Source organism: Haloactinopolyspora alba (genome assembly GCF_003014555.1).
Taxonomy (GTDB): Bacteria; Actinomycetota; Actinomycetes; order Jiangellales; family Jiangellaceae; genus Haloactinopolyspora; species Haloactinopolyspora alba.
Map to the genome: position 1 here is coordinate 1 of NZ_PYGE01000023.1, position 56,269 is coordinate 56,269.

56 protein-coding genes (1 of these 56 cut by a window edge) are annotated in these 56,269 nt (G+C 71.2%); 24 read left to right on the forward strand and 32 right to left on the reverse strand.

What is annotated here, in order from left to right; all coding sequences use genetic code 11:
• Window positions 1-452 precede the first annotated feature (452 nt).
• From CLV30_RS22095 to clpS, 11 genes are all read right to left on the reverse strand, one after another.
• Entirely contained in the window at window positions 453-2,105 is a 1,653-nt protein-coding gene (locus tag CLV30_RS22095; RefSeq protein ID WP_205740939.1) for a molybdopterin-dependent oxidoreductase, read from the reverse strand.
• Between the two features lie 189 nt (window positions 2,106-2,294).
• The gene (gene rdgB / locus CLV30_RS22100; protein ID WP_106539416.1) at window positions 2,295-2,903 is read right to left on the reverse strand and encodes an RdgB/HAM1 family non-canonical purine NTP pyrophosphatase; all 609 of its coding nucleotides are present in this window, start codon (window positions 2,901-2,903) and stop codon (window positions 2,295-2,297) included.
• Complete coding sequence (gene rph / locus CLV30_RS22105) at window positions 2,900-3,622, reverse strand: ribonuclease PH (protein ID WP_106539417.1); 723 nt, start codon at window positions 3,620-3,622, stop codon at window positions 2,900-2,902. Before rph ends, rdgB begins: the two co-directional genes overlap by 4 nt.
• Window positions 3,623-3,688: 66 nt before the next feature.
• Entirely contained in the window at window positions 3,689-4,435 is a 747-nt protein-coding gene (locus tag CLV30_RS22110; RefSeq protein WP_106539418.1) for a PIG-L deacetylase family protein, read from the reverse strand.
• Window positions 4,436-4,463: 28 nt separating this feature from the next.
• On the reverse strand, window positions 4,464-5,216 hold the full coding sequence (locus CLV30_RS22115) for an MBL fold metallo-hydrolase (RefSeq protein WP_106539419.1): 753 nt from the start codon (window positions 5,214-5,216) through the stop codon (window positions 4,464-4,466).
• Entirely contained in the window at window positions 5,213-6,049 is an 837-nt protein-coding gene (murI, locus tag CLV30_RS22120) for a glutamate racemase (RefSeq protein WP_106539478.1), read from the reverse strand. Before murI ends, CLV30_RS22115 begins: the two co-directional genes overlap by 4 nt.
• Before the next feature lie 88 nt (window positions 6,050-6,137).
• Window positions 6,138-7,085 carry a PLP-dependent cysteine synthase family protein gene (locus CLV30_RS22125; RefSeq protein WP_106539420.1) on the reverse strand — a complete coding sequence of 316 codons (948 nt, stop codon included), beginning with the start codon at window positions 7,083-7,085 and terminating at the stop codon, window positions 6,138-6,140.
• Window positions 7,085-7,384: a MoaD/ThiS family protein gene (locus CLV30_RS22130; RefSeq protein WP_106539421.1), complete on the reverse strand. Its 300-nt coding sequence runs from the start codon at window positions 7,382-7,384 to the stop codon at window positions 7,085-7,087. The genes CLV30_RS22125 and CLV30_RS22130 overlap by 1 nt, the downstream gene beginning before the upstream one ends.
• An 87-nt stretch (window positions 7,385-7,471) precedes the next feature.
• On the reverse strand, window positions 7,472-7,885 hold the full coding sequence (locus tag CLV30_RS22135; RefSeq protein ID WP_106539479.1) for a M67 family metallopeptidase: 414 nt from the start codon (window positions 7,883-7,885) through the stop codon (window positions 7,472-7,474).
• Between the two features lie 78 nt (window positions 7,886-7,963).
• Window positions 7,964-8,596, reverse strand: a complete 633-nt coding sequence (locus CLV30_RS22140) for a DUF2017 domain-containing protein (RefSeq protein ID WP_205740940.1) — start codon at window positions 8,594-8,596, stop codon at window positions 7,964-7,966.
• Window positions 8,560-8,856, reverse strand: a complete 297-nt coding sequence (gene clpS, locus CLV30_RS22145; RefSeq protein WP_106539481.1) for an ATP-dependent Clp protease adapter ClpS — start codon at window positions 8,854-8,856, stop codon at window positions 8,560-8,562. Before clpS ends, CLV30_RS22140 begins: the two co-directional genes overlap by 37 nt.
• A 198-nt stretch (window positions 8,857-9,054) precedes the next feature.
• On the opposite strand from clpS, the gene CLV30_RS22150 reads away from it, so the two are divergent.
• From CLV30_RS22150 to CLV30_RS22160, 3 genes are read left to right on the forward strand one after another with little or no spacing between them, the layout of a single operon-like run.
• A complete protein-coding gene (locus CLV30_RS22150; protein ID WP_240723329.1) occupies window positions 9,055-10,353 on the forward strand; it encodes a nicotinate phosphoribosyltransferase in 1,299 nt (432 codons plus the stop codon).
• Window positions 10,350-10,949, forward strand: coding sequence for a nicotinamidase (locus CLV30_RS22155; protein ID WP_106539423.1), 600 nt, complete (start codon window positions 10,350-10,352; stop codon window positions 10,947-10,949). Before CLV30_RS22150 ends, CLV30_RS22155 begins: the two co-directional genes overlap by 4 nt.
• On the forward strand, window positions 10,939-11,547 hold the full coding sequence (locus CLV30_RS22160; RefSeq protein WP_106539482.1) for a P-loop nucleotide/nucleoside kinase family protein: 609 nt from the start codon (window positions 10,939-10,941) through the stop codon (window positions 11,545-11,547). Before CLV30_RS22155 ends, CLV30_RS22160 begins: the two co-directional genes overlap by 11 nt.
• On the opposite strand, the gene CLV30_RS22165 is transcribed toward CLV30_RS22160, so the two are convergent.
• Window positions 11,548-12,273: a response regulator transcription factor gene (locus CLV30_RS22165; protein WP_106539424.1), complete on the reverse strand. Its 726-nt coding sequence runs from the start codon at window positions 12,271-12,273 to the stop codon at window positions 11,548-11,550. It lies immediately after the preceding gene.
• On the reverse strand, window positions 12,270-13,496 hold the full coding sequence (locus tag CLV30_RS22170) for a sensor histidine kinase (RefSeq protein ID WP_165358673.1): 1,227 nt from the start codon (window positions 13,494-13,496) through the stop codon (window positions 12,270-12,272). The genes CLV30_RS22165 and CLV30_RS22170 overlap by 4 nt, the downstream gene beginning before the upstream one ends.
• 127 nt (window positions 13,497-13,623) lie before the next feature.
• Here CLV30_RS22170 and CLV30_RS22175 point away from each other — a divergent pair, with 127 nt between their 5' ends.
• The gene (locus tag CLV30_RS22175) at window positions 13,624-14,541 is read left to right on the forward strand and encodes an ABC transporter ATP-binding protein (RefSeq protein WP_106539426.1); all 918 of its coding nucleotides are present in this window, start codon (window positions 13,624-13,626) and stop codon (window positions 14,539-14,541) included.
• Entirely contained in the window at window positions 14,538-15,464 is a 927-nt protein-coding gene (locus CLV30_RS22180; RefSeq protein WP_106539427.1) for an ABC-2 transporter permease, read from the forward strand. The genes CLV30_RS22175 and CLV30_RS22180 overlap by 4 nt, the downstream gene beginning before the upstream one ends.
• A gap of 101 nt (window positions 15,465-15,565) precedes the next feature.
• Here the strand turns inward: CLV30_RS22180 and CLV30_RS22185 are convergent, their stop codons facing one another.
• The 4 genes from CLV30_RS22185 to CLV30_RS22200 form a co-directional block, all read right to left on the reverse strand.
• On the reverse strand, window positions 15,566-18,883 hold the full coding sequence (locus CLV30_RS22185) for a ThuA domain-containing protein (protein WP_106539428.1): 3,318 nt from the start codon (window positions 18,881-18,883) through the stop codon (window positions 15,566-15,568).
• A gap of 354 nt (window positions 18,884-19,237) precedes the next feature.
• A complete protein-coding gene (brnA, locus tag CLV30_RS22190; RefSeq protein ID WP_106539429.1) occupies window positions 19,238-19,471 on the reverse strand; it encodes a type II toxin-antitoxin system BrnA family antitoxin in 234 nt (77 codons plus the stop codon).
• Window positions 19,461-19,721: a BrnT family toxin gene (locus CLV30_RS22195; RefSeq protein ID WP_106539430.1), complete on the reverse strand. Its 261-nt coding sequence runs from the start codon at window positions 19,719-19,721 to the stop codon at window positions 19,461-19,463. Before CLV30_RS22195 ends, brnA begins: the two co-directional genes overlap by 11 nt.
• 53 nt (window positions 19,722-19,774) lie before the next feature.
• Window positions 19,775-20,977, reverse strand: coding sequence for a homogentisate 1,2-dioxygenase (locus CLV30_RS22200; RefSeq protein WP_106539483.1), 1,203 nt, complete (start codon window positions 20,975-20,977; stop codon window positions 19,775-19,777).
• 109 nt (window positions 20,978-21,086) lie between these two features.
• On the opposite strand from CLV30_RS22200, the gene CLV30_RS26685 reads away from it, so the two are divergent.
• Together CLV30_RS26685 and fahA are read left to right on the forward strand one after the other, a co-directional pair.
• Window positions 21,087-21,971: a hypothetical protein gene (locus CLV30_RS26685; protein WP_165358674.1), complete on the forward strand. Its 885-nt coding sequence runs from the start codon at window positions 21,087-21,089 to the stop codon at window positions 21,969-21,971.
• Window positions 21,968-23,200: a fumarylacetoacetase gene (gene fahA / locus CLV30_RS22210; protein ID WP_106539431.1), complete on the forward strand. Its 1,233-nt coding sequence runs from the start codon at window positions 21,968-21,970 to the stop codon at window positions 23,198-23,200. Before CLV30_RS26685 ends, fahA begins: the two co-directional genes overlap by 4 nt.
• 43 nt (window positions 23,201-23,243) lie before the next feature.
• Here fahA and CLV30_RS22215 read toward each other — a convergent pair whose 3' ends face one another.
• The 4 genes from CLV30_RS22215 to CLV30_RS22230 all read right to left on the reverse strand — a co-directional run bounded on the left by CLV30_RS22215 (window position 23,244) and on the right by CLV30_RS22230 (window position 28,283).
• Window positions 23,244-24,443: a low temperature requirement protein A gene (locus CLV30_RS22215; protein WP_106539432.1), complete on the reverse strand. Its 1,200-nt coding sequence runs from the start codon at window positions 24,441-24,443 to the stop codon at window positions 23,244-23,246.
• 76 nt (window positions 24,444-24,519) lie between these two features.
• A complete protein-coding gene (locus CLV30_RS22220) occupies window positions 24,520-26,769 on the reverse strand; it encodes an FtsX-like permease family protein (protein WP_106539433.1) in 2,250 nt (749 codons plus the stop codon).
• A 126-nt stretch (window positions 26,770-26,895) separates the two neighbouring features.
• Complete coding sequence (locus CLV30_RS22225) at window positions 26,896-27,828, reverse strand: cation diffusion facilitator family transporter (protein ID WP_106539434.1); 933 nt, start codon at window positions 27,826-27,828, stop codon at window positions 26,896-26,898.
• The gene (locus CLV30_RS22230; RefSeq protein ID WP_106539435.1) at window positions 27,828-28,283 is read right to left on the reverse strand and encodes an ArsR/SmtB family transcription factor; all 456 of its coding nucleotides are present in this window, start codon (window positions 28,281-28,283) and stop codon (window positions 27,828-27,830) included. Before CLV30_RS22230 ends, CLV30_RS22225 begins: the two co-directional genes overlap by 1 nt.
• Window positions 28,284-28,424: 141 nt before the next feature.
• Between CLV30_RS22230 and CLV30_RS22235 the strand changes: the two genes are divergently transcribed.
• Window positions 28,425-29,126, forward strand: a complete 702-nt coding sequence (locus CLV30_RS22235; RefSeq protein WP_106539436.1) for a DsbA family oxidoreductase — start codon at window positions 28,425-28,427, stop codon at window positions 29,124-29,126.
• Between the two features lie 14 nt (window positions 29,127-29,140).
• Here CLV30_RS22235 and CLV30_RS22240 read toward each other — a convergent pair whose 3' ends face one another.
• The 3 genes from CLV30_RS22240 to hppD form a co-directional block, all read right to left on the reverse strand.
• Window positions 29,141-29,563, reverse strand: coding sequence for a winged helix-turn-helix transcriptional regulator (locus CLV30_RS22240; protein ID WP_106539437.1), 423 nt, complete (start codon window positions 29,561-29,563; stop codon window positions 29,141-29,143).
• A 202-nt stretch (window positions 29,564-29,765) separates the two neighbouring features.
• Window positions 29,766-31,184: a M1 family metallopeptidase gene (locus CLV30_RS22245; protein WP_106539438.1), complete on the reverse strand. Its 1,419-nt coding sequence runs from the start codon at window positions 31,182-31,184 to the stop codon at window positions 29,766-29,768.
• 91 nt (window positions 31,185-31,275) lie between these two features.
• Window positions 31,276-32,490 carry a 4-hydroxyphenylpyruvate dioxygenase gene (gene hppD / locus CLV30_RS22250; protein WP_106539439.1) on the reverse strand — a complete coding sequence of 405 codons (1,215 nt, stop codon included), beginning with the start codon at window positions 32,488-32,490 and terminating at the stop codon, window positions 31,276-31,278.
• A gap of 165 nt (window positions 32,491-32,655) precedes the next feature.
• Here hppD and CLV30_RS22255 point away from each other — a divergent pair, with 165 nt between their 5' ends.
• Together CLV30_RS22255 and CLV30_RS22260 are read left to right on the forward strand one after the other, a co-directional pair.
• A complete protein-coding gene (locus tag CLV30_RS22255; protein WP_106539440.1) occupies window positions 32,656-33,129 on the forward strand; it encodes an Lrp/AsnC family transcriptional regulator in 474 nt (157 codons plus the stop codon).
• 130 nt (window positions 33,130-33,259) lie between these two features.
• Entirely contained in the window at window positions 33,260-33,610 is a 351-nt protein-coding gene (locus tag CLV30_RS22260) for a winged helix-turn-helix transcriptional regulator (RefSeq protein WP_106539441.1), read from the forward strand.
• Between the two features lie 5 nt (window positions 33,611-33,615).
• On the opposite strand, the gene CLV30_RS22265 is transcribed toward CLV30_RS22260, so the two are convergent.
• Window positions 33,616-35,103: an FAD-dependent monooxygenase gene (locus CLV30_RS22265; protein WP_106539442.1), complete on the reverse strand. Its 1,488-nt coding sequence runs from the start codon at window positions 35,101-35,103 to the stop codon at window positions 33,616-33,618.
• Between the two features lie 182 nt (window positions 35,104-35,285).
• On the opposite strand from CLV30_RS22265, the gene CLV30_RS22270 reads away from it, so the two are divergent.
• A complete protein-coding gene (locus CLV30_RS22270; protein ID WP_106539443.1) occupies window positions 35,286-35,792 on the forward strand; it encodes a hypothetical protein in 507 nt (168 codons plus the stop codon).
• 17 nt (window positions 35,793-35,809) lie between these two features.
• Here the strand turns inward: CLV30_RS22270 and CLV30_RS22275 are convergent, their stop codons facing one another.
• Window positions 35,810-36,439: an IclR family transcriptional regulator gene (locus CLV30_RS22275; protein WP_106539444.1), complete on the reverse strand. Its 630-nt coding sequence runs from the start codon at window positions 36,437-36,439 to the stop codon at window positions 35,810-35,812.
• Between the two features lie 158 nt (window positions 36,440-36,597).
• Between CLV30_RS22275 and dhaK the strand changes: the two genes are divergently transcribed.
• Genes dhaK through dhaM form a run of 3 tightly spaced genes read left to right on the forward strand, consistent with a single transcriptional unit; the run spans window position 36,598 to window position 38,629 of the window.
• Complete coding sequence (gene dhaK / locus CLV30_RS22280; protein ID WP_106539445.1) at window positions 36,598-37,590, forward strand: dihydroxyacetone kinase subunit DhaK; 993 nt, start codon at window positions 36,598-36,600, stop codon at window positions 37,588-37,590.
• A gap of 2 nt (window positions 37,591-37,592) precedes the next feature.
• Window positions 37,593-38,234 (forward strand): dihydroxyacetone kinase subunit DhaL, encoded by a 642-nt coding sequence (dhaL, locus tag CLV30_RS22285; protein ID WP_106539446.1) that lies wholly within the window; start codon window positions 37,593-37,595, stop codon window positions 38,232-38,234.
• On the forward strand, window positions 38,231-38,629 hold the full coding sequence (dhaM, locus tag CLV30_RS22290) for a dihydroxyacetone kinase phosphoryl donor subunit DhaM (RefSeq protein ID WP_106539447.1): 399 nt from the start codon (window positions 38,231-38,233) through the stop codon (window positions 38,627-38,629). Before dhaL ends, dhaM begins: the two co-directional genes overlap by 4 nt.
• A gap of 16 nt (window positions 38,630-38,645) precedes the next feature.
• Here dhaM and aceB read toward each other — a convergent pair whose 3' ends face one another.
• Complete coding sequence (gene aceB, locus CLV30_RS22295) at window positions 38,646-40,232, reverse strand: malate synthase A (protein ID WP_106539484.1); 1,587 nt, start codon at window positions 40,230-40,232, stop codon at window positions 38,646-38,648.
• A gap of 35 nt (window positions 40,233-40,267) precedes the next feature.
• Entirely contained in the window at window positions 40,268-41,632 is a 1,365-nt protein-coding gene (gene aceA / locus CLV30_RS22300) for an isocitrate lyase (protein ID WP_146154804.1), read from the reverse strand.
• 353 nt (window positions 41,633-41,985) lie between these two features.
• On the opposite strand from aceA, the gene CLV30_RS22305 reads away from it, so the two are divergent.
• Window positions 41,986-43,518 carry a golvesin C-terminal-like domain-containing protein gene (locus CLV30_RS22305; RefSeq protein ID WP_106539448.1) on the forward strand — a complete coding sequence of 511 codons (1,533 nt, stop codon included), beginning with the start codon at window positions 41,986-41,988 and terminating at the stop codon, window positions 43,516-43,518.
• Between the two features lie 30 nt (window positions 43,519-43,548).
• Here CLV30_RS22305 and CLV30_RS22310 read toward each other — a convergent pair whose 3' ends face one another.
• Together CLV30_RS22310 and CLV30_RS22315 are read right to left on the reverse strand one after the other, a co-directional pair.
• Window positions 43,549-45,318 carry a DEAD/DEAH box helicase gene (locus tag CLV30_RS22310; protein ID WP_106539449.1) on the reverse strand — a complete coding sequence of 590 codons (1,770 nt, stop codon included), beginning with the start codon at window positions 45,316-45,318 and terminating at the stop codon, window positions 43,549-43,551.
• A gap of 161 nt (window positions 45,319-45,479) precedes the next feature.
• Window positions 45,480-46,874, reverse strand: coding sequence for an MFS transporter (locus tag CLV30_RS22315; protein ID WP_106539450.1), 1,395 nt, complete (start codon window positions 46,872-46,874; stop codon window positions 45,480-45,482).
• 198 nt (window positions 46,875-47,072) lie between these two features.
• Between CLV30_RS22315 and CLV30_RS22320 the strand changes: the two genes are divergently transcribed.
• The 7 genes from CLV30_RS22320 (at window position 47,073) to CLV30_RS22350 (ending at window position 52,565) form a co-directional block, all read left to right on the forward strand.
• Window positions 47,073-48,047 carry a LysR family transcriptional regulator gene (locus CLV30_RS22320; protein ID WP_106539451.1) on the forward strand — a complete coding sequence of 325 codons (975 nt, stop codon included), beginning with the start codon at window positions 47,073-47,075 and terminating at the stop codon, window positions 48,045-48,047.
• 105 nt (window positions 48,048-48,152) lie between these two features.
• A complete protein-coding gene (locus CLV30_RS22325) occupies window positions 48,153-49,646 on the forward strand; it encodes a S1 family peptidase (protein ID WP_106539452.1) in 1,494 nt (497 codons plus the stop codon).
• Window positions 49,647-49,828: 182 nt separating this feature from the next.
• Window positions 49,829-50,101 (forward strand): DUF3039 domain-containing protein, encoded by a 273-nt coding sequence (locus tag CLV30_RS22330; RefSeq protein WP_106539486.1) that lies wholly within the window; start codon window positions 49,829-49,831, stop codon window positions 50,099-50,101.
• Between the two features lie 61 nt (window positions 50,102-50,162).
• A complete protein-coding gene (locus CLV30_RS22335; RefSeq protein ID WP_106539453.1) occupies window positions 50,163-50,465 on the forward strand; it encodes a hypothetical protein in 303 nt (100 codons plus the stop codon).
• 9 nt (window positions 50,466-50,474) lie between these two features.
• Window positions 50,475-51,914 (forward strand): C2 family cysteine protease, encoded by a 1,440-nt coding sequence (locus CLV30_RS22340; protein WP_106539454.1) that lies wholly within the window; start codon window positions 50,475-50,477, stop codon window positions 51,912-51,914.
• 4 nt (window positions 51,915-51,918) lie between these two features.
• Entirely contained in the window at window positions 51,919-52,170 is a 252-nt protein-coding gene (locus tag CLV30_RS22345; RefSeq protein WP_106539455.1) for a DUF6406 domain-containing protein, read from the forward strand.
• A complete protein-coding gene (locus tag CLV30_RS22350; RefSeq protein WP_106539456.1) occupies window positions 52,167-52,565 on the forward strand; it encodes a DUF6406 domain-containing protein in 399 nt (132 codons plus the stop codon). The genes CLV30_RS22345 and CLV30_RS22350 overlap by 4 nt, the downstream gene beginning before the upstream one ends.
• A gap of 36 nt (window positions 52,566-52,601) precedes the next feature.
• Here CLV30_RS22350 and CLV30_RS22355 read toward each other — a convergent pair whose 3' ends face one another.
• Together CLV30_RS22355 and CLV30_RS22360 are read right to left on the reverse strand one after the other, a co-directional pair.
• Window positions 52,602-53,159, reverse strand: a complete 558-nt coding sequence (locus CLV30_RS22355; protein ID WP_106539457.1) for a YqgE/AlgH family protein — start codon at window positions 53,157-53,159, stop codon at window positions 52,602-52,604.
• Window positions 53,160-53,195: 36 nt separating this feature from the next.
• Window positions 53,196-54,629 carry an NAD-dependent malic enzyme gene (locus CLV30_RS22360; RefSeq protein WP_106539458.1) on the reverse strand — a complete coding sequence of 478 codons (1,434 nt, stop codon included), beginning with the start codon at window positions 54,627-54,629 and terminating at the stop codon, window positions 53,196-53,198.
• Window positions 54,630-54,738: 109 nt separating this feature from the next.
• Between CLV30_RS22360 and CLV30_RS22365 the strand changes: the two genes are divergently transcribed.
• On the forward strand, window positions 54,739-55,710 hold the full coding sequence (locus tag CLV30_RS22365; protein WP_106539487.1) for a carbohydrate kinase family protein: 972 nt from the start codon (window positions 54,739-54,741) through the stop codon (window positions 55,708-55,710).
• Between the two features lie 52 nt (window positions 55,711-55,762).
• A protein-coding gene (locus CLV30_RS27640) for a helix-turn-helix transcriptional regulator (protein WP_205740942.1) crosses the window boundary here: on the forward strand, window positions 55,763-56,269 show its start. The gene runs 2,430 nt beyond the window's last position; 507 of the gene's 2,937 nt are visible here — the first part of the coding sequence; its start codon is at window positions 55,763-55,765; its stop codon lies off the right edge, out of view.

Genomic DNA, 56,269 nt, shown 5'->3' on the forward strand with positions numbered 1-56,269 from the left:
ACAATTGGCATCGACAATCATTTGGCACGCTGTTGAGTTCTCAAGAATCGGACGCACCCACCACAACCCCGCCAAGAGCATCAGATGGGACGTTCTGTGCTTCTACGTTAGAATTCCCCGAACGTTCCGTCAAATTCGCTGTTTCTGCGATTCCGACCGAACCGGCGGGCCGTTTCAGTCCCGCCCGGGCAACTCCACCAGCTTACAACACCTTGCTGTCCGGATCAACCTTGCCGGTCGACCCTGACCGCGTCCGTGCCGCAGGCCAGCTGGCAGCGTGCGCCGGCGGACAATGTCCGCTGACTCACGAAGCCGAAGGTGACTCCACGAAGCCGGCCGCTGTCTCGGCGTCCCGCACCCCCGTGGGCCGAAGAGAAACTTACGTATCTGCGGTGACAGAGTCAAATCCCCACGTCAGCGCCTGATCGCGTCCCGGCCGGCGCCGTGGATGCTCAGCGCACGTCGACGTCGATGCCGTGCCACCCGGTCGAACCGTCCGGCGCCGGCGGGGCCTCCGCCCCCGTCTGCACCTCGCCGTCGGCGGTGACGGCACGGACCTCGAGCCGGTGCCCCCCGGGTCGGGCGTCCCATTCCCACACCCACTGCCGCCAGGTGTCGGTGCTCGGGACGTCGGCCAGCCGGGTCCGGGTCCAGTCGCCGCCGTCGACGCGGACCTCTACCGCCTGGATGCCACGGTGCTGCGCCCACGCGACCCCGGCGACGGCCACCGTGCCGGCGCTCACCTCCGCACCGCTGTCCGGCACGTCGATCCGCGACGACACCTTCACCGGCCCGCGCTCGGACCAGCCGCGCGTCGTCCAGTACGCGTCGAACTCGTCGAACCTGCCCACCTCGATGTCGGTCACCCATTTGGTGGCGCTGACGTATCCGTACAGGCCCGGCACGATCACCCGCACCGGAAACCCGTGCTCCACCGGCAACGGCTCGCCGTTCATCCCGATGGCCAGCAACGCGTCCCGTCCGTCGGTCAGCACGTCGAGCGGCGTGCTGGCGTTCCACCCGTCGTCGGACGTGGACAGCACCGCGTCCGCGTCGGGTTCCGGCCCGGCCAGCGCGAGCACCTCCGCGACGGGCACGCCCGTCCAGTAGGCGTTGCCGATGAGGCTGCCGCCGACCTCGTTCGACACACAGTTCAGCGTCAGCCAGCGATCGACCGTGCCCATCGCGAGCAGCTCGTCGTAGCTGATCTCGACCTCGCGCTCGACCATCCCGTGGATCCGCAGCCGCCAGTCCTCGGCCCGGACCAGCGGAACCGACAACGCCGTGTCGATGCGGTAGAACTCGTCGTTGGGCGTACGCCACGGCTCGATCCCCGCGACGTCCACACTCACCCCCGCGGGATTGCGCGGAGTGGGCAGGTCCACGTTGGTGGCGAGATCCGCGCGCGAGTTCTCGACGCCCGCACGCCGGGCGCCCAGCAGCCGTCCGAGGCCGGCGCCGACGAAGGCCAGTGCGGCCGCCGTCGCCGCGCCGGTGAGGAACGAGCGCCTGCTGGCGGCACCGTCGACGTCGCCGCGGACGGGGGATGCGGACGCACCGGCGGCTGACGGCGTGCCGTCGCGGTCCGTGGCCCGTTCCGCGTCCGCCAGATCCGCCGCCTCCGCCAGATCCGCCGCCTCGGCCTCCTCGGCGCGGCGGACGAGCCACAGCAGCATCGGCAACGCGACCAGTCCGGCCACACCCACGGGCAGCAGATCCACGCCCGTCGTGTCGGGCCGGCTCCGCACCGCGACGCCGGCGACGACGAGCAGCGCCACGGCGAGCGATTGGCCCACGGCGCGCCGTCGCAGCGTCACGACACCGACCGCGCCGCCCAGGACCGCCAGCACCACGGCCATCCCGCCGAGCAGCACCGCCTTGTCGGCCGTCCCGAACCACTCGACGGCCAGGTCCTTGAGCCACGCCGGCGTGCGGTCGATGAACGCCTCGCCGACGGCGACGAACGGCGTCTCGGTCCGCGACAGCGCACCCGCGATGAGCTCCGCCGCCCCGAGCCCCATGGCCAGCGACAGCGCTCCCGCGAGCACGGGACGCCACCAGCGCCGCCGCCGCGTCAGGAGGTCTCCGGCCGGCGTCACGGGCACGGACCGCGAGGAGGATCCAGAAAGGGTCTGCACCCTTCGATCATGCGACGCTGACCTGGTCAGCTGCACCTCTCGACCATGATCGTCACCGATTCTTCAGAATTCGGCCGGCCGGTCCAGGGTGCGCTCGCGGACGCGACGACGCCGCGAACGCACGTGATCAACGGGTACGAGCGCCGGTCCACACGATCAGCGGAGCGCGGTGACGTGCGGGGCGATGGCCCGGAACGCCCGGCCGCGGTGGCTGACGGCGTCCTTCTCGGCGTCGGACATCTCGCCCGTGGTCCGCGACGCGCCGTCGGGCACGAAGATCGGGTCGTAGCCGAACCCGTTGCCGCCTCGGGGCTCACGGGTCAGCCGCCCGTGCACCGCCCCCTCCTCGACGACCTCGTGTCCGTCCGGCGCGACCAGCGCGGCGACGCTGACGAACGCCGCACCGCGATGCTCGTCGGGGACGTCGCCGAGCTGGTCGAGCAGCAGCTGCAGGTTCGCCACGTCGTCGCCGTGCCGGCCCGACCACCGCGCGGAGAACACGCCGGGCATGCCGTTCAGCACCGCGACCGCGATGCCGGAGTCCTCCGCCAGCGCCGGCAGCTCCGCCGCCGCGGCGACCGTGCGCGCCTTGAGCAGCGCGTTCTCGTGGAACGTCACGCCGGTCTCCACGACGTCGCCGACGCCGGGGATGTCGCTGACGGCCACCAGGTCGACCGGTGCGCCGGCGTCGGCCAGGATCCTGCGGATCTCGACGACCTTGTGCTCGTTCCGGGTCGCCAGGACCACCCGCGGCAGCGACGTCATGATGCCAGCGCGCTCTTCTGCAGCTCGGCCAGCTCACCGCACCCGGCTCCGGCCAGGTCCAGCAGGGCGTCCAGCTCGGCGCGGTCGAAGGGCACACCCTCGGCCGTTCCCTGCACCTCGATGAACGTGCCCCCGCCCGTCATCACGACGTTCATGTCGGTCTCGGCGCGCACGTCCTCGTCGTAGTTCAGGTCCAGCAGCGGCTCGCCGTCGACCACGCCGACGGACACGGCCGACACCGAGTCGCCGAGAACCTCGCCGGAGCCGATGGTGCCGTGCTCGCGCATCCACCCGACGGCGTCCTGCAGCGCCACGTACGCCCCGGTGATCGCGGCCGTGCGGGTGCCGCCGTCGGCCTGCAGCACGTCGCAGTCGACCATGACGGTGTTCTCGCCCAGCGCCGCGGTGTCGATGACGCCGCGCAGCGAGCGGCCCACCAGGCGCGAGATCTCGTGCGTGCGGCCGCCGATACGTCCCTTGACCGACTCGCGATCCGATCGCGTGTTGGTCGAGCGCGGGAGCATCGCGTACTCGGCGGTCACCCATCCGAGTCCGGAGCCCTTGCGCCAACGGGGCACGCCCTCTGTCACCGACGCCGCACACAGGACGCGGGTCCGGCCGAACTCGACGAGCACCGAGCCCTCGGCGTTGTCGAGCCAACCGCGGGTCATGCGGACAGAACGGAGTTGGTCGGCCTTGCGGCCGTCGGAGCGTGTCATGAGGCCAAGCTATCGGTCCGCGCCGACACCGCGCCCCCGGGCCGTCCGCGACCGGCCCGCGCCGGCTCAGAACAGCTGGATCGGGTACACCTCGAACGACGCGGCGAACCGGCATCCCAGGCGCGTCCCGTCGACCCGGGCGATGCTCTCGAGGAACTCACGCGGCTCCGGGTGTCCGTCACCGAGACCGTCCAGGTAGACGGCGTGCGCGCGCAGCGAGTCCACGCCGAGGTCGAACGTCTCGGTGGTGTCGACCGCGTGCCCAGCCTCGGGTGACCCGGCGGCCCAGACCGCGCGGACGCCGTTCCACGGCTCCAGGCCCTCGTCCGTGAGCTCGCGGAACACCCAGCGGTTCCCCGCGTCCCGCGCCGCGTCGAGGACGGCGCGCCCGACGGCGATGTGGTCCGCCTGGTTGAGCGCGACGCCGCCGTAGGTCTCGCGCAGGTTCGCGGTGACGACGATCTCGGGACGGTGCCGGCGGATGACCCGCGTCAGGTCCCGCCGCAGCGGCAACCCGTACTCCACGACGCCGTCCGGGTATCCGAGGAACTCGACCTCGTCCACCCCCACCACGCGGGCCGACGCGCGTTCCTCCGCCTCACGAGCCGGCCCGGCCTCGTCCGGGTGCATCCCGTCGATACCGGCCTCGCCGCTGGTGACCAGGCAGTACGCGATCCGTTTGCCCTGCCCGGTCCAGCGCGCGATCGCCGCGGCTCCGCCGTACTCGATGTCGTCCGGGTGCGGCGAGACGACCAGCGCGCGGTCCCAGTCCTCGGGCAGCGGCTCGTACGGCTCAGGCGTCTCGGTCGTCATCACGCTGCTCCGTGCTCGTGGTCATGGCTCACACCTTCCAGGTCGCGCCGGGCTCGGCGCACTCGACCGGGCCGCCGAAGACCTCACGCGCGGCAGCGGCGGCGCCAGCCTTGTCTCCCCACGGTGGCACATGTGTGACCACCAGCCGGCCCACGCCGGCCGACGCCGCGTGCTCGCCCGCCTCGCGGCCGGTCAGGTGGATACCCGGCGGGTGGTCGACACCGTCGTCGAAGGCCGCCTCGCACAGCAGCAGGTCGGCGCCGCGCGCGAGTTCGGACAGCGCCGTGGTCGGTCCCGTGTCGCCGGAGTAGACCAGCGCACGTCCCTCGTGCTCGACACGGACGGCGTAGGCCGGCACCGGGTGCGCCACCCGCGCCGTGCGCACGGTGAACGGGCCGACCCGGACCGGCCCTTCGGTGTGGGTGACGAAGTCGAACGCGCCCGACAGCCCCGGTTCGGGCTCGCGGCCGTACGCCTTCGCCATCCGCCGCGCCGTGCCTTCGGGGCCGTGGACGGGGATCGTCCGGCCTGCGCGGAGCCCGTAGTGCAGGGCGACGTAAAGCCCGCAAAGGTCCATGCAGTGGTCGGGATGCAGGTGGGTGAGGACGACACCCTCGATGTCGGCCAGCGCGGAGAAGCCGATGCGCTGCTGCAACGGGCCCAGCACGCCGTTGCCGAGGTCGACGATCAGGCGGGCCCCGTCCGCTTCGACCAGATACCCGGACGCGGGCGAGTCCGGTCCGGGCAGCGAGCCGGAGCAGCCGAGCACGGTGAGCCTCACGATCCGGCCACCTCGCTCTCGCGGCGCACCACCGGGATCTCGGTGGTCTCGTCGACCACGCCAACCTCCGGCCCGAGGAACCTGCGGCCGAGCTCGCGGAACGGCCGCGGGTCACCGGTCGAGCGGAAGCGGTGCCGCGGTGCGGGCAGGCCCGCCGGGCGCATCAGCCCGTTCGCCGCCAGCACCCGGTACACGTCCTGGGCGGTCTCCTCGGCGCTGCTCACCAGCGTGACCTGCTCGCCCATGACGTAGGCGACGACAGCGGTCAGCAGCGGATAGTGCGTGCAGCCGAGCACGAGCGTGTCCACGCCGGCCTCGCGGACCGGGTCGAGGTACTCGTGGGCCGCACGCTCGAGGTCCGGGCCGTGCGTCACGCCGTTCTCGACGAACTCGACGAACCGCGGGCACGCCCGGGCGGTGATGCGCAGGTGCGGCGCCGCGGCGAACGAGTCCTCGTAGGCGCGCGACGTGACCGTCGCCGTCGTCCCGATGACGCCGACCTGGCCGTTGCGGGTGGCGGCGACGGCGCGGCGCACCGCCGGCTGGATGACCTCCACGACCGGGACGGCGTAGCGCTCGCGGGCGTCGCGCAGGACTGCGCTGCTGGCCGAGTTGCAGGCGATGACCAGCATCTTCACGCCCTCGTCGACGAGGCGGTCCATGACGTCGAGCGCATAGGCCCGTACCTGCGCGATGGGGCGTGGGCCGTACGGGCCGCGCTCGGTGTCGCCGACGTACAGAACCGGCTCGTGCGGGAGCTGGTCGAGCACGGCGCGGGCGACGGTCAGCCCGCCCACACCGCTGTCGAAGATCCCGATCGGTGCGTCGTCCATCGAGGCAAGAGCGTACGCCGCGTCCGGGCGGACTCCGGCGTGTGCGGCGGCCAACGTGTCGAACGCCACCCACACGACGCCCCTGCTGTCAGGCCCAGAGCTGGCCCTCGAGGCGCTCCTCGGCGTCGTCGAGGGTGCCCTCGTACGCGCCGGTCGAGAGGTACTTCCAGCCGGCGTCGGCGACCACGAACGCGATCTGGGCGGGCTCGCCGGCCTCGACCGCCTTGCGGGCCATGCCCAGCGCGGCGTGGACCACCGCGCCGGTGGAGATGCCGGCGAAGATGCCCTCGAGCTGGAGCAGCTCTCGGGTACGCCGCACCGCGTCGCGCGGGCCGACCGAGAACCGGCTGGTCAGCACCGACTCGTCGTACAGCTCGGGGACGAACCCCTCGTCGAGGTTACGCAGGCCGTAGACCAGCTCACCGTAACGTGGCTCCGCGGCGACGACACTGATGCCGGGCACCTTCTCGCGGAGGAAACGGCCGACTCCCATGAGTGTGCCCGTGGTGCCGAGCCCGGCGACGAAGTGGGTGATCTCCGGCAGGTCCTCGAGCAGCTCCGGGCCGGTGCCCTCGTAATGCGCGAGCGCGTTGCCCGGGTTGCCGTACTGGTACAGCATGACCCAGCTGGGATTGTCGTGCGTGAGTCCTTTCGCGATGCGCACCGCCTCGTTGGAGCCGCCGGCCGCGGGAGACGGAATGATCTCGGCTCCCCACATCGCCAGCAGCTGGCGACGCTCCTCGGACGTGTTCTCGGGCATGACGCAGACCAGCCGGTACCCCTTCAGGGTGGCGGCCATCGCCAGCGAGATCCCGGTGTTGCCGGACGTCGGCTCGAGGATGGTGCAGCCGGGCGTCAGCCGGCCGTCGGCCTCGGCGGCCTCGATCATCCGCAGCGCCGGGCGGTCCTTCACCGACCCGGTCGGGTTACGGTCCTCGAGTTTTGCCCACAGTCGCACGTCCGGCGACGGCGACAACGCCGGTAACCCGACCAGCGGGGTGCGGCCGAGCGAGTCGAGCAACGACTCGTAGCGCATCAGCGGCCCGGACGCGTCGCCGCGCCCGACCCTCCGGCGACCGCGGGCAGGACCGTGACGGCGTCGCCGTCGGACACGGCCGTTCCGGGCCCGTCGAGGAACCGGACGTCCTCGTCGTTGAGATAGACGTTCACGAACTTGCGCAGCGCACCGTCGTCCAGCAGCCGCTCCCGCAGACCCGGGTGCCGCGTCTCGAGGTCGTCGATCAGCGCCGACAGCGTGGCGCCGTCGCCCTCGACGGTCTTGGCGCCACCTGTGTACTGGCGCAGGATCGTGGGGATGCGGACCTCTACGGCCATCGACCTACTCCTGGTTGCTCGTGAAGGTACTCGTGAACCCGCCGTGTCGGACGTGTACAGCCATCCAAACGACGACGGGACGGCGCGTCATTCCCCGTCGACGATGTCGACCGGTTCCTCGGTGACCTCACCATCCACGATGCGGAACGACCGGAACTCGACGTCTCCGTCGGTCCCGGTGGAGACCAGGACGTAGTGGGCGCCGGGCTCGGAGGCGTACGACACGTCGGTGCGCGACGGGTACGCCTCCGTCGCCGTGTGCGAGTGATAGATCACGACCGGGTCCTCGTCGTTGTCGTCCATCTCGCGGTAGAGGTGGAGCAGATCCATCGAGTCGAACTCGTAGAACGTGGGCGAGCGCGCCGCGTTCAGCATCGGCACGAACCGCTCGGGCCGGTCGGAACCGGTCGGGCCGGCGACGACGCCGCACGCCTCGTCCGGGTGGTCACGGCGGGCGTGCGCGATGATCTCGTCCACGAGGTTTCGGCGGATGACAAGCACGGCGACAGGATACGGTCCCCGTGCCGCGGACACCGCGGCGGCCGGGTCGACCCGCCCGGCACGGTTCGTGCCCGCGGACTACTCCAGCCCTGCGGCCAGCGTGCGTACCAGCGTCTCCTGCACCCAGCCGAGCCAGTCGTAGACGTCGTGGACGTGCCGGCGGGGGTCGTTCTCGTCGAGCGAGAGCCACTCGTCCTCGTCGTCCTCGCTGACCCCGAGACGGGTGCCGAGCGCGAGCCGCAGATCCGTCAGCGTGCGCAGCCACGCCTGTGACTCGTCGCCGTCGAGCTCGATACGCACCTTCTCGCGCGGGCGGGCCTGCTCGTCGGCCGACGCCCCCTCGGCCGTCGCCAGCGACGCCAGCACGGTCGCCGCCGTGCCCGCCTTGGCCTCACGCAGTCCACGCTCGGTGAACCGGCGGAAGTCCGACGCCGCCTCGCCGTCCTCGGCATAGGCGTCGGGGAACAGCCGCAGCAGCACCGGATCGGTCGGGCGCTTCGGCTCCTCGTCGCTGAGCCCCAGCTCCGCCGCCCACGCACCGTCGCCGGAGTTGTCGGCCGGCTCGTCGTGAACCAGCTCGAGCAACTGCCCGACCAGCGAGCGCAGCAGTTCGACCTCGGCGGTATGGAAAGAAGCGGCGACGGAACCGCCGCGGGCTCGACGGAACGCGGTACTCAGACTCGGTCCCCCGCCTTCTGCAACGTGGCCCACAGGCCATACGAGTGCATGGCCTCCACGTCGCGCTCCATCTCCTCCCTGGTCCCGGAGGACACCACGGCCTTGCCCTTCTCGTGGACCTCGAGCATGAGCTTCTCGGCCTTGACCTTCGGATAGGCGAAGTATGCCTGAAAGACGTAGGCGACGTACGACATAAGGTTCACCGGGTCGTTCCAGACGACCGTGACCCAGGGCACGTCCGCGGCCGGAGACTCCTCGGCCTCCGGGCGCTCGATCTCAACGGGTGCGGTCATCACGACCCCCTATGGTGTCATCTTCGGCCATCACCCGGCGCTGCCCGGCCTGACATGTGGATAACACCGGAACGATCCCCGCGCTTCCACGCCATTCCCGCGCATGTCAACACCCCATCATCCACCTTCGGCGCCTCCGTTCGCCACTCTGCGGCGTTCCATCGGCCATCTCGGCGTCTGGGGCATAGTCTGGATGACGTGTCGGCAACGACGGCGCTGCTCACCGACCAGTATGAGCTGACGATGCTCCAGGCCGCGCTGGCCAGGGGGACCGCGCGGCGGCGTTCGGTCTTCGAGGTCTTCGCCCGCCGGCTGCCCGAGGGCAGGCGGTACGGCGTGGTCGCCGGGACCGGCCGGTTCCTCGACGCCGTCGAGACGTTCCGGTTCGACGGCGAGACGCTGCGGTTCCTGCGCGAGGCCGGCATCGTCGACGACGCCACCGCCGACTGGCTGGCCGACTACCGGTTCACCGGTGACGTGTGGGGCTACGCCGAGGGCGACGTGTTCTTCCCGCACTCGCCGTTGCTGGTGGTCGAGGGAACGTTCGCCGAGGCGGTGCTGCTCGAGACGCTCGCGCTGTCGGTGTTCAACTTCGACTCCGCCGTCGCCTCGGCGGCCTCACGGATGACCGCGGCGGCGGGTGCGCGGCCGTGCATCGAGATGGGCTCGCGGCGCGCGCACGAGCACGCCGCCGTCGCGGCGGCCCGGGCCGCCCGCATCGCCGGGTTCGACTCCACCAGCAACCTCGAAGCCGGTCGCACGTACGGGCTGCCGACCCGCGGCACCAGCGCACACTCGTTCACGCTGCTCCACGACTCCGAACAGGACGCGTTCACCGCCCAGATCAGCTCGCTCGGCAAGGAGACCACGCTGCTCGTGGACACCTACGACGTCGCGGCGGCGGTCGAGACCGGGGTCCGCATCGCCGGCACCGGGCTCGGTGCCGTCCGGCTCGACTCCGGCGACCTGCTGTCCCTGGCCACGGAGGTGCGGCGACAGCTCGACGAACTCGGCGCCACGGACACCCGCATCGTCGTCACCAGCGATCTGGACGAGCACGCCATCGCCGCGCTCGCCTCGGCACCCGTCGACGGCTACGGGGTCGGGACGTCACTGGTCACAGGTTCGGGCGCGCCCACGGCCGGGCTGGTGTACAAACTCGTCTCGCGCGAGGACGACGACGGGACGATGGTCTCGGTCGAGAAGCGCAGTACCGGGAAGAGCAGCGTCGGTGGGCGTAAGTACGCCTGGCGCAGACGCGACGGCCGGGGGGTGGCCAGCGCGGAGATCCTCGGTCTCGGCCGGTCCCCCGAGGCCGACAGTGACGACCGCCCGCTGCTCGTCCCCCTGATCCGCGACGGCGAGGTCGTCGGCCGCGAGCCGCTCGACGCCGCGCGTCGCCGGCACGTCACCGCGCGTGCAGAACTTCCCCCCACCGCGCTGCAACTCTCGCGCGGTGAACCCGCGATCCCGACGTACTACGAGGAGTCCCGATGACGCGCGCACTCATCGTCGTCGACGTCCAGAACGACTTCTGCGAAGGCGGCAGCCTGGCGGTCAACGGCGGCGCCGACACCGCTTTCGCCATCTCCGAGGTACTCAAGGAATGGAACGAAGCCGAACCGGACGAACGCAAGTACGACTACGTGGTGGCCACCCGTGACCACCACATCGACCCGGGCGAGCACTTCTCCGACAATCCGGACTTCGTCACCAGCTGGCCGCGGCACTGCGTCGCCGGCACCGACGGGGCGGCCTTCCACCCCAACCTCGACCCACAGCCGTTCGACGCGGTGTTCGACAAGGGCGAGTACTCGAACGGCTACTCCGGTTTCGAGGGCCATGCGCAGGACGGCTCCGGCCTGCCCGACTGGCTGCGCTCGCGCGAGGTCACGACCGTGGACGTGGTCGGCATCGCCACCGACCACTGCGTGCGGGCCACCGCGCTGGACGCCGCCGGCGCCGGGTTCGACACGCGTGTCCTGCTCGACCTCACCGCCGGGGTGTCGAACGAGACCACCTCGCGAGCGCTACAGGACCTGCGCTCGGCGGGTGTCCGGCTCGACGGGCGGCCGGTGGTCCGTGCCGCCTGACCTCACGACGCCGGCGCCGACCGCCTGGGTGCTCGCCGGTGCACCGGGCGCGGGCAAGTCGACCGTCGCCGCGGAGCTCACGCGCCTGCTCGACCCCGCACCGGCGATCCTGGACAAGGACACCCTGTACGGGTCGTTCGTCGCGGCCACCCTCGCCGCCGCGGGCCGCCCGTTCGGTGAGCGTGAAGGACCGTGGTACGACGAGCACGTCAAGGTGCACGAATACACCGGCATGGCCGACACCGCGCGCCAGATCCGCTCGCACGGCTGCCCCGCGCTGCTCGTCGCGCCGTTCTCGGGGCAGATCCGCGACCGGGACCGCTGGGACGCCTACGTCGACCGGCTCGGCGGTGAGCCGGCGCGCCTCGTGTGGGTCCGCTGTGATGCGGAGACGCTACGCGCCCGCCTCGTCGAGCGCGGTCACGATCGGGACGGACGCAAGCTCGCGGAGTTCGACACGTTCACCGCGCGGACCCTTCCGGACGAGCCGCCGCCCGTCCCGCACGTCGAGATCGACAACCGTCACGGCGCGCCGCCGCTCGACGGCCAACTCAAGCCCCTGCTCGGCGCCACCCCGCCTCGTCGTCGCCGTGAATGATCAGCCGGGAAGTGTGAGGCCGGACTGTACGGCGAACACCACGAGCTGAGCACGGTCGCGGGCGTGCAGCTTGACCATCGCCCGGCTGACGTGTGTGCGCACCGTCGCCGGACTCACCACGAGCTCGGCCGCGATCTCGTCGTTCGACCGTCCGGTGGCGACCCAGGCCACGATCTCGCGCTCCCGATCGGTCAGCCGCGACAGCTCGGGATGCGCGGTGGGAGACGGCACCGCCTCCCGCGAACTGAACTGCTCGATCACGCGGCGGGTCACCGACGGCGACAGCAGCGACTCGCCGGCGGCGACGACCCGGACGGCATGCAACAGCTCCTCGGGCGGGGAGTCCTTGAGCACGAACCCGCTCGCGCCGCCGCGCAGCGACTCGAAGACGTACTCGTCCAGCTCGAAGGTGGTCAGCATGATCACTTTGACGTCGGACAACGCCGGTTCGGCGGTGATCTCGCGCAGCGCGCTCAACCCGTCGAGGACGGGCATGCGGATGTCCATGAGCACGATGTCGGGCACGGTGCGGCGGACGGCGTCCATACCGTCGCGCCCGTCGGCGGCCTCGGCGGCCAGCTCGGTGTCGTCCTCGGCCTCCAGCAGCGTCCGCAGCCCCATCCGGACCAGCGTCTGGTCGTCGACGACCACGACCCGGATGACGCCGCCGGCGGGCCCGTCATCGCCCGCACCGCTGTCGGGCACGCCGGGGTTCTCCTCGCTCATACCGGTGATCCTGGCACGGAGGCGGCGCTCACCGGCAACGACGCGCGCACGGCGAACCCGCCGTCCGGCTGTTGCCCGGCGGAGACGCTGCCGCCCAGTTCCTCGGCGCGTGCCCGCATCCCCGGGATGCCGGATCCGGTGGGGACGTGTCGGCCGCTGCCGGTCCCGGCAGCCGTACCTCGCCCGTTGTCCCGCACCTCCAGCACGACGACGTCGCCGTCCCGGTGGACGCGGACCCGCGCCCGGGTGGCGCCGGAGTGCCGCAGCACGTTGGTCAGCGCCTCCTGCAGGATGCGGTACAGCGCGACGTCCGCGGCCGGTGACAGCTCACCCGCCTGGACGTCGTCCAGGTCGGCGTCGACGTCGACCCCGCCGGCGCGGACCCGCTCGAGCAGCACACCGGCATCACCCAGTCCGGGTGCGGGACGCCGCGGCGCCTGCTCGCCCTCGGGCGTGCGCAACGCGTCGAGCTCGGCCCGGAGGTCGTTCAGCGACTCGGTGCTGGTGTCGCGGATCGCCTCCAGCGCCTCGCGCGCCCTGTCCGGATTGCGGTCCAACACGTGCAACGCCACACCGGACTGCATGGCGATCACGGCGAGCCCGTGCCCGACGGAGTCGTGCAGCTCCTGGGCCATGCGCAGCCGTTCCTCGGACACCGCCCGTCGTGCCTGGGCAGCGCGCACGCCGGCCGCGGACTCCCGTCTGATGCGGGTGGCGGCGCCGATCGCCGCCGGCACCGCCACCAGCGAGACGGACGCGCCGATCCACCCCAGCCAGGGGAACCCGTCGCCCACGGCCCCCATGTCGACGAACCGGACCGACCCCGCGGCGAAGACCAGGATCCACAGCCCGGCCGCCCACAGCTGCGCGCGGCGCAGCGGGCGCAGCCAGGTGATGCCGAAGGCGGCGATCGGCACCGACACCAGAACGGGGCCGAACGGGTAGCCCACCGCCAGGTAGGTCGTCACGGCGGCGCCCACGCCCACGACCGTCCACTCCGGGCGGCGCAGTTGCGGCAGCACCGAAGCCGCGGCGGCGACGACCAACAGGTAGGCCCCCGCGTCCGGCATCCGCGCCACGTGCGGCTGGTCGGCCCCTGCCGGGCCGGTGCCCATGATGCCGGGGATCAGGATCACCAGGGCCGGCCACACGGCACTCCACACCGCCCTCGGCGTGATGGACCGCGGCACTGTGACCTCCGGTGTCTCGCTGGCTGTCGGCACGACAATAGAACGTGCGGCCCGGCGCGACATCCGTTCCGGCACGCAGCGCACCTACGTCGTCCTGCGTAGACGCGAAGCCGCCCGCCGGGCGACGCGTGCGTACCCACGTCGCGGCCACTCTACTGGCATGACGAACACCATCGTGGTCACCGACGGGTTGACCAAACGCTACGGCGAACGGCTCGCCGTCGACGACGTGACTCTCACCGTCCGGCGCGGTGAGGTGTACGGCTTCCTCGGTCCGAACGGAGCCGGCAAGACGACCACGCTGCGCATGCTGCTCGGTCTGATCCGTCCCACCAGCGGAACCGCGTCCGTCCTCGGGAACGCACCGGGGACACCGGCCTCGGTCGCGCGCACCGGCGCACTCGTCGAGGGTCCGGGCTTCTACCCGTACCTGTCCGGGCGGGACAACCTGCGGGTGATGGCGCGCTACCAGGAGGTGCCCGACCACGACGTCGACGTCGCTCTGGAGCGGGTGGACCTGGCCGATCGCGGCGGGGACGCCTTCAAGTCGTACTCGCTGGGCATGAAACAGCGCCTGGGGGTCGCCTCCGCGCTGCTGGGCGACCCGGAGTTGCTGGTGCTGGACGAGCCCACGAACGGCCTCGACCCCGCCGGCATGGTGGAGATGCGACGGCTCGTGGCCGAGCTGGCCGAGCACGGCCAGACGGTCATGCTGTCGAGTCACCTGCTCGCCGAGGTCGAGGAGATCTGCGACCGGGTCGGCGTCATCGCCGACGGCCGGCTGGTCACCGAGAGCACGGTGACCGAGTTGCGCGGCACCGCGGCGCTGTTCGTCCGCGCCGAACCCGTCGATCGTGCGCTGGCGGTGGCGATGCAGGTGGCCGGAGACGACGCGGTCCGCCTCGACGACGACGGGATCCGGCTCGACGCCGGTGACGAGTCCGCGCCGCGACTGGCCCGTGCACTCGTCGAGGCCGGGGTCGACCTGTACGAGATCCGCGCGTCCGAGCGATCTCTCGAGGACGTCTTCTTCGAGATGACGTCCGGTCCGGCAACCAGCGAGGAGGGCCTGCGATGAATGCCAGCACGACGGACGAGCGGCCGGCCGGCAGGGACGAACGGTCCGGCTCCGGCCCTACAGCGGTTTCGGCACTCGCGGCCGGCACTCGCGCTGAGCTGTTGCGGCTACGGAAGTGGCCGGTCGTGTGGGTGCTGGTGAGCGTGTGGCTGATGCTGAACCTGACCTTCGCCTACGTGTTCAACTACATCGCCTACGCGACGGAGTCCGGGAACTTCGCCACCGAGGGCAACCCGAGGGCGGCGCTGCTGGAGGACGTCTTGCCCGAGGCGATTCCGCGAATCTTCACCACCGGGATGCCGATGTTCGGCGGTGCGATCATGATGATCCTCGGCGCACTCGCCGCCGGCAGCGGTTACGGCTGGGGGACGTGGAAGACGGTCCTGACCCAGGGCCCGAGCCGGCTCGCCACCTTCGGCGGCATGCTCGCAGCGGTCGCCGGCACCGTCGTCGCGGTGATCGCGATCACGCTCGTCGCCGATCTCGCCGCATCGACACTGATCACGGTCAGCGAGTCGGAGCCGATCGTGTGGCCCGATCTCGCGGCCCTCGCCGAGGCCGCCGGAAGCGGCCTGCTGATCTTCGGGATGTGGGCGTCCGCCGGCGTGCTCATCGGGGTGCTGACCCGCAGTCCCGCTGTGGCCATCGGGCTGGGGCTGGTGTGGTCGCTGGTGGTCGAGAACCTGCTCCGGAGCGTGTCTGGCCTGATCAGCGGGCTGAACTACGTCACCGATGTCATGCCCGGCACCTCGGCCGGTTCGCTTGCCGGCGCACAGGGCGCGGTACCCGGCGCCGAAGGGGACGGCGCTCCCGGGGTGCTGACGGTCCTCGACGGCGGCAGCGCGGCCCTGCTGCTCGTCGGCTACATCGCCGTGTTCACCGTCGTAGCAGCGGCGCTGGTCCGACGCCGCGACCTGGTCTGATCTCACCCGACCCCATCCCATGATCATCGGCACTTTCCCGGCGCATTGGCGGGAAAGTGCCGATGATCATCGGGGCAATGATGGTGCTGTTCAGCGGCGCCCTAGTAGCGCAACTCCCGCAGGTTGGCGTAGCTGTCGCAGGCGGAGGAGATTCCGTCCGGCTCCGGCTGGTCGTGCTCGGTGAAGTAGTAGTCCACGCCCGCCAGCTCGCTGTGGGCGAAGATGCGACCGAAGTCGATCGTGCCCTCTCCGACGTCGGCGAACGAGCCGTCCTCGGCTCGGTCCTTGACGTGCAGCAGCGCGAACCTGCCCGGGTACTGCTTCATCAGCGCCACCGGGTCGACGCCGGCGTCGACGGCCCAGTACAGGTCCAGCTCCATCGTGACGAAGTTCGGGTCCGTCTCACGGACGAGGACGTCGTACGGCCGCACGCCACCCTGGGCCTCGAACTCGTAGCCGTGATTGTGGTAAGCGAGCGTGATGCCCGCCTCCCGCGCCACCGCACCGGCTTCGTTGAGGACGTCGGCCACCCGGTGGTAGTCCTGCAGATCCCAGGAGCTCGACCCGGAGAAGCGGATGTACGAGGCGCCGAGCCCCTTCGCGGTCTCGATCACGCCCTCGATGTCGTTCGCGATCTGATCGAAGCTCAGGCCCGCCGACGGCGCCTTCATGCCGGCGTCCCTGATCAGGGTGCCCAGTTCCGCCCCGGTGTAGCCGTAGAGCCCGCTGGACGGCTCGATGTTGCGGTAGCCACAGGTGGCCAGTGCCTCCAGCGTCGCCTCGGTGTCCGGCGCCGGCATCGTGTCGCGCACCGTGTAGCCGACGACGCCGATCTTCTCGTCGGGAACCGCCCGGTCGGGGTCCTCCCGCTCCGGGTTCTTGCCGACCTCCGAACCGGCGGCGGCACTCACGATGCGAGCGCGCTCCCGGGCGGTGACGACGCCGCCGGCTCTCAGTTCGCGGGTCAGCTCGCCGACGGTGCGCACGAAGTCGCCGTGGCTGTCGAACGGCCGCTCGTGCTCGACGAGGTCCATGATCGTGCAGCCGTCGCCGACGTCGTGGTTCGGCACTCCGGAGTCGCCCTTCCCGTCGCCGAACCAGACCGGGACGTCGGAGGGGTAGCCTCCGTAGCACCGGTCCCGGGGCTCGGTGACCTGCTCACCGCCGACGTAGTCGATGCGGTAGATGCCCGAGCCGTCGTTGTGCGAGCCGCGCCCGACTCCGGTGCCGTAGCCGAAGTCGATCGTGTACAGCGACCCGTCGGGTCCGAACTCCGCATCGAACGGCGACATGAACTGCGTGTCCGGCAGGAACGAGTTGATCGACTGGACGTCGCCGGGCTCCGCCGGCTCGAACCGCTCGCTCGGCGCGGCCTCGTTCATCAGACTGACGGTCTTGAACCAGTTCGATCCGTACTCGTAGACGAACCACTTGCCGTCGTAGTACTCCGGGAACTTCGTCTCGGATTCGAGGTTCTCGTCGTAGTGGTACACCGGCCCGGCCATCGGGGCGCCGCCGCCGGTGATCTCCGGGAACAGCTCCGAGTGCTCGCCGTGCTTGCCGTACCAGACCAGCGGCTCCTGGGCCGGCGGCAGCTGCTTCAGCCCGGTGTTGTTCGGGGAGTCGTTGACCGGGTTGTCGCAGTCGAACTCCGCGCCGGACTCGCCGGTGGCGAAGTCGTAGTCGACGAACGGGATGTTCGGGCCCATGCAGTAGGGCCAGCCGTAGTTGCCGGCTTCGAGGATGCGGTTCTGCTCGACCAGGCCGGCCGGTCCCCGCTCCGGGTCGGTGGTCCCCGAGTCGGGGCCGTAGTCGGCAACGAGCAGCGCGTCGGTCGCGTCGTCGTAGCTGATCCGGAACGGGTTGCGGAAGCCCATCGCGTAGATCTCCGGACGGGTCTTGTCCTGGGTGTCCTCGGACTCCGGGAACAGGTTGCCCTCGGGGATCGTGTAGCCGCCGTCGTCGGTGGGGTGGATCCGGATGATCTTGCCCCGGAGGTCGTTCGTGTTGCCGGAGGTGGCCTGTGCGTCGGCCGCGCGCCGCCCGTCGCGTTCGTCGATCGGCGTGTACCCCTGGGACTCGAACGGGTCGGTGTTGTCGCCGGTGGCGATGTACAGGTTGCCTTCGTCGTCCATCGTCATGGAGCCGGCCATGTGCACGTTCGCGAGCAGCTCGTTGCGCCAGATCGGGAACTCGAGCACGGCCTTCTCGCTGTCCATGTCGAGCGTGTCACCGACCAGCGTGAACCGTGAGAGCCGGTACACGGGCTCTTCCGGCACGGTGTAGAGCAGATAGACCCAGCCGTTCTCGGCGAAGTCGTCGTCGATCGTCAGCCCGGTGAGACCGTTGGCCGTGCGCGTGGTCGGCAGGTTCAGCTCGAGATCGCCGGCCAGCGTGGTGGTCGGCTGCTCACCGTCCTGGTGGATCAGCTTGATCTGGCCGGTGCGCTGGATGTACAGCACGCGGCCGTCGGGCAGCGGAGCCAGCTCGTACGGGTCCGCGAGGTTCGTGTCGTCCTCGAGCTGGACCTTCTCGAAGCTGCCCCACTCGGTCGCTGCGCAGTCGCCGTCAGCGGCGCCGGCGGCCCATTCGATGCCGCCCAGGATGTGCTGCCGGAACAACGGCTCGGAGAACGTCTCGGCGTGGTGCCCGCTGGCGGTGTACCAGGAGCGGCCGCCGTCGTAGACCTGACACCAGGCGTGCGCGTGCTCCGGACCCTCGTTCAGGCCCTCCGGGTCGTCCGTGGTGCGGATCTCGGTGAGGACGTGGACGTCCCCGTTCGGCGAGGCCTGCCAGTTGTACCACTCCTCGTTGCGCTCCCACAGCTGCGGCAGCCCTGCGGTGGACGGGTGCGTCCGGTCGAGCACCTCGATGCGACCGGGTCGCGGCGCCGGGTGGTTCTGGAACTTCGCGCCGACGAGCCCGGCGTACCAGTCCCAGTCGCGCTCCGTCCCGGTGGCCGAGTGCCAGCCGACGAAACCGCCCCCGCCGTTGACGAACCGCTGGAAGGCGGCACGCTGTTCGGCGTCGAGCAGGTTGCCCTTCTGCGGCGTCGAGTTCGTGTTGTTGAACACGACGGCGTCGAACGGCCGCAGCCCCTTGTCGCTGAAGACGCTCGCGTCGTCCGTCGCGGTCACGGCGAAGTCGTGCTCGTCGCCCAACTGCTCCACCGCCTCGACCCCGGCCGGGATGGAGTCGTGGTAATAGTTCGTCACGCCCGAGAACACCAGCACGTTGAAGCGCGGCTCCTCGGCTGCCGCTGCGCCGGGCGCAGTCGTGTCCGGCGGGGGGTCAGCCTGCGCCGGAGGCCCCATGGCCAGGAACGGCAACAGCACGGCGGCGGCCAGGACGGCGATCCGCGGGGCGCGCGCACCCTTCCTGGCTTCTGTCGGGGGGCGGCGGGTGGGCAGCTGTTCCATGTTCGTCCTCCCAGCGTGATGCGATCAGCCGGTAAGCGCTTTCCCAGCATGCTCACGGCAGCTTAGAGTCAGATCACTTGGTCGGTCAAGAGTCGTGTCATATCCGACCAAACGGTGCAGCTCCGCCGTCGACGAGAACGGCGCCCTGAGCCCGGCACGGTCGTCACCGTCACCGCGGAGCCGTCAGGGGGCACCGGCTCCGGCGGCGGTCAGGGCGTCCACCGCGTCGATCCGCAGGGCCGGTCCGAGAGCGTCGCAGGCGCCGAATCCGCCCCGCTCGACGAGGAGATCGACGGCGAACGCGTCACCGCGCCGCCGTGCTCTGGCGCTCGGCGCGCGGTCGGCAGGAGTCCGTCACGCCGCGTGACGCCCGTGCTCCAGACGCTCGGCGATCCAGACCTTGATGATGGACTGACGCGTCACTCCCAGACGCCGGGCCTCACGATCCAACGAGGCGATCATCCAGTCCGGAAAGTCGACGTTGACGCGACGCTGCTCTTCTCCGGGCCGATGCACCTTGGAAAGATCGAGCGTCGACGTCACGTCCTCGCCCCGGTCGAACATGTCATCGAACTCTTCAGCCTTCATACAGCCGTACCTCCTCGTCCCGGGAGCGCCGGACCGAGATGATCCGAATCCGGCTCTGCCGGCGCGTCACCACCGCCGACCAGCACCTGTCGTCAATTCGGCCGACGACCAACCATCGCGGCTCGTCCACGGTTCGCGCCTCGACCTCCACACGAAGCGGATCGAGCCAGAGTCGTTGCGCTTCGACGAAGTCGATGCCGTGCTTTCCCTGATTCAGGACACGCTTTGTCGGATCGAACTCGAACTCCAAGCCACACCTCTATGGTATAGAAAGTATACTACTTCTATCATAGAGAGTCGAGATCAGCCCTGTGGGCCGCGGCCGCTCCAGCTCCAGGCGTAGGCGCCGTCGTCGCTGTCGGAACCGGCCTCGCCGATCTCCAGCGGGCGGAAGGTGTCGACCATGACCGCGAGCTCGTCGAAGTAGTCCTTGCCCAGGGCCCGCTCGATGGCGGCCGGCTGCGGGCCGTGCGAGTGCCCGCCGGGGTGCAGGGTGATGGACCCCTGGCCGATCCCGGAGCCCTTGCGCGCCTCGTAGTCGCCGCCGCAGTAGAACATGACCTCGTCGGAGTCGACGTTGGAGTGGTAGTACGGCACCGGCACGGCCAGCGGGTGGTAGTCGACCTTCCGCGGCACGAAGTTGCAGATGACGAAGTTGTACCCCTCGAACACCTGGTGCGCCGGCGGCGGCTGATGGATCCGGCCGGTGATCGGCTCGAAGTCGGCGACGTTGAACGTGTACGGGTACAGGCACCCGTCCCAGCCCACCACGTCGAACGGATGCGTCGGATACACGACGACGCTGCCCACCAGGCCGGACGGGCCGTGGCCGCGGTGCTTGGTGAACACCTCCACGTCCGCGCCCTCGGTGACGAACGGCTCGGGCGGCGCGGTGAGGTCGCGCTCGCAGTACGGCGAGTGCTCGAGGAACTGCCCGTACCGGGACAGGTACCGCTTGGGCGGCGCGATGTGCGAGTTCGCCTCGATGCAGTACGCCCGCAACGGGCCCTCGCCGGTCGGCACCCAGCGGTGCACGGTCGCGCGCGGGATGATCGCGTAGTCGCCCGCGCGCACCTGCAGGACGCCGAACATCGTCTCCAGCGTCGCCTCGCCGTCCTCGACGTACACGCACTCGTCGCCGATCGCGTTGCGATACAGCGGCGACGACTCCCCGGCCGCGACGTACGCGATGCGCACGTCGCCGTTACCCAGCAGCAGCCGGCGTCCGGTGACGACGTCCTGCGCCTTCCACTCGTGCCCGGGGAACAGGTCGTGCGTCTTGAGGTGCAGCGGCTTGAGCGGGTGGTTGGCGACGGTCCGCGCGTCGGGCAACTCCCAGACGCGCGAGTCGACGATGGCCGAGGGGACGCCGGCGTGGTACAGCAGCGAGGAGTCGGACGAGAACCCCTCCTCCCCCATGAGCTCCTCGTAGTACAGCGCGCCGTCGGGCCGGCGGAACTGGGTGTGGCGTTTCGGCGGGATCTCGCCGACGGTGCGGTAGTACATCGCGGACACCACCTGTAATCCGATTATCGAACGCACTTGCTCATATATCGACCAGCGTTGACGATGGGTCCAACCGTGTCAACCAGGGATCACACGAGAGGATGCGGCCATGGCGACGGCTGCCCCGGTACCTGCGAACCTGCCCGCGCTCTTCGACCACCTCGTGGACGACGCCGCGGTCTTCCCGCCCGGCAACCTGCCGCTGCCGAGTGCCGTCACCGCGCACCTCGGTCACCGACGGCAGTGGTACGCGCCGTTCGTCGGGCCACTGCTGTGCCCGAGCTCCCGGCTCGCCGAGCTGGGTGAGCTGATCACCGGCACCGCCCTGGACGTCCGGGTGGTCGTCGACACCGGCACCGCCGGCGTACTCGAGGCGGTCGACACCGTCACCGGCGACAGCCGGATGGTCCTGCGCGGCGTCGAGCTCGCGCTGCGCGGCGATCCGCTCGCCGACACCGCCGCGCGCGCGGTCGCGGCCGTCGACGCCGCGCTCGGCGGCCCCGACGACGACGTGCCGGCCTACGTGGAGGTACCGCTGCAGCCGGGCTGGGAGCGCGCGCTCGACGTCGTCGCCGAGGCCGGCCACCGCGCGAAACTACGGACCGGGACCCCGGAACCCGGCGGCGCACCGCCGGAGGCCGACGTCGCCGCGTTCCTCACCGGATGTCTCGACCGGGAGGTCGCGTTCAAGTGCACCGCCGGGCTGCACCATGCCGTCCGGCACACCGTCGGCGACCACGCCGAGCACGGCTTCCTCAACGTCGCGCTCGCCGTCGGCGACATTCTGGCCGGCGCCGAACGGGAGACCGCCGCCGCGACGCTGGCCGACGGCGACGTCGCCCGGGTGACCGGACGCGCGGCGGAGCTGCCTACGGCCACCGCCACGTCCGTGCGCCGGTGGTTCCGTTCGTTCGGTTCCTGCAGCATCGACGATCCGCTGGGTGAGCTGGTTCGGCTCCGGCTCGTCGACGCGCCCGATACTCTCGACCGATGAACGCCGCGCCCTCGCCCGTGAACAGTTGGATCGACATCGCCGACGAGGCGGCGTTCGGCGCCCGTACACTGCCGTACGGCGTGTTCTCCACCGACGGTGAGGAGCCCCGTGTCGGCGTCGCCGTCGGCGAGCACGTCCTCGATCTGGCGCCGCTGGCAGCAGTCGAAGGCCTCGACGGCGCGCACCTGTTCGCTCAGCCGTCCCTGAACCCGTTCCTGGCCGCCGGGTCGGCGGCGTGGGCAGCCGTGCGGGGGTGGGTGGTCGAGCTGGTCACCGAGGAGATCCACCGCGAGCTCGTCGAACCGCACCTGATGCCCGCGTCCCGGGTGACCATGCACCTGCCGTTCGAGGTCGCCGACTTCGTCGACTTCTACGCGTCGCAGTCGCACGCCGAGAACATGGGCCGGTTCTTCCGCCCGGACTCCCCGTCGCTGCCGCCGGCATGGCGACACCTGCCGATCGGCTACCACGGCCGTTCCGCGACCGTCGTGGTGTCCGGAACCGACGTCACCCGGCCCAGCGGGCTGCGCAAGGTCGCCGACGTCCCGGAGTTCGGGCCCTCGCGCCGGCTGGACATCGAGGCCGAAGTCGGCTTCGTCGTCGGGCGCCCGTCGCAGCTGGGAAACCCCGTCGCGGTACCGGAATTCGCCGAGCACGTGTTCGGGATGGTGCTGGTGAACGACTGGTCGGCACGCGACATCCAGGGGTTCGAGGCCATGCCGCTCGGCCCGTTCCTCGGCAAGTCGTTCGCCACCTCGATCTCGCCGTGGGTCGTGCCGCTGGCCGCGCTGGAGCACGCCCGCATCGACCCGCCGGTCCGCGACCCCGAGCCGGCCGAGTACCTGCGTGACGCCGAGCCCTGGGGCCTCGACCTGCGCCTGGAGGTCGAGTGGAACGGCACGGTCGTGTCGCACCCGCCGTTCGCGGACATGTACTGGACGCCGGCGCAGCAGCTGGCGCACCTGACCGCTAACGGCGCCGCCGTGCGCACCGGCGACCTCTACGCCTCCGGGACGGTCAGCGGCCCGGAGGCCGATCAGCGCGGCAGCTTCCTCGAGCTGAGCTGGAACGGCAGCGAGCCGGTCGAGCTGGCCGACGGGACCACGCGCACATTCCTCGAGGACGGCGACGTCGTCACGGTGCGCGCCACCGCGCCCGGCCCGGACGGCACCCGGATCGGCCTGGGCGCGGTCACCGGGCGCATCACCCCTGCACCTTCCTTCCCATGATCATCGGCACTTAGCCGTCATATAGGCAGGTAAGTGCCGATGATCATCGGGGAGCGGACGCGGGCCGACTGCTCATGCGCTGGGTGTAGACGGCGAGACCGACCATGACGAGCACGGTCGACAGACCGAGGGCGAACGGCTCCAGCTCGTCGCGGGCCGCGTAGGTCAGCACGCCGACGAGAACCAGCAGCCCGCCGGCGATGTAACGCGACCGGGCGACTTGGCCGGTGCGTGACCGCAGGTAGAGCACGTTGCCCACCAGATAGAGCAGCGGTCCCCCGACGGTGGTCAGGACCATCGGACCGTCGAGGTGATCGTGCGTCGTCCGCAGCTCGATCGAGACGGCCACGACGATCGCACCCGCGACCATGACCGAGTGCGCGTACGCGAACGCCGAGCGCAGCACACGGGTCTCGCCCCGCTCCCCGCTGTGGTCGGCCACCTCCGGCCCGGCGATGGCGAAGTAGTTCCACCACTGCACCAGCAGCCCGACGAAGCCGAGGATCGTGACCACCACCGCGCTGGTGCTGATCACGTCCAGCTCGGACAGCGTGAAGCCCATGATCAGGATGGACTCGCCGAGCGCGATGATGAACACCAGCCGGTTCCGCTCAGCGAGGTGTTCGGCGTCCACCGGCCACGTGCTCATCGGCGCCGAACCGAGCCCGGGCACGCGGAAGTCCGCGCGCGGCGCCAGGTAGTCGATGGCCAGCGCCAGCAGCCACACCCACAGCCGCGCGTCCTCGGGCGCCAGCGCGCCGACGATCCACAGCACACCGGCGACCGCGCTCCACGTGAACAGGTGCAGGTAGTTGCGGCCGAGCTGCTTGCCGCGCGCCGCGTACATCATGAACAGCGGGCGCAGGAGCTGCGCGAACACGAAGCACCCCGCGAACAGCAGGCCGTCCTCGTCGAACGCGTGCGGCAGCGCCAGCGCCATGCCGAGCCCGGCCAGCATGAGCACGGCATTGAACAGCCGCACCCATCCGTTACGCGGGTCGAGCCAGTTCATCGCCCACGCCGTGTAGTTCCACGCCCACCACACGGCCAGGTACAGCACGCCGACCTGGGCGGCACCGGACCAGGTCGGGTCGGCGAGCAGCGTGTGCGAGATCTGGATGATCGCGAACACGTAGACGAGGTCGAAGAACAGCTCGATCGGGCCGACCTCGGATCTGCGCGGCCCGCTCTCGGGTCGGGTCAGTACGGAGGCGAACCGGCCGACCGGCGCCGTCTCACTCATGGATCAGTGCTCCCTCTGCCGTTGGTCGCCCAGCAGAATCGCACACGTCGGCCGGATCCGCCGCCCGGGACGGCGATCAGTCCGCCGCGGCAGCGGCCTCGGCGGGACGTCCCCGCATCGCTCGCCACGCGGGCAGCAGCGTCGCGGCCAACGTCAGGACGAACGCGGCGGCGACGACGGTCACGTAGATCAGCACCGGTCCCGACGGCGCCGCCGAACCGGTCCGTGCCACGCTGAACGGCACGAGCGTCGCGGCTGCCGCCACCGTGCCCAGGACGACTCCGACACCGGCGACCAGCACACCCTCCAGGCCGAGCATCCGCAGCACCTGCGCCCGCGTCGCCCCGGTCAGCCGCTGCAGCCCGAACTCGCGGCGCCGGGCACCGGCGCTCGAGACGAGCGTGTTGACCATCGAGATCGCCGCGTACGCGACGATCATGGCGACGAGCGTGTAGTTGGCGAACGCCATGGTGTGCTGCTGCTCGGCGTGCGCGTCGAACAACGCGTCCCGGTCGGACACCCGGGCGCCGGGAACGTCCCCGGTCAGCGCGTCCAGCTTCGTCACCATGCGCTCGCCGTCCGCGCCCGGCCCGGCCGCCACGAGGATCTCCTCCGCCCGGCCGTCGGTCGTGTGCCGCGCCAGGGTCCGGGCCGGGACGAGCATCGTGTCGTAGTCCTCGTCGGCGGCGAACACGGCGGCCACCCGCAGCTCGCGTGTCGCGTTGTCGCCGAGGCGCACCGTGACGGAGTCCCCGACCCCGACCTCGAGCCCGCGGGCGTGCTCGTCCTCCAGCGCGACCGTGTCGCCGCGCAGGTCGGTCAGGGCACCGGCGGACACGCTCACCGGCGTCGTGCCGGCGGCACCGGCAGCGCTCACGCCCTGCACCGTCCATCCGTCCTCGCCCTGCGCCGGGTCGTGCGGCTCCTCGACGAACGCGGTGCTGCGCACGTGCTCGGACGCCGCCGCGACGCCGGGCACCTCGCGCAACCGGCCCACCAGTCCGGGGTCGGCACCGTCCGGCACGGTCACGACGGCGTCGGCGACGAACCCCTCCACGAACTCGTCCCTGGCGGCGCGCTCCTCGGTGGTCTGCAGGTACAGCGTGCCGGTGGCGACACCGGTGAGCAGGATGACCGGCGCGACGACCGCGGCGGTCCGCGCGACCCGGCCCCGGGCGTTGAGCACCGCCAGGTGCCCGGAGAGCCCGGACAGGGCACGCACCGGCCACTGCAGGACCGCTGTCAGCATCCGGGTCAGCACAGGGCCGAGCAGTGCCAGGCCGACCGCCCACAGGAACACGGCCGGACCGGCCGTACTCGACGTCAGCGGCCCGCTCATGACCGTGACGGTGACGATGCCGAGCGCGAGGCCGCCGGCGAGGAACAGCGCGCCGAACAGTGCGCGGGACGTGCCCATCGCCCTGCCCTCCAGCGACGCCTGCGCCAGCGCCTCGACCGGCCGGGTGCCGGCCGCCCGCCGGCCCGCGGCCAGAGCCCCGCCCACCGCTGCGAACACCGCGGCGCCGACGGCGACGACCGTCGGGATCCAGCCCTGGCGGAACGCCACGCCCTCGGGGACGACGCCGGCGTCGACCATCCGCTCGAACAGGAACTCGCCGAGCAGCGTCCCCGGGAACCAGGCCAGCGCGGTGGCGACGACCGCGAGGATCAGCGCCTCTCCCAGAACCATCCGCCGCAACTGCCCCGGCGTGGCGCCGACCGCTCGCAGCAACGCGAGCTCGCGGCGGCGCTGCTGCACCGACAGCGCGAGCATCGAGGCCACCCCGAACATCGACGCGATGACGGCCCAGCCGCCGAACACGCCGGCCAGCGAGATGAGCTCCTCCTGGCTGGCTTCGGCGCTGGGCACCTCGACCCGGCCCCGGTCGTCGCCCACGTACGTGGTCGCGGCGCGCTCGCCCAGCGCCTCGTCGACGTGTGCCCGCACCGTGGCCACGTCCGTCCCGTCGTCGGCGGCGACGCCGACAGCGTCGAACGCGCCCGCGGGGGTGCCGTCGTCGAGCACGTGGCCCTCGACGCCGGCCACGCCCGCGACGCCGGCGAGGACGTCGACCAGGTCCGCGTCCAGCCGGACCCGCTCGGCCAGCACCGCCGTCTCGTCCGAGTCGGGAACCTGATAACGCTGGTCACCGGCGACGACGACATCGGCGTCGGCCAGCCGCTGCGGAGGCACCGCGGTGCGGATCCCCGTCTCCATCAACCCGCCGCAGGCCATGACGATCGCCGCGCCCAGGACCATCGTGACGAACGCGGCGGTGAACGCGCCAACGCGGAAGCGCATCGAGCGCAGGGCCAGAGTGATCACGGGAGTCGCTCCATGCTCGTGCCGCGCCGGGTGCGCGATCGTCGGGAACGACGCTACGGAGCCCGGCACGCCCGGCCCATGGTGCTGACCAGCCAGTTCGGGTGGGGCCACCCCCACCGCGACGGGTCAGGCGTGGCTGGCGTGCTCGTGCTCGACGTGGCCCTCGGGCTCGATCTGGAAGGTGCTGTGCTCGATGTCGAAGTGCCCGGCGAGGCATTCGTGCAGGCCGTCCAGGACGGCGCCGGTCCCGCAGTCCGCCGCGGCGGTGTCAGTGACCACCACGTGCGCGGACAGCACCGGCACGCCGCTGGTGATCGTCCACGCGTGCAGGTCGTGGACGTCGACGACGCCCGGCGCCTCGAGCAGGTGCTGACGGACGTCCTCGAGGTCGACGCCCTTGGGCGTGGCCTCGAGCAGCACCGTGACGACGTCGCGCAGCAGCGACCACGCGCGGGGCAGAATCATCAGCCCGATCAGGATCGACGCGACCGCGTCGGCGCGGAGGTACCCGGTGGTCATGATCACCACCGCGGCGCCGACCACCGCGACCGAGCCGAGCGTGTCGCCGAGGACCTCGAGGTAGGCCCCGCGGACGTTGAGGCTGTCGCGCTGGCCGCTGCGCAACAGCAGCAGGGCAGCGAGGTTGCCGAGCAGACCGACCACGGCCACCAGCAGCATGAGGCCGCTGTCGACCTCGCCCGGATCGATCAGCCTGCGGACACCACCGACGATCGCGAAGCCGCCGATGACGGCGACGACGACACCGTTGGTCAACGCCGCGAGGATCTCCGCGCGCTGCAGCCCGAACGTGGTCCGCGCGGTGGCCGGCCGGGCGGCGATGACCGTCGCCAGCAGTGCGAGCGCGACGCCGAACCCGTCGGCCAGCATGTGCCCGGCGTCGGCGAACAACGCCAGCGAGCCGGAGAGGACGGCGCCGACGACCTCGACGGTCAGGATCACGACGATGATCGCGAGCACCGCGACCATCCGCCGGCGATGTGCCTGAGCGGCGGTGACCGGCCGGCCCTCACCCAGGCCGTGCCCGTGACCGGCCCCCATCAGTGCCTCCCAGGATGTGTGGCCGGGTGCGGGGCTGGGTGCGTGCCCGGATGCTCGTGCGGCTCACGTCCGTGCTCGGCGTGGGCCAGGCAACCGTGTACCGACGATCCGCACGTCACCGCCGCCGGACGATGATGCTCCGGACACAACTCGACCGTGGTGCCCGAGACGCCGAGCGCCTTCTCCGCCGCGGCCATCAAACCCCACAACTCGGAGTTCGCCAGCACGTAGAACGTGGCCCGGCCGTGCGGGTGGGCTTCCACCAGTCCGGCCGAGCGCAGGCATGCCAGGTGCCCGGAGACGGTCGACTGGGCCAAGCCCAGCTCAGCCGTGAGGTCGACCACCCGGCGCTCGCCGTCGGCCAGCAGCCGCAGGATCGCCAGCCGGGCCGGGTCCGCGAGGCTGTGGAAGAGCATCACGGCCGGTCCGTCCAGCGCCGTCCGATTCATCGTCATATGCCGATGATAGCGGCCGTTTGCGATCCCACGTCAAGCCTCGAACCCGTCCGCGGGCACTGACGCACTTCAAAGTGCCTTTTGTAACCCATCTCGTACCCACTCATGATGGTGTTACGCACTACCAGTGAGGTGAGGAAGATGGCTGAGCAGGCAACGCAACCCGAAGGGTCGAAGGTCACCATCGAGGTGTGGGCCGACCTGGGCTGCCCGTGGTGCTACGTCGCAAAACACCGGCTCCAGACCGCGATCACGCAACGTCCGGACGCGGACCGGTTCGAGATCGTGATGCGGTCCTTCCAGCTGGACCCGGGTGCGCCGCAGGAGCCGGAGAAGAACGAGGAGAGCTACATCCGTACGCACGGCGGCACCGCCGCCGACCTCCTCCGGGCCGAGCGCCAGATGCAGACCATCGCACGCAAGGAGGGACTCGAGTACACACCGGACCGCCTGAACGCCAACACGTTCGCCCTGCACCGCGTGGTCCAGTACGCCAACGACCAGGGCCGCGGGTTCGAGTTCTTCTCCAAGGTCCAGGACGGCTTCTTCACCGGCACCCTCAACCCCCACGACCCGGACGCCCTCGCAGGCCTCGCGGAGTCGGTCGGGCTGGACGGGCGGCGAGTCCACGAGATCCTCGCGAGCGACGAGTACGCCGACCGCGTGCACGCCGACCGCAACGAGGCCCTGGAGCTGGGCGCGAACGGCGTCCCGTTCGTCGTCCTCGACCGCCGGGTGGGCGCCCCGGGCGCCCAGAAGGTCCCTGCCTACGCCCAGTTGCTGGAACAGGTGGCCGGGAACGAGAACGCCACCGGCGAGGTGCCCGACGCTACGCAGCGATGAGCGCCACCGACGGGTCAGCCCGCCGGCGCGCTGACCGGGGCCTTGCCCCGGCCGACTCCGGTCAGCGCGCTGGCGGCGCGGTTGCTGGCGATCTCGCCGTGGTGGGTGGCGGCCCATTCGGCCATCGCCGTCACCGCATCCATCAGGGACCGGCCGAGATCCGTCAGCTCGTACTCCACTCGCGGCGGGACCTCGGCGTACGCGGTCCGCGTGATCAGTCCGTCGCGTTCGAGGTGCTTGAGCGTCTGGGTCAGCATCCGCTGGGAGATCCCGGGGATGCTCGCCTGCACGTCGGAGTAGCGCAGCGAGCCGGCACTCAGGGTGCTGATGATCAACATCGTCCACTTGTCACCGATGCGATCGAGCACCTCACGGATGAAGGCGCTGTCTTCCGGCCACGCCTGGCACGGACCACTGATCTGTCGCGCTGACGCCATCCCACTTGCCCTTCATCTGGTGTGCAACCGCACTACCAGTATGTAACACCAACCGGCACCACAGCGAGCCCCTGAACGCACGCGCTCAGGCAGCCAACCTGCTTCGTGTTCCGGGGCGTGACATGGACGGCAATTATTGCCCGCTGTGTCACCCGTCTCAGAACCAGTAGCCGCCCCATGCGGGGTAGGCGGCGTCAGAAGCTCAGGTGGGTTTGCCCGGCGAGTGGATCCAGGTGTCGAAGAACGCGCCGAGGTCCTGCCCCGACATCTCCTCGGCCAGGGCCTCGAAGTCCGCCGTCGTCGCGGTCGAGTCCGCGAAACGCGCCGGCCACTGGCGGGACAGCTCGCCGAACGCCTGCTCGCCGATGCGCTGCCGCAACGCGTACAGCGTCGCCGCACCGCGGCTGTAGACGGCGCCGGCGAACAGCCCGGTGGGTCCCGGATCGGCGACGACCGTCTGCCAGAAATCGTCGTCGGCCGGGATGGCCATGACGTCGTCAAAGCTCTGCTGCGCCGTGTCCCCGCCGTCGTGCTCGGCCCAGATCCAGCTGGCGTAGGTCGCCCAGCCCTCGTTCAGCCAGATGTCGCCCCACCGCTCGGGACTGACGGAGTTGCCCATCCACTGGTGCGCGAGCTCGTGCGCGACGGTGCCCTCGTTCGCCCGGCGCGAGTAGATCGGGCGGGTCTGCGTCTCCAGCGCGTAGCCGATGCTGTCGTCGTCGACGATGGCGCCGTACGAGCCGAACGGGTACGGGCCGAACTCGCCCTCGAAGAACTCGACCATCTCCGCCGTCTGCGCCAGCCCGGCCGACGCCTCCGGCGCCAGGTCGCGGTCGATCGCGTCGATCAGCGGCAGGCCGTCGGGCGTCGTGGATGTGCGCAGCTCGTAGTTGCCGACCGACGCCGTGGACAGGTAGCTGGCCATCGGTTCGGTGGACGACCACGTCCAGGTCGTCGTCCCGTCCGACGTCCGCGAGCCCACCAGCTCGCCGTTGGCCACCGCGACCAGCCCTTCGGGCACCGTGATCTCGAAGTCGTAGGTCGCCTTGTCGGTCGGGTGGTCGCTGACCGGGTACCAGGTGGAGGCGCCCTCGGGCTCGTTGGCGACCATCGCGCCGTCGCGCGTGGTCACCCAGCCGTACAGGGCGCCCTCGATGTCGGTGGGCCGCCCGGTGGTGCCGCCATAGGTGACCTCGACCTGAACCGGCCGGCCCGCGTGCATCTTCGGGCGCGGCGTCACCACGAGCTCGCCGTCGTCGCGCGTGAACCGCGCGGGCCGGCCGCGGACGACGACCGACTCGACCTCGAGTCCGCGCAGGTCGAGGTTGAACTGGTCGAGGTTCTCGGTCGGCGTGACCGACAACGTCGCCACCGCCTGCATCGTCCCCTCGAGCGGCGCCGGCGCTGGATCCGGCGGCTGATAGTCGATGTCGAGGTCGTAGTGGGTGACGTCGTAGCCGCCGTTACCGGCCAGCGGGAAATACGGGTCGCCCGCGCCGTCGTCGCCGGGACCGAACCGCGGCACCCCGGGCTCGCCCGGCGCGGCCACGCCGGCGCCGGGCGACCCGGCCACCACCGCCACGGCGAACAGGACCGAACCGAATGCTCTGATGCCGCGCATGGCGCCCCCTCCGACGAGTCGGCTCGACGTCGACACAGTAGCGAGGCCGCCGCCGGAAGGGAACCGTCTCTCCCCCCATTCCCCTGCCGGGTCAGAGGTTGCCGCGGCGCTCCTGCTCGCGCTCGATCGACTGGAACAGCGCCTTGAAGTTCCCCTTGCCGAAGCCGAGCGACCCGTGGCGCTCGATGAGCTCGTAGAACACGGTGGGCCGGTCGCCGATCGGCTTGGTGAAGATCTGCAGCAGGTAGCCGTCCTCGTCCCGGTCGACCAGGACCCCGCGCTTCTTCAGCTCCTCGACCGGAACGCGGACCGTGCCGATGCGCTCGCGCAGCTCCGGGTCCTCGTAGTAGGCGTCCGGCGTGGCGAGGAAATCGACGCCCTCGGCGCGCATCGCGTCGACCGTGCGCAGGATGTCGTTGGTCGCCAGCGCGATGTGCTGGCAGCCGGCCTGCCCGTAGTACTCCAGGTACTCGTCGATCTGCGACTTCTTCTTCCCGACGGCGGGCTCGTTCAGCGGGAACTTCACCCGGTGGTTGCCGTTGGCCACGACCTTGGACATCAGCGCGGAGTACTCGGTGGCGATGTCGTCACCGACGAACTCGGCCATGTTCGCGAAGCCCATGACCTTGCGGTACCAGTTCACCCAGTAGTCCATCTGGCCCAGCTCGACGTTGCCGACGCAGTGGTCGATCGCCTGGAACAGCCGCTTCGGGGCGCCCTCGCGCTTGACGAACGTCGACGTCTTCGGCTGGTACCCCGGCAGGTACGGCCCGGAGTACCGCGACCGGTCGATCAGCGAGTGCCGGGTCTCGCCGTAGGTCGCGATGGCCGCCATCCGGACGGTGCCGTGCTCGTCGGACACGTCGTGCGGCTCGTCCAGCACGGTGGCGCCCTGCGCTCGGGCGTGCTCGACGCACGCGTCGACGTCGCGCACCTCGAGCGCGAGATCGACGACGCCGTCGCCGTGGCGCCGGTGGTGGTCCAGCAGCGGGCTGTCCGGCGCGACGCCGCCCTTGAGCACGAACCGGGCGGAGCCGCTGCGCAGGACGTAGGCCTTGTGGTCGCGGGTGCCGGTCTCGGGGCCGGCGTACGCGACGAGCTCCATACCGAACGCCGACTGGTAGAAGTGCGCGGCCTGGGTGGCGTTACCCGCGACGAACACGATCGCGTCCATGGCCGTCACCGGGAACGGGTCCGTGGTCTCGTCGTACTCCACCAGCCCGACGAGCTGTTTGAGCTGGTCGAACTCGAGGTCGGCGGCGCGTTCCTCCGGGGTCAGCGAACGGGTCGAATCGGCGGTGGTCATGACCGGCCTCCTGGATCGTGTCGGGGGGCGATGCAACGGACTGTGCCGCGCTCGCCGACGGTGAGCAAGTGTCGCTCGTGAGGCTGGTCACGGTGTACTGTCTGAACAGCTGCAAGCCGCAATCAGCACACATGTTGACCACTGTTGACACCATCGCGGGGACCGATGATCGACGATCTCGACGCACGGATCATCACGCTTTTCACCGAAGCCCCCCGCGTCGGTGTCCTGGAGGCCTCGCGCCGGCTCGGCGTGGCGCGGGGAACCGTGCAGGCGCGGCTGGACAGACTGCGCGCCGACGGCGTCATCGCCAGCCTCGCGCCCACCATCGACCCCGCGGCGTTCGGCTACCGGATCACCGCCTTCGCCTCTCTGGAGATCCGCCAGGGCGCCCGCGAGTCGGTCGCGGCGCATCTGGGCCGCATCCCAGAGGTGCTCGAGGTGCACACCATCACCGGCCAGGGTGACCTGCTGTGCCGCATCGTCGCCCGCGACAACGACGACCTCCAGCGGGTCATCGACGACCTGGTCGGCGACGCCGACATCGTCCGCACCAGCACCCTGATCGCCCTGTCGACCGTGGTGGGGCCGCGGGTGCTGCCGCTGGTCCACGACGCGGTAGGCACCCGCGACCCCTGACCGGGGGCCTCAGCCGGGCTGGATGATCGCCTCGTGGATGCTGATGGAACCGTCCTCCGACCACGCCGTACGATCGACAAGTACCGACTTTGAAGTCAGGTACTTACCAGAATGTCAGTGAGGAGGTATCGTGCAGCGTCAGCCACGCCCCTACACCTGCGGTATCGACGCCGCCATCGACGTCATCGGCGGCAAGTGGAAGGTGCTGATCCTGTGGGCGCTGCACACCGGTCCGCAGCGCTTCGGCGAGCTCAAACGCCTGGTGCCGGGCATCACCGAGAAGATGCTGATCCAGCAGCTGCGTGAGCTCGAGTCCGACGACATCGTCCATCGCGAGGTGCACCACCAGGTGCCGCCGAAGGTCGAATACTCGCTGACCGACTTCGGGACGTCACTGAACGACTCGCTGAAACCGCTGGGCGAGTGGGGTGAGCAGCACATGGACCGCATCGTCGCCACCCGCCACCCGCAGCACGACTGACGCCGTCAGCCGGACGCCGGCGGCCCGCACCACGCGATCAGCGCGGCACGCACCTCCACGTCGCGGCGGATCGACTCCTTGGTGTCGGTGGCCCACGCGACGTAACCGTCGGGCCGGACCAGCGTCAGCCCCTGCGAGCGGTCGACGGTCGTCACCACGTTCACCCGGTCCGCCCACGGCTCGATGAGCCCGTGATGGTCCTGGCCGGTCAGCAGTACGAACCGGCCGTCGCGCAACCGCTCGTAGAGGCGGCCGGCACCGTCCGGCCCCACCACCGTGACGTCCGGAACCCGCGACCCGACCAGCGAGTGCTCACCGCGCGGCCGCGGATAGGCGATGGCCAGCCCGGAGACGAACTCGCCCGCCTTGCGCTCGATCGGGCCGATCCGCGCCACCGCGGAGCCGGCGGCGTTGCGGACGGCGCGCAACGGCGCCGGACCGAGCAGGGCCATGCGCAGCAACGTGCCGCTGCCCTGCACCACGCTGCGGCCCACCGGGTGCCGCTCGCCGTGGTAGCTGTCGAGCAGACCCGGCGCGGCCCACCCGTGCAGGGCTGCCACCAGCTTCCAGCCCAGGTTCGCCGCGTCCTGCAGCCCGATGTTCATGCCCTGACCGCCGGCCGGCGAGTGGACGTGCGCGGCGTCGCCGGCGAGGAACGTCCGCCCGACGCGGTACCACGGCACCAGCCGCTCGTCGCTGTGGAACCGGGACAGCCAGCGCGCGTCGTGCATGCCGTGGTCGGTGCCGAGCACCCGGGTCGTGACGTCGCGGACCTCGTCCAGCGACACCGGGACGTCGTCGGCGACCTGCCGGTGCCGGTCCCACGCGATGACGCGGTACCACCCGTCGCCGAACGGGGCGACGAACGCGAATCCGTCCTCGCCGGACCCCACGACCAGCACGTCCGTCGGCGGCTCGGCCAGCAGCACGTCCGCGAGCATCACCGACTGCACCGCCGCCTCGCCGGGGAAGGCCAGCCCGAGCGCGTTCCGGACCGTGCTGTGGGCCCCGTCGGCGCCGACCAGGTAGGTCGACCGCGCGACACCACGAGCGCCGTCCGGTGCCCGGAACCGCGCCCGGACACCCTCGTCGTCCTGGTGCAGTCCGTCGACCTCGGCGCCGTCGACGATGCGCGCCCCGGCGGCCACCGCACGCTCGCGTAGCACCGCCTCGGTCACGTACTGCGGCGTGACGAGCACGAACGGGAACCGGGTGGGCAGCCCGGACAGGTCGACCTCGACACCGCCGAACAGGTTCAGCCTGTCGACCCGGTTCCCGGACGACACCAGCGCGTCGGCCACGCCGCGCGCGTCCAGCAGCTCGAGGGTCCGCGCGTGCACCGCGAACGCGCGGGTGAGGTTCGACTCGTCGGCACGGCGCTCCAGCACGGTGCACGACACGCCGGCGGCCGCCAGGTCGCCGGCCAGCAACAGGCCCGTCGGACCGGCGCCGACGACGAGAACGTCCGCTACCTGGTCCGATGCGTTGTTCATCGTGATCCTTCCTGGCTGCCCACTCTATGGAGCACCGTACTCACCGCCCGTGCGGACATCCGCCGACCCCGGACCACGAGCACGAACTCTATCGCCACAGCATGCATCACTGCTGGTCATCAACTGACGTTGTGGTGGGCCCGCTTGCTTCGACCCCGGGGTGTCGGGGTTGAATATGTCCGATGTCCAGTCGAGCCTCGGGCGGCGCGCTCGCCGCCAGCCTCATCACAGCCGCGATCATCGGATTCGCGGGCGGCGCCTACATCGGCACCGAGTCCGAACAGACGGCGTCCGGCAACGAACCGACCACCGAGTCCTCGACAGACGGCTCCGGCACCGACGCCAGCACACAGCCGGAGGGCGACGGTGGTGAACCGACCGAGAACGAGTCCAGCCCCGAGACGGGACTGACCCTGGCCGCCGATCCACAGTCGGTCACCACGAGCGAACGCATCGACCTCACCGGCAGCATCGAGCCGGCCAAGGAGGGTGTCGTGCTGAGGTTGCAGCGCAGCGTCGACGGCGGTGAGTGGAAGACGTTCTCGTTGAGCACGCCCATCACCACCAACTCCGACGGCACGTTCTCCACCTGGGTGCAGACCGGCCAGTCCGGCGAGAACAGCTTCCGGGTGGTCCGCAAGGACGACTCCAGTGTGGTCTCCGACCCGGTCGCGGTGACCGTGAGCTGACCCGGCCCCGCACGAGGTCAGGTCAGCCTGCGGGTCAGCTCCTCCGCGGCGCGCATCGTCTGCGGACCGACGACGTCGGCGTCGAGGTCGCCGAGCGCGATCACGCCGATGCTCGCCTCGACGCCGGGGACGGCCACCACCGGCGCGGCGACTCCCTGGGCACCGGCCTCGAGCTCCCCGGTCGACGTCGCGTAAGCGGGCTGCCCGACCCGGGCCGACAGGATCGCCCGCCCGGCCGCGCCGCGTTCGAGGGGGTGCCGCGAACCGATGCGGTAGGCGACGTGGAAGTCCGTCCGGGTGGGTTCGACGACCGCCACCGCCAGGGCCTCCACCCCGTCGGCGATGGTCAGGTGAGCCGTCGCGCCGATCTCTTCGGCCAGCGAGCGCAGCACCGGCTGGGCCACGTGCCGCAGCCACGGGTGCACGCTGCCGGCCAGCGACAGCACCCCGAACCCCACCGAGAACCGGCCGTTGCTGGCCCGACGCACCAAGCCGTGCTGTTCCAGGGTTGCCAGCAGCCGATAGACGATGGTCCGGTTCACGCCGAGGACCGTGGACGCCTCCGCCACACTGAGCCCGCCGGCGGACTCGGACAGCACCTCGAGCAAGCGCAGTCCGCGATCGAGTGTCTGCGAGATCTCCACCACGGCACAACCCTAGAGCCCGCACAGCCCGGCGAGGCCGAACGACGCCGACATCGGATTCGGGCTGCACCGGGGTCCCGTGGAACGCGTACTGTGTCAACCAGCCCGCACGTCTGTCGTGCCGGGTCCAGTCGCTCGTCTCGGGAACGTTGGAGCCGTCAATGAAGAAGCTGATCAACTCCCCCGACTCCGTGATCGCCGACGCGCTGCGCGGCATGGCCGCGGCCCACCCGGCCCTGTCCGTCGACCACGACACCCGGGTGATCTCCCGCGCCGGCGGCGCCGCACAGGGCAAGGTCGGGCTGGTCTCCGGTGGCGGGTCCGGCCACGAGCCGCTGCACGGCGGCTACGTCGGTCCTGGCATGCTCGACGCCGCCGTGCCCGGCGAGATCTACACCTCCCCGGTACCCGACCAGATCCTCGCCGCGACGAAAGCCGCGGACGGCGGCGCCGGCGTGTTGCACATCGTGAAGAACTACACCGGCGACGTCCTGAACTTCCGGATGGCGGCGGAGCTGGCGGAGGACGAGGACATCCGGGTCAGCGCCGTCGTCATGAACGACGACACCGCGGTCGAGGACTCCACCTTCACTGCGGGCCGGCGCGGCACCGGCGCCACCGTGGTGGCGGAGAAGATCGCCGGTGCGGCAGCGGCACAGGGCGCCGACCTCGACGCGGTGACGCGCCTGGTCACGGAGGTGAACGACCGCTCCCGCTCGTTCGGCATCGCGCTGCACGCCGGCACCGTCCCGGCCGCGGGCACGCCCGGGTTCGAGCTCGGCCCGGACGAGGTCGAGCTCGGTGTCGGCATCCACGGCGAACCGGGACGCGAACGCGGCTCGATGGCGCCGGTGCGCGACCTCGTCGCCTACGCCCTCGAGGCCATCAACGCCGACCGGCCCGTCGGCGGCGACGTGCTGGTACTGCTCAACGGCCAGGGCGGCACCCCGCTGATCGAGCTGTACGGCGCCTACGCCGAAGCGGTCGACTGGCTCGAGGGGCACGGAGCCACCGTCACCCGCAACCTCGTGGGCAACTACATCACCAGCCTCGACCAGGCGGGCTTCTCGATCACCGTCACCGCGCTCGACGACGAGCTGGTCCGGCTCTGGGACGCCCCGGTCGAGACGCCCGCGCTGCGGTGGGGTCGGTGAGCATGAACCTCGACACCCGGACCGCGGTGGCCTGGATCACCCGGGCCGCCGACGACGTGCGCGCGGACGAGGCCAGACTCACCTCGCTGGACGCCGCGGTCGGCGACGGCGATCACGGTGCGAACATGACCCGCGGCCTGGCCGCGGCGACCGCGTCGTTCGCCGAGAAGCCGCCGGCCACCCCTGGCGCCGTGCTCGTGGCGGCCGGCCGGTCGCTGGTCGCCAAGACCGGCGGCGCGTCCGGTCCGCTGTACGGCACCGGACTGCGCAAGGCGGGCAAGGCGCTCGGCGAGGCCGAGCAGGCCGAGCCGGCCGCCGTGGCGGAGGCGCTGCAGGCCATGCTGGACGGCATCCGCGAGCTCGGTGAGGCCGCCGAGGGCGACAAGACGATGATCGACGCCCTGGCCCCGGCCGTCGCCGCCTTCCGCGACGCCGTGGACGACGGCGCCGACCTCGGCGCAGCGGCGCGCGCAGCGGCCGACGCGGCCGAAGAGGGTCTCGCCGCGACCGTGCCGTTGCAGGCCCGCAAGGGCCGGGCGAGCTACCTCGGCGCTCGCAGCGTCGGGCACGAGGACCCGGGGGCCGCCTCGACGACGCTCGTGCTGCGTGCACTCGCCGAGGTCACGACGGAGGATGCGGCATGAGCGTCGGGATCGTGCTGGTCTCGCACAGCCCGGAGCTCGCGGGCGCCACCGCGGAGATGGCCGGCTCGCTGGCCGGTACCGACGTCACCATCGCCCCCGCCGGCGGCACCGACGACGGCCGGTTCGGCACGAGCATCGAGCTCATCCAGGCCGCGGTGGGCGATGCCGACGGGGGCGACGGCGTGTGCGTGGTGATGGACATGGGCAGTTCGGTGCTGACGGCGAAGACGCTGCTGACCGAGCTCGAGGACGATGACGACGGACCCGCGGTCCGGCTGGCCGACGCCCCGTTCGTCGAGGGCGCCGTCGCGGCCTCGGTGCTGGCGTCGACCGGTCAGGATCTCGACGCCGTCGTCCGTGCCGCCGAGGACGCGTGGGCGATGCGCAAGCTCTGACCGGCCCGGCCGCTGATCACACGTAGTTCGCGTAGGCCGGCACGGTGAGGAACGACGGGTACTCCGTGCCCAGTGCGACCTGCTCGAACAGCGCCCGGGCGTGCTCCACTCGCGTCGCTCGGCCCTCGTCGTCGCCCGCCTCGGCCAGTAGCGTGCCCGTCTCCTCGGCGACGATCCGCTCCACCAGCGGGCGGGTGACGACGGACCCGTCGTCGAGTTCGGTCCCGGCCCGGATCCACTGCCAGACCTGCGACCGCGAGATCTCGGCCGTCGCGGCGTCCTCCATCAACCCGAAGATCGCGACCGCACCGCGGCCGCCGAGCCAGGCCTCCAGGTAGCGCAGCGCCACCGCGACGTTGGTCCGCAGCCCCGCCTCGGTGACCGAGCCCGGTGTCGAGGCCACGTCGAGCAGGTCGGCCGTGGTGACCTCGACGTCCTCGCGGGAACGGTCGAGCTGGTTCGGGCGCGTTCCCAGCACGCCGTCGAAGATCTCGCGGACGGTGCCGACCATGCCGGGGTGTGCCACCCACGACCCGTCGAAGCCGTCGTCGGCCTCGCGCTGCTTGTCCGCACGCACCTTGGCGTCGACCGTCTCGTTGACCTGCGGATCCTTCGACGGGATGAACGCGGACATCCCGCCGATGGCGTGCGCGCCGCGACGATGGCAGGTACGCACCAGCAGCTCGGTGTAGGCGCGCATGAACGGCACCGTCATGGTGACCGCGGAGCGGTCCGGCAGCACGAACCGCTCGCCGCGGGTGCGGAAGTTCTTGATCAGGCTGAAGATGTAGTCCCACCGCCCGGCGTTCAGCCCGGCCGAGTGCTCACGTAGCTCGTAGAGGATCTCCTCCATCTCGAACGCGGCCGGGACCGTCTCGATGAGCACGGTCGCCCGGATGGTCCCGCGCGGCAGGCCGAGCGCCTCCTGGGCGAAGACGAACACGTCGTTCCACAGCCTGGCCTCGAGGTGGTTCTCCAGCTTCGGCAGGTAGAAGTACGGGCCGCTGCCACGGTGGAGGAGTTCGCGCGCGTTGTGGAAGAAGTACAGCCCGAAGTCCACCAGCCCGGCGACGGCGACCTCACGGCCGATGCCCAGGTGCTTGTCCGTCAGGTGCCAGCCGCGCGGGCGCATCACGATGGTCGGTGTCGACTCCCCCAGTTCGTAGCGCTTGCCCTCGGCGCTGGTGAAGTCGATCTGCCGGCGGATCGCGTCGTACAGGTTCAGCTGCCCGCCGACGACGTTGCCGACGTGCGGCGTGTTCGCGTCCTCGAGGTCGGCCAGCCAGACCTTCGCACCGGAGTTCAGCGCGTTGACGGTCATCTTCTGTTCGGTGGGCCCGGTGATTTCCACCCGCCGGTCCGCCAGGCCGGGCGCCGGCGGCGCCACCTGCCAGTTCGGGTCCTCCCGGATGCCGCGTGTCTCCGGCCGGAAATCCGGGTCGGCGCCGTCGGCGATCCGCTGCCGCCGGCGCCGCCGCTCGGCCAGCAGGTCGGCGCGGCGGCCGGCGAAGTGCAGGTGCAACTGGGTGAGGAAGTCCAGCGCCTCCGGCGTGAGGATCTCCTCCTGGCGGGGCACCGCCAGCGCGGACGGCATGGCCCGCATCGGCGCAGTGCCGGTCGTCGTCATCGTCATCGTCGTCATCGCCGCGCTCCACTTCCCGCTCCGCCGTCGTCGCCGACGTGGAACTGCTCCTCCTCGGTCGAGCCGTGCAGTGCCAGCGTGCCGGCCTCGGGGTTGATCGCCGCGGAGACCAGGTCGAAGTATCCGGTACCGACCTCGCGCTGGTGCCTGGTGGCCGTGTACCCGTGCGCCTGCGCAGCGAACTCCTTCTCCTGCAGGTCCACGTAGGCGCTCATCCCGGACTCGGCGAAGCCCCGCGCCAGCTCGAACATGCCGTGGTTGAGCTGGTGGAAGCCGGCCAGGGTGATGAACTGGAACCGGTAGCCCATCGCGGCGAGCTCGCGCTGGAACCGGGCGATGGTCGCGTCGTCGAGGTTCGCCTTCCAGTTGAACGACGGCGAGCAGTTGTACGCCAGCATCTTGCCCGGGTATCGCGCGTGCACCGCCTCGGCGACCTGCCCGGCGAGTTCCAGGTCCGGCGTGCCGGTCTCGACCCACAGCAGGTCCGCGTACGGCGCGTAGGCCAGCGCGCGGGCGATCACCGGCTCGACTCCGGCGCGCACCCGGTGGAACCCCTCGGCCGTGCGCTCGCCGGTCAGGAACGGCTGGTCCGCCGGGTCGACGTCGCTGGTGATCAGCGTCGCGGCGAGCGCGTCGGTGCGGGCCACGACGACGGTCGGCACGCCGGACACGTCCGCGGCCAGGCGGGCGGCGTTCAACGTGCGGATGTGCTGTGACGTGGGCACCAGCACCTTGCCGCCGAGGTGCCCGCACTTCTTCTCCGCGGCCAGCTGGTCCTCGTAGTGCACGCCGGCCGCTCCGGCCGTGATCAGCGCCTTGGCCAGCTCGAACGCGTTGAGCGGGCCACCGAACCCGGCTTCGGCGTCGGCGACGACGGGCGCCAGCCAGTCCACGCTGGAGGGCTCGCCCTCGGAGCAGGTGATCTCGTCGGCCCGCAGCAACGCGTTGTTGATCCGCCGCACCACCGTCGGCACCGAGTCGACCGGGTAGAGGCTCTGGTCCGGGTAGGTCTGCCCGGACGTGTTGCCGTCGGCGGCCACCTGCCACCCGGACAGGTAGATCGCGCGAAGGCCGGCCCGCACCATCTGCACCGCCTGATTCCCGGTGATGGCGCCGAGGGCGGCGACATAGTCGTCGTCGTGCAACATGCGCCAGAGCCGTTCCGCGCCGCGGCGGGCGAGCGTGTGCTCCTCCCGCACGGTGCCGCGCAGCCGCACGACGTCCTCGGCGCTGTAGGTGCGCTCGATCCCGGCCCAGCGCGGGTCGGTGGACCACGCATGGGCGAGCTCGGCCGCCTCGTCGGCGTGCTGCCGGGTGTCGCGCACGGTGTCGCGCACGGTGTCGGTCAAGGTGTCGTACATCGTGTCGGTCCTCCGTTCCAACCTGTGCCTCGCACAGTGAACTGTCGGTTGACGACACCATGGGTGGTCCGACGCAGACCGAACCACCGTGAACTCGACTGAATTTCTCAGGAAGTTCACCCAGACTGAATGCTGCCCGGTTGCCTCTTCGGTCCGTACGGTGTGGAGCCGATGTCGCTGTGGCGGCATGATGTTCACACCGTGCCCCAGAGCCGGAACGCAACGATTGACGGCAGCCGGGCCAGTTAACCGGACATTCTCCTTGATTCTGGTGACAGACGCACAAACCAACGGTAGGTTTTGGCGTGACACGGCCAGCTCGTCTGGCGCTCGGCCGACAGATTGGACCGACCGTGACCCCCACCCCCAGCCGCCGTACCGTCCTCGCCACGGGCGTCGCACTGGCCGCGACACCCGTGGTCACCACCGCAGCAAACGCTGCCGGGAACCGCATCGGACCGGCGGCGAACCTCGGCAGGGCGTTCTCCGCCGCCGCTGCGCGCCACGGCGTGCCCCGCGACGTCCTGCTCGCACTTGCACACACCGTCACGCACGTCAACGGTCACGGCGGCGCGCCGAGCGCGTACGGCGGCCACGGCGTCATGCAACTGGTCCGTGGCGCGGGCACGGACACGCTCGGACGGGCAGCCGAGCTCACCGGCAGGTCCGCACGGGCGCTGCGCACCGATCCGGCGGCCAACGTCGACGGTGCCGCGGCGCTGCTGCGCTCCCTCGCGGACGCAGCCGGTCTGGGCACCGCCGACCGCCGTGACGTCGGCGCCTGGTACGAGCCATTGGCCCGCTACTCCGGGCACTCCGACCCCGCCGTCGCACGGCTGGAGGCCGACGCCGTGTACCGCGTCCTCGAGAGCGGGCTGTCCGTGCACCGCCCGGGCGAGTCGCTGCGGATGCGTGCGCACGACGTCCGTCCCAGACTCGGCGCGTTCCGCGACGTCCGAACCGTCGAGCAGCGGATGCGGCCGATGAGCGCGGACTACCCGCCGGCACGCTGGGTCGCCGCGCACTCCAGCAACTACCGCGACGAGAACCGGCCGTCCGACTACGCGATCGACCGGGTCGTCGTCCACACCGTGCAGGGCTCCTACGCCGGCTGCATCTCGTGGTTCCAGAACCCCAGCTCCAACGTCTCCGCGCACTACGTCGTCCGCTCCTCCGACGGCGAGGTGACGCAGATGGTGCGCCACGCCGACGTGGCCTGGCACGTCGGCAACTACAACAACCGCTCGATCGGCATCGAGCACGAGGGCTGGGTCGACGACCCGTCCTGGTACACCGAGGCGATGTACCGGGCATCCGCGGCACTGACGCGGCACGTGTGCGTCCAGTACGGCATCCCGCTGGACCGCACGCACATCATCGCGCACAGCGAGGCTCCCGGAGCCACGCACACCGACCCCGGGCCGCACTGGGACTGGGCGAAGTACATGGACTACGTCCGCGGCGACGGCGGCTCGCCGTCCTGGAGCGTCGTCGTCGACAACGACAGCCCGGCGTTCGAGGCCAGCTCGAACTGGGTGTCGGCGTCGGCCCCCGGCCAGTACGGCTCCACCCACCACCATGCGCAGCCGGTGCTGTCCAGCGACGTGGCGTGGTTCCACGCGGACATTCCCGAGACCGCCGACTACCGGGTCCAGGTCTGGTACCCGGAGGACCCGGGCAACAACTCACGCTCGCCGCACCTCGTCTCGACGCCCAGCGGGTTCCAGTCCGTCTACGTCGACCAGCGCAGTGGCGGCGGCCGCTGGGTCGGGCTGGGCACGTTCACCCTCGAACAGGGCAACCGGCCCGTCGTCGGCGTGAGCCGGTGGACGTCGACCTCCGGTTCCATCGAGGCCGACGCGGTCCGGATCAGCTCGCTCGACTGAGGCGGGGCGGTATCCCGCTTCACCGTGTGGCTATTCCCGGGCCAGTGCCCACGCGCGGATGGTGTCGATGCGCTGCTGGATCTCTTCCGCGGTCGCCATCGCCGCGGGTGGTCCGCCGCAGGTCTTGCGCAGTTCGGTGTGGATGACGCCGTGTGGCTTGCCGGTGCGGTGGTGCCACGCGCCGACCAGGCCGTTCAGCTCCCGCCGGAGCATCGCCACCTGCTCGTAGACCGGCTCGCCGTTGCCGCCGGGTGCGGCGTCGGCCGGCGCCGACGTCCGGGCCCGCTCGGCCTCCTGCTGCTCGGCCTGACGGCGCCGGAGCAGGGCGGCGACCTGGTCGGGCTCGAGCAGGCCGGGAATGCCGAGATAGTCGGCCTCCTCTTCCGACCCGGCCTGCGCCTGCGAGCCGAACTCGCCGCCGTCGTAGAGCACCCGGTCGAACGAGGCGTCCGACCCGAGAGCCTCGAACGGCCCCTGCTCGTCCGTGGACGGATCCTCACGCTGCGCCGCGGCCATCAGGGCTTCGTCCGCCGCCACCGCGTCGTCCTCGTCGGCCTTCGGATTGCCGAGCACGTGGTCGCGCGAGGTCTCCATCTCGCCGGCGTAGGACAGCAGCGACGGCACCGTCGGCAGGAAGATCGACGCGGTCTCGCCCCTCTTGCGCACCCGCACGAACCGGCCGACGGCCTGGGCGAAGAACAGCGGTGTCTGGGTGGCCGTCGCGTACACGCCCACCGCGAGCCGCGGCACGTCGACACCCTCGGAGACCATCCGGACCGCGACCATCCAGCGGCTGTCGCCTTCGGCGAACTCGGCGATCTTCTTCGATGCGCGGGCCTCGTCGGAGACGACGACGGTGGCGCGCTCGCCGCTGATGCGGCCGAGCAGCTTGGCGTACGCGCGGGCGGCCTCCTGGTCGCTGGCGATGACCAGCCCTCCGGCGTCGGGGACGTGCCGGCGCACCTCGGTGAGGCGGGTGTCGGCGGCACGGAGCACCGACGGGATCCAGTCGCCGTTCGGGTCGAGGGCGGTCCGCCACGCCTGAGCGGTGACGTCCTTCGGCAGCGGGGCGCCGAGCTGCGCGCTGACCTCGTCGCCGGCACGGGTGCGCCAGCTCATCTGTCCGGAGTACGCGAGGAACAGCACCGGGCGCACGACCCCGTCACGCAGCGCTTCGGCGTAGCCGTAGGAATGGTCGGCGACGCTGCGCGGCACGCCGTCGCCGGCGTCGGCGTAGGTGACGAACGGGATCGGGTTGACGTCGGAACGGAACGGCGTGCCGGTGAGCGAGAGACGGCGCGCGGCCGGCTCGAACGCCTCGCGGGTGGCCTCGCCCCAGGACAACGAGTCGCCCGCATGGTGCACCTCGTCCAGGATCACCAGCGTGCGCCGGTTCTCGCACCGGGCCCGGTGCAGCATGGGGTGCGCCGCGACGCCGGCGTAGGTGACGGCCACGCCGGTGTAGTCGCGGCTGGTGCGCCCGGTCTTCCCGGTGAAGGCGGGGTCGACGGTGATGCCGACCTTGGCGGCGGCGTCGGCCCACTGCCGCTTGAGGTGTTCGGTGGGCGCGACGATGGTCAGCTGGTGCACCACCTTGCGTGCGAGCAGCTCCGCGGCCACGCGCAGCGCGAACGTCGTCTTCCCGGCGCCGGGGGTCGCCACCGCCAGGTAGTCGCGCGGGTCACGTTCCAGATAGTCGTCCAGTGCGGTCTGCTGCCAGGCACGCAACCGCCCCGCGGTTCCCCGCGGGGCGCGGGCCGGATAGGCAGGTGGCAGGTGTTCGGCGGCCGAAGTGCTCACACATCTCCCGTGAAGCTCGACGTCAGGACACTGGACCCGCGGCAACGCTGCGACGCGCACGTGCCCGGCGCACGCCGAACCGGCGCTGACCGGGCAACCCACATCGAGCCTAACGGCGAGGTCCGACAGGACGCGACGCGACGCGCACCTCTCCCGCTGATCTAGCCGGACGCGCGGACGCGGCCGGCGGCCCAGGCGCCGAACGCCGCCAGCGCCATCATCACCGCCAGGATGACGAGGTACACCCAGGTCGCGACGTCCGCGCCCGCCTCGTCGCCCGTGGCGGCGCCGTGACCGGAGCCGAAGATCGTCCCCGCCAGGCCGACGAAGACCGCGGCGAACAGCGAGTCGCAGACCTGGAGCGCAGCCGAGTTGGCCCCGTGCTCCTCGACCGGCGACAGCTGGAACAGCAGGACGCTGATGCTGGCGATGGACAGGCCCATACCGAACGCGCCACCGGTCCAGGCGAGCATCGTCACCACCACCGGAACGCCGGGGACCAGCACCAGCGCGACGGTGCCGATCGCGGCTGCGACCAGCACGCACCCGGACCGCACCAGCAGGTAGCGCGGCGTCGTGGTCGTCGAACGGCCCTGGTACCACGACCCGAGCGCCCAGCCGATGGCGCCGCCGGTGAGTGACAGGCCCGCCACGGTCGACGACAGACCCCGTTCACTGACCAGCAGCAACGGCAGGAACGCTTCGGTGCCGAAGAACGCGCCGGCCAGGATGCCGCGCATCGCGACGACCGTGGGCAGCCCGCGCCGCAGCACCACGGTGCCCGGCGGCAGCAGCCGCGGCAGGCTCGGCACGACCAGGACGAACGCGGCCACGCACAACACCAGCGCCAGGACGTCGGTACGCGTGCCGGCGTACTGCAGCGCGCCGACCCCGACGGCCGTGGCCAGCGCGAACCACGCGCGGCCCCGGTATCGCGCCCGCGCACCGCCCGGCGGCGGGCCGTCGACGGTCCGCACCGACGGCAGCGCGAGCACGACCGGCACCACCACCAGCGGCGCGATACCGAGAAACACCCACCGCCACGACACGTGGTCGGTCAACAGCCCCGCCACCAGCGGCCCGACGATCGACGGCACGACCCACGACGCCGCCATCGCGGCGAAGATCCGCGGGCGCATGTCCTCCGGATAGGCACGCCCGACCACGACGTACAGGGCCACGATCACCAGGCCGCCGCCGAGCCCTTGGGTGGCCCGCCCGGCCAGGAACGGCCACATCGACTGGGCGGTGCCGGCGACGAGCAGCCCCGCCGAGAACGCCGCCGCTCCGGCGGCCAGCGGCAGCAGTGGGCCGCGCCGGTCGCAGATCTCGCCCGAGACGGCCATCGCGAACAGGCTCGTGGTGAAGAACCCGGAGAAGGCGAACGCGTACAGCGGCAGGCCGTCGAGCTCCGGCACCGCCTTCGGCATGGCGGTGGCGACGGCCATCGCCTCGAACGCGATGAACACGACGGCGACGACGATGGAGGCGGACAGACGGCGGTATGCGGGCGCGAGCAGGGTGTGGGCTGACGCACCCTCGGACCTCGATGTCACGAGCGAAGAATACCGACGCTGCCGACACGACACCCCGTCGCGTCCCGCCGCGACCGGCGCGCCGCCGGCGCACGTCGACACCACTGCCGTGACAATCGCACATGCGGGGATGTCATACTTGTTCTTTTATCGGACGCTTCGGTGCGTATTCTGCCGCTATGGGTGTTGCTTTGCGCATACAAGCACTACCGTCTGTGCATGGACCTGGAGTTGCGTCATCTCCGTGTCGTGTCCGTCGTCGCCGAACAAGGAAGCGTGACCAAGGCGGCGTCGGCACTGGGGATCGCGCAGCCCGCTCTCACCGCCCAGCTGAACCGGATCGAGCGCAGCCTCGGCGGTGCGCTGTTCGAGCGTGACCGGAACGGGGCACGCCTCACGGTGCTCGGCGAACTGGTACTCAGCCGGGCGCGCCTGCTGCTCCCGGCGCTCGCCTCGTTGCACGACGAAGCCCAGCGGCTGATGAACTCCCCCAGCGACCAGGCCCGCCGGGTCCGCATCGGCTCGGCGCTGACGGCGCTGGGCGGCCGGTTCGTCGAACAGGTCGTGACCGGCTGGCCCGACGCCTCGGTGACCACCCGCCCGTCCTGGTCGGCCGAAGAGATCACCCAGCTGGTCGCCACCGGCACCCTCGACTGCGGTGTCATCGGGACCTGCCACGCCGCGCCGCCGCCGTCGGCGTCCGGCGTGGTCTGGGCGGGACTCGCCGTCGACCCGCTGTTCGTCCTGGTGTCCGAGACGCATCCGCTCGCCGGGCGCGCATCGGTCCGGCTGGCGGAGCTGCGCGACGAGGTCTGGGTGGCCGCACCCGGCGACGGCTGCCTCGAGGAGTGTTTCGCCGCCGCGTGCGCGCGTGCCGGGTTCACCCCGCGGAGCCTGTACGAGGCCGAGGCGACGTCGTGCGTCGACCTGGTGGCTTCCGGGTTCGGCGTCGCGCTGTGCCAGCCGACCTTCCGCGACACGCCGGGCGTCACCGTCATCCACGTGCGGGACGAGCCGCTGACCTGGGGACACTACGTCGGCTGGCACGAGGACAACGCTCTCGCGGCGGACGGGCGGTTCGTCACGTTCGGCCGGCGGGCCCATCGCGAGGCGGTCCGGAGCAGCGCCCGGTACGGCGAGTGGCTTCCGGACCACCCCGAATACGGGGCTCTGTCACCACATACCGCAGTATGACTGATTTGCTATCTTCTCGGTGACTATTTGTCATTGTTACCGTCCACTCGTTCCGAAGTTCGCCGAGGCCACGACGGTCGCGGCGACGACGAAGGGAGTGACGGTATGGCCCGGAAACTCACCCGCGCGAGCGCCGCGGTCGGCGCCGCAGGACTGATCGCTGCGACGTTGGGGCTGACGGCCTCGGCGTCGGAGGACCGTCCACCCGAAAGTGCGCCGGCCGACGTGCCCGATGTCGTCAAGACCAGCCCCGAGGTCGCCGCCGCGATGCAGCGCGACCTCGGACTCGATCACGCCGCCGCCGCTGAGCGGCTGGCCTTCCAGGCCGAGGCGAGCGAGACCCGCCGGGACCTGAGCCGCGAGCTCGGCGCGGACTACGCCGGCACCTGGGTGGACCCGGACGCGAACGAGCTCTACGTGGGCGTCACCGACGCCGACGCGGCCTCGGTCGTACGCGAGGCCGGAGGCTCACCGGTCGTGGTGACGTACCCGCTGTCGCAGCTCGAGTCCTGGCGCGCCGAGCTGGACGCGGCCGCGTCGCAGGCACCGTCCACCGTGCCCGGCTGGTACGTCGACGTCACCGAGAACCGCATCGTCATCAACACGCACCGCGCCGGACGCGCCGCGGCCGGCGCTTTCGCGCGTGAGAACGGCGTGCCGCCACGCGCGTTCGACCTCGTCACCACCGACGAGAACCCGCGGCCGTTGATCGACGTGGTCGGCGGCAACGCCTACTACATCGACACCGGCAGCCGCTGCTCCGTCGGCTTCTCCGTGCAGGGCGGCTTCGTGACGGCCGGGCACTGCGGCAACGCCGGCTCCACCACGACGCAGCCGTCGGGCACGTTCCGCGGCTCGAGCTTCCCGGTGAACGACTACGCCTGGGTCGAGGTGGGTGCCGGGAACACGCCGGTCGGCGCGGTCAACGACTACAGCGGCGGGCGAGTCGACGTCGCGGGCTCCACCGAGGCGCCGGTCGGCTCCTCGGTGTGCCGTTCGGGCTCGACGACGGGCTGGCACTGCGGGACGATCCTGGCTCGCGACACGTCGGTCAGCTACCCGCAGGGCACGGTCCACGGCCTGATCCGCACCGACGTCTGCGCCGAACCCGGCGACTCCGGCGGCTCACTGGTGGCCGGCAACCAGGCACAGGGCGTCACGTCCGGCGGGTCGGGCAACTGCACGTCCGGCGGGACGACGTACTTCCAGCCGGTCAACGAGATCCTCGGCGCCTACTCCCTCGACCTGGTCACCAACGGTGGCGGCGAGCCGCCGGACCCGCCCGAGGGCAGCTGTGACGAGTACCCCAACGTGTTCAGCGGCTCGCTGAGCTCCGGCGGGCAGCAGGCGCAGCCGGACGGCAGCTACTTCTACTCCGGCTCGGGCACCCACGAGGGCTGCCTCGACGGACCGACGGGCAGCGACTTCGACCTCTATCTGCAGCAGTGGTCGGGCAGCCGGTGGTCCACCGTGGCGCGGTCCATCTCCTCCGGCCCGGACGAGCAGGTGACCCACGACGGCTCCGCGGGCTACTTCCGCTACGTCGTCCACGCCTACAGCGGCTCGGGCAGTTACACCATGGGCATCGACGCACCCTGAGCCCCTCGGAAGCGTGTGAGCGCCTCGCATACACGAACCCGACGCATGCGGCCCGGATGTGGCGCCGCATGCGTCGGGTTCCGTGTATCTCGAGCGCTGAGGACGGCGCCGGGGCGAACGGCGGACGACCCGGGCAGCAGGACCCTCGACCCGGGAACATGCACGTCCGTACACTGGGTCGGGTGAGCACTCAGCTGAGCCCCGGTACCGAGACCATCGAGGATCCTCGCACCCAGCCAGGAAGTGGCGACGGTGACGAGGAGCGGTTCTCGCACTACGTGCCCAAGGAAAAGCTCACCGAGGCGATGATCAACGGCACGCCGGTCATCGCGTTGTGCGGCAAGGTCTGGGTGCCCAGCCGGGACCCGCAGAAGTACCCGGTCTGCCCGCGGTGCAAGGACATCTGGGCGAAGATGAAGTCCGGCGACGACGGCGGCGACGGCTCGAAGTCCTGAGCCTGCGCCGGCCCGGCACCGGTCGCCGCGCGAGCCGGCAAGATCGCTACACTCTCGCTGCATGACCACCGAGGAGACGGGCGAGCCGACGGCGCAGGAACTTCGCGACCGGGCATCCCGGCTCCGCGACTGCGCGACGCGCGCCGAGAAGCTGGTCGAGCCACTGGGCACCCACGTCGACGCGGAGGTCAAGACCGCCACGACCCCGGGTGTCTGGACCGGCACCTACGCGGGCCAGTCCACCGGACGGCTGCGGCAGTACCAACAGGATCTGCGCGGGCTGGCGCGGGATCTCGAAGAGAGCCTGCAGCAGTGGCGCAACGAGGCGGAACGCCTCGACGACCGGGCCGACGAGAAGGAATAGCGACCGATCATGACCGAGTCGGATCAGTCGACGAGCCGTTACGTCGGTTTCGATGTGCCCCAGATCCGCGGGCTGGTCACAGGGCTGCGCGCGGCGGCCACCAGCGCCCCGACACTGCACCAGGACGTCGCGGCCGTGCTGGCCGACGCGGACGAGGACACCGACGGGCCGGTCACGACCAGCCCGGGCCTCGAGAACGTCATGGTCTCGGTGTTCGGCATCCCGTTGCACGCACCCGGCGCGCTGGCCGGCCCGCTGGACGAGATCGCCGACAGCAGCGGCCGCCGCTGCGACCACCTCGAGGAGTTGAAGGATCTCGAGCAGGACGGCATCACCGTCGACCCCAGCCTCGCGTTCCTCGACGAGTCGCTGCCCGACCGCGCCGACGCCGACGAGGCGGTGGAGGCGATCGAAGGGCTCGACGGGAAGGACTTCGGCACCAACGGCAACCGCGACGATCTCCGTGACATCGCGAGCACGCTGAAGGGCCTCTCCTCGGCCGAACTGAACTGGGTGCTCAACGATCTCTCGGTCGAGGACCGGCAGCGGCTGAGCGAGCTGGTCGGCAACACCGACGACTCCGGCCTGAACCCGTTCGACCACAACGGCCTGCCCCACCACGAGCGTCTCGACCTGGGCGGCGCCCTGCTGAGCAAGGCCACGCCCGGCCAGTGGTCGATGCTGACCCAGATGTTCCCCGGGGTGCACCCGCCGTTCGACCCCGGCGACGACAACAAGAAGGGCGCCACCATCGACGGCGTGACCTGGGACGTTCCCAAGCCGCCGGTACCGCTGTTCGACGACGGGGTCTCCGCCGACGACATCAGCCAGGGCGGCGTCGGCGACTGCTGGTTCCTCGCCTCCGTCGTCGGTGTCGCCGGGCGCGATCCGCAGGCGATCCGCGAAGGCATCAAGCAGAATCCGAACGGCACCGTCTCGGTGCGCCTCCACGACTCCGACGGCGCGGCGCACTGGGTGACCGTCAGCCCGGAGCTCCCCCTGGACGAGAACGGCAACCCGGCCGGCGCGGGCGGCACGGACGAGCTCTGGGTCGCCTACTACGAGAAGGCGTTCGCCACGTTCTACGACCAGGACAACGACGGGCACACCGGGTCCTACCGGGCCATCGAGGGTGACTTCACCGACAAGGCCGGCCCGTACCTGACCGGCCGGCCGTCCGAGGATCTCGACGTCGACTTCGACGAGGTGCGCGAGAGCTACGAGGACGGCAAGGTGATCGTCGCCGGCACCCCGGGTGAGAAGAAGGTCGAGGACAAGTTCAAGGACGGCTACGTCACCGGCCACGCGTACGTGGTCGACGGGTTCACCGACGACGGCAAGATCATCCTGCGCAATCCGTGGGGCACGGCCTATCCGAAACTCGAAATGACCCCGGAGGAGTTCGAGAAGTACTTCTCCAGCGCCGGTTCGTTCCCGACGAGAGACTGACACCATGGCATCGCAGCAGATCCGCGTCCGGCGCCGGGTACCGTACTGGCTCGACAACGCCACCCGCGACCGCGCGCTGGCGGTGATGTCCTTCGACACCGACACCGGCAGCGTCGACCTCGGCTACCTGGCCGAGGGCACCAACACCGTGCACACGCTCGGCGTCGGCGACCGGCTGGACACCGCCGAGGCGAGCTGGCGGGTCACCGAGATCCATCCGGGCGACGAGGGCTACGTCGTCCTGGAGCCGGCATGATCGCCACGCGCCCGCGTCACCCCGTGGCCGCCGCCGCGGCGCTCGCGTTGCTGTTCGGCGCCGGCTGCTCGGACGACGGCCCCGACCGGGTGACGAGCGAGACGGCGGCGCCCGAGTCGGCCGACACGATCACGCTGCGCCAGGGCGTCCCGCACTGGCTGGACGACGCCCGCGAACGGTCCCTGGCCATCATGAGCATCAGCACCGATCCGGTCCGCGCCGACATCGGGTACCTCGTCGACGGCGAGAACGACGTCCACACGCTCGGCATCGACGACACCATCGACGTCGAGGGCAAGACCTGGCGCGTCGTCGAGATCACCCCGGGCGACGCCGAGGCCGCTCCCGGTGACGGCGGCGGCTCGGTGGAACTGGCCGAGGCCGAGGCCGGCTGAGTACGTCAGCCCCCGCTCAACCGGCCGGCGCCGCGGTCAGTTCAGCGACGGGTCCGCCGGGAACCTCGACACCAGCGCCAGCAGTCCGCGCTGGCGGCGCAGCACGGACTCCCAGAGGTCGTCGGCGTCGCTGGTGAACGCGTCCGTCGCCTCGGAGTCGACGACGTACCACGACCCCTCGTCGATCTCACCCTCGAGCTGTTCCGGCGCCCAGCCGGCGTAGCCGGCGAACACCCGCATCGCGCTGACGGCCGGCTCGACGATCTCCGCCGGCGTGTCCAGGTCGACGACGCCCAGGCGCCCCTTGACCCGGCGGATACCGAGCGGCTCGTCGTCGCCCGCGACGGTGACCAGGCCGAGAGCGCTGTCGAGGCTCACCGGGCCGCCCTGGAAGACCACGCCGGGCTCGGACACCACCGGAACCCAGCCGGGCAGCACGTCACCGACCCGCACCTCCGTGGGCTTGTTGACGACGACGCCGAGCGCGCCGTCGTCGTCGTGCGAAAGCATCAGCACCACGGCGCGTTCGAACGTCGAGCCGCGCAGCGTGGGCGCGGCCACGAGCAGCTGCCCCGTCAACGCATCACCGTTCATGCTCACAACACCATGGTGCCCGTTCCGGGGCGCGGGTCATACGGGGATCGTGGGGAACTCGCCCGTCTCCTCGGCGGCCCTGCGGATGCTCTCGACGCTGTCGCGCACCGCGGCGGCCACCGCGTCCGCGACCCCGGAGTGGAAGACGCTCGGCACCACGTACGACGGGTTGAGCTCGTCGTCGGTCACGGTCTCGGCCAGGGCGCGCGCCGCGGCGGTGAGCATGTCGGTCGTGATCGAGTGGCTCTGCGCGTCCAGGAGCCCGCGGAACACGCCGGGGAAGGCCAGCACGTTGTTGATCTGGTTCGGGTAGTCGCTGCGTCCGGTCGCCACGACCGCCGCGTGCTCGCCGGCCTCGCGCGGGTCGATCTCGGGCTCCGGATTGGCCAGCGCGAACACGATGGCGTCGTCGGCCATGGTCGCGACGTCCTCGGCGCTGAGAATGCCCGGCGCCGAGACGCCGACGAACACGTCCGCGCCGGCGACCGCCTCGCGCAGGGTGCCGTCCACCCCGCGCGGGTTGGTGTGCTCGAGGTACCAGGTCGGCACGCCGGTGAGGTCCGACCGTCCGGCGTGGATGATGCCGTGCACGTCGGCGGCCACGATGTCGCGCACCCCCGCCGCCGCGAGCAGCTGCGCGATGGCGTGCCCCGCGGCGCCGGCCCCGGCCATGGCGACCCGGATGGATCCGAGCTCCTTACCGACGACCTTCAGCGCGTTGTGCAGCGCCGCGAGCACGACGATGGCGGTGCCGTGCTGGTCGTCGTGGAACACCGGGATGTCCAGCCGCTCGCGCAGCCGCTCCTCGATCTCGAAGCAGCGCGGCGCGGAGATGTCCTCGAGGTTGATGCCGGCGAACACCGGCGCGATGTGCTCGACGGTGCGGACGATCTCGTTGGTGTCCTGGGTGTCGAGGCAGATGGGGAACGCGTCGATGCCGGCGAAGCGCTTGAACAGCGCCGCCTTGCCCTCCATGACGGGGAGCGCGGCCGTCGCGCCGACGTTGCCCAGACCCAGCACCGCCGACCCGTCGCTGACCACCGCGACGGTGTTGCGCTTGATGGTCAGCCGGCGGGCGTCCTGCGGGTTGTCGACGAGCGCCTGCGACACCCGGGCCACTCCGGGCGTGTAGATCAGCGAGAGGTCGTCGCGGTTGCGGATCGGCACCTTGGAGGTGACCTCGATCTTGCCGCCGAGGTGCACCAGGAAGGTCCGGTCGCTGACCTTGCCGATGACCGCCGACGGCACCGTGCGCAGCGCCGTCACCAGCTCCTCGGCGTGTCCCGACGACGTCGCCGCACAGGTGACGTCCACCTGGATGCGGTCGTGCCCGGAGCCGGTCACGTCGAGAGCGGTCACCAGTCCGCCGGCCCTCTCGACGGCCGCGGTGAGCAGGCTCACCGTGGATCCACCGGCCGGAACCTCCAGGCGGACGGTGATGGAGTAAGAGACGCTGGGAACGCTGACCACGGTGACACCGACTCCTCGAACGACGTGTGAGCAGCACCACCGTAGATGATCCGGTCACCGCCACGGGCACCGCTCCGCACGACGACACGGCCGGGCTACGGTGTTCTCCGTGACCGCTGACCCAGAGCCGCCGCGGCTGTTCGTCGCCGGCGAGGCCCTGATCGACCTGGTCGCCGAGCCGGACGGACGCTTCCGTCCGATCCCCGGTGGTTCCCCGGCCAACGTCGCCGTCGGGCTGAGCCGGCTCGGCGGGACCGCGAGCCTGCTCGCGCGGCTCGGAACCGGCGCCTTCGGCAGCACGATCCGGGCCCACCTGGAGGCCGACGGCGTCGATCTCGCCCACGCGGTCACGACCTCCGACCCGGCGACGCTGGCGGTCGTCACACTCGACGAGCACGGGCGGGCCGCGTACGACTTCTACGCCGAAGGCACCGCCGACTGGGGCTGGACGGCGGACGAGCTGCCCGATCCGCTGCCGGACGGCACGCTGGCTCTGGTCACGGGGTCGATCGCCGCCGCGCGGGAGCCCGGGGCGAGTGCCCTGCTCGAACTGCTCCGCCGCGAGCGACGCCGCGGCGAGGTCAGCCTCGTCGTCGACCCCAACCTCCGGCCGTCCCTGCTCGGCCCGCGCGACGCGGTGCGTGCCCGGTGGGACGATCTGATCGGCCTGGCCGACGTGGTCAAGGTCAGCGACGAGGACCTCGAATGGCTGGTGCCGGGCGCACCACCCGCCGAGGTGGCGGCCGACTGGGCCGGACGCGGGCCGTCGCTCGTGGTCGTCACGTACGGCGCTGACGGCGCGCTCGGTGTGACCTCCGCCGGGACGTCGGTGCGTGTCCGCACCCCGCCGGTGGACGTGGTCGACACCGTCGGTGCCGGCGACGCCTTCACCGCCGGGCTGGTGGACGGTCTGCGACTGGCCGGGCTGCTGGGGCGGCCCGGCGAGGACCGGCTTGCCGGTACCGGTGCAGACGGGCTGCGCGCGGTGCTGGACCGGGCAGCGCTGGTGGCGGCGATCACGTGCGCCCGTGCCGGCGCCGATCCGCCGACCGCGGCACAGGTGAGCGCCGCGGCGCACTGACCGATCCCGCCGACGGGCCGGACTGTCGGAGCGATGTGGAACTATCGGTTCCATGTCCCGACCAGGCTCCACCGTGCCCTTCGTCGCCCGCCGCGCCGAGCTCGACCAACTCCGGGCGGCGTTCGGCCGGGCGCGTGCCGGCACGGCCGCCGCGGTGCTGGTCTCCGGTGACGCCGGCGTCGGCAAGAGCCGGCTGCTGTCCCGGTTCGGCGACGAGGTGCGACGGCAGGGCGCCCACGTCCTGACCGGGCAGTGCCTGGGCGTCGGTGAGGACGGGCTGCCGTACCTGCCGTTCAAGGAGATCGTCCAGCAGCTGCTCACCGAGCACGGTGACGTCGTCACCGCCAGGGCGCCGCTGGACGCCCTCGTCCACCGCGAGAGCGCGTCGACGACTGCCGTCGTCCAGGGCACCGATCTGCGCCAGCTGCAGTTGTTCGATGCCGTGCTCGCCTCGCTGTCCGAGCTGTCCGCCGAGGCCACCGTCGTCGTCGAGCTCGAAGACCTGCACTGGAGCGACGCGTCCACGCGCGACCTGCTGTCGTTCCTGCTGTCGCGGCTG

Excerpts from the sequence above, each read along its gene's own strand:
- dhaK (WP_106539445.1), top strand. The coding sequence starts at position 36,598 with ATGAAGAAGCTGATCAACTCCCCCGACTCCGTGATCGCCGACGCGCTG.
- aceA (WP_146154804.1), bottom strand. The coding sequence starts at position 41,632 with ATGTACGACACCTTGACCGACACCGTGCGCGACACCGTGCGCGACACC.
- CLV30_RS22165 (WP_106539424.1), bottom strand. The coding sequence starts at position 12,273 with ATGAGCGAGGAGAACCCCGGCGTGCCCGACAGCGGTGCGGGCGATGAC.
- CLV30_RS22335 (WP_106539453.1), top strand. The coding sequence starts at position 50,163 with ATGACCACCGAGGAGACGGGCGAGCCGACGGCGCAGGAACTTCGCGAC.
- CLV30_RS22320 (WP_106539451.1), top strand. The coding sequence starts at position 47,073 with ATGGACCTGGAGTTGCGTCATCTCCGTGTCGTGTCCGTCGTCGCCGAA.
- CLV30_RS22325 (WP_106539452.1), top strand. The coding sequence starts at position 48,153 with ATGGCCCGGAAACTCACCCGCGCGAGCGCCGCGGTCGGCGCCGCAGGA.
- CLV30_RS22225 (WP_106539434.1), bottom strand. The coding sequence starts at position 27,828 with ATGGGGGCCGGTCACGGGCACGGCCTGGGTGAGGGCCGGCCGGTCACC.
- CLV30_RS22180 (WP_106539427.1), top strand. The coding sequence starts at position 14,538 with ATGAATGCCAGCACGACGGACGAGCGGCCGGCCGGCAGGGACGAACGG.
- rdgB (WP_106539416.1), bottom strand. The coding sequence starts at position 2,903 with ATGACGTCGCTGCCGCGGGTGGTCCTGGCGACCCGGAACGAGCACAAG.
- CLV30_RS22200 (WP_106539483.1), bottom strand. The coding sequence starts at position 20,977 with ATGTACTACCGCACCGTCGGCGAGATCCCGCCGAAACGCCACACCCAG.
- CLV30_RS22130 (WP_106539421.1), bottom strand. The coding sequence starts at position 7,384 with ATGGCCGTAGAGGTCCGCATCCCCACGATCCTGCGCCAGTACACAGGT.
- clpS (WP_106539481.1), bottom strand. The coding sequence starts at position 8,856 with ATGACCGCACCCGTTGAGATCGAGCGCCCGGAGGCCGAGGAGTCTCCG.
- CLV30_RS22215 (WP_106539432.1), bottom strand. The coding sequence starts at position 24,443 with ATGAGTGAGACGGCGCCGGTCGGCCGGTTCGCCTCCGTACTGACCCGA.
- rph (WP_106539417.1), bottom strand. The coding sequence starts at position 3,622 with ATGACACGCTCCGACGGCCGCAAGGCCGACCAACTCCGTTCTGTCCGC.
- CLV30_RS22125 (WP_106539420.1), bottom strand. The coding sequence starts at position 7,085 with ATGCGCTACGAGTCGTTGCTCGACTCGCTCGGCCGCACCCCGCTGGTC.
- CLV30_RS22340 (WP_106539454.1), top strand. The coding sequence starts at position 50,475 with ATGACCGAGTCGGATCAGTCGACGAGCCGTTACGTCGGTTTCGATGTG.
- CLV30_RS22235 (WP_106539436.1), top strand. The coding sequence starts at position 28,425 with ATGGCTGAGCAGGCAACGCAACCCGAAGGGTCGAAGGTCACCATCGAG.
- CLV30_RS22155 (WP_106539423.1), top strand. The coding sequence starts at position 10,350 with ATGACGCGCGCACTCATCGTCGTCGACGTCCAGAACGACTTCTGCGAA.
- CLV30_RS22350 (WP_106539456.1), top strand. The coding sequence starts at position 52,167 with ATGATCGCCACGCGCCCGCGTCACCCCGTGGCCGCCGCCGCGGCGCTC.
- aceB (WP_106539484.1), bottom strand. The coding sequence starts at position 40,232 with ATGCGGGCCATGCCGTCCGCGCTGGCGGTGCCCCGCCAGGAGGAGATC.
- CLV30_RS22230 (WP_106539435.1), bottom strand. The coding sequence starts at position 28,283 with ATGACGATGAATCGGACGGCGCTGGACGGACCGGCCGTGATGCTCTTC.
- CLV30_RS22355 (WP_106539457.1), bottom strand. The coding sequence starts at position 53,159 with ATGAACGGTGATGCGTTGACGGGGCAGCTGCTCGTGGCCGCGCCCACG.
- CLV30_RS22270 (WP_106539443.1), top strand. The coding sequence starts at position 35,286 with ATGTCCAGTCGAGCCTCGGGCGGCGCGCTCGCCGCCAGCCTCATCACA.
- CLV30_RS26685 (WP_165358674.1), top strand. The coding sequence starts at position 21,087 with ATGGCGACGGCTGCCCCGGTACCTGCGAACCTGCCCGCGCTCTTCGAC.
- CLV30_RS22345 (WP_106539455.1), top strand. The coding sequence starts at position 51,919 with ATGGCATCGCAGCAGATCCGCGTCCGGCGCCGGGTACCGTACTGGCTC.
- brnA (WP_106539429.1), bottom strand. The coding sequence starts at position 19,471 with ATGAAGGCTGAAGAGTTCGATGACATGTTCGACCGGGGCGAGGACGTG.
- CLV30_RS22255 (WP_106539440.1), top strand. The coding sequence starts at position 32,656 with ATGATCGACGATCTCGACGCACGGATCATCACGCTTTTCACCGAAGCC.
- hppD (WP_106539439.1), bottom strand. The coding sequence starts at position 32,490 with ATGACCACCGCCGATTCGACCCGTTCGCTGACCCCGGAGGAACGCGCC.
- dhaL (WP_106539446.1), top strand. The coding sequence starts at position 37,593 with ATGAACCTCGACACCCGGACCGCGGTGGCCTGGATCACCCGGGCCGCC.
- CLV30_RS22110 (WP_106539418.1), bottom strand. The coding sequence starts at position 4,435 with ATGACGACCGAGACGCCTGAGCCGTACGAGCCGCTGCCCGAGGACTGG.
- CLV30_RS22245 (WP_106539438.1), bottom strand. The coding sequence starts at position 31,184 with ATGCGCGGCATCAGAGCATTCGGTTCGGTCCTGTTCGCCGTGGCGGTG.
- CLV30_RS22175 (WP_106539426.1), top strand. The coding sequence starts at position 13,624 with ATGACGAACACCATCGTGGTCACCGACGGGTTGACCAAACGCTACGGC.
- CLV30_RS22240 (WP_106539437.1), bottom strand. The coding sequence starts at position 29,563 with ATGGCGTCAGCGCGACAGATCAGTGGTCCGTGCCAGGCGTGGCCGGAA.
- dhaM (WP_106539447.1), top strand. The coding sequence starts at position 38,231 with ATGAGCGTCGGGATCGTGCTGGTCTCGCACAGCCCGGAGCTCGCGGGC.
- CLV30_RS22185 (WP_106539428.1), bottom strand. The coding sequence starts at position 18,883 with ATGGAACAGCTGCCCACCCGCCGCCCCCCGACAGAAGCCAGGAAGGGT.
- fahA (WP_106539431.1), top strand. The coding sequence starts at position 21,968 with ATGAACGCCGCGCCCTCGCCCGTGAACAGTTGGATCGACATCGCCGAC.
- murI (WP_106539478.1), bottom strand. The coding sequence starts at position 6,049 with ATGGACGACGCACCGATCGGGATCTTCGACAGCGGTGTGGGCGGGCTG.
- CLV30_RS22265 (WP_106539442.1), bottom strand. The coding sequence starts at position 35,103 with ATGAACAACGCATCGGACCAGGTAGCGGACGTTCTCGTCGTCGGCGCC.